Consider the following 57,111-nt stretch of genomic DNA (forward strand, 5'->3'; position numbering starts at 1 on the left):
TGCCGAGTATGGGTACGACGGTGCCACCGTGCGCCGCCTGGAGCACACCATCGGCATGTCGCGGGGGGCGATCTTCCACCATTTCCGCGACAAGGACACCTTGTTCTTCGCGCTCGCCCGCGAGGATGCCGAGCGGATGGCGAACGTCGCCAGCCGCGAGGGCCTGGTGCAGGTGATGCGCGATATGCTGGCCGATCCGGATCAATTCGATTGGCTGGCAACGCGTTTAGAGATCGCCCGCAAGTTGCGCAATGATCCCGAATTCCGGCGGGGCTGGAACCAGCGTTCCGAAGAGCTCAACACCGCCACCTTGGCACGGCTACAACGCCAGAAGAAGGCCGGCCGACTGCGTGAGGACGTGTCCAGCGAGGTGATTTTGGGCTATCTGGATCTGGTGCTCGACGGCCTGGTGGCACGCCTGGCCGCCGGTGAATCCACCGAAAGCCTCAGCCGCGTGTTGGATCTCGTCGAGGATTCGGTGCGCCGTGCCGATCACGCCTGACTCCAAGGACTGGACCTGGGTCCTCGAACGCCCCTGCGGTGAATGCGGATTTGATCCCGCCGCAACATCATTCGCGCGGATACCGGATATCGTCCGGGATAACCTGAGGGCCTGGCAGCGGGTGCTGGCCCAGCCCCGGGTGCGGGTACGCCCCGACGAGCAGACCTGGTCGGCGCTGGAGTACGGAGCGCACGTCCGCGACGTGTTCCGCATCTTCCTGACCCGGCTGCAGCTCATGCTCGCCGAGGACAACCCCTTGTTCGAGAACTGGGACCAGGACAAGACGGCCGTCGAGGACCGGTATGCCGAGCAGGATCCACAGGCGGTAGCCGTCGAACTCGCCGCGGCGGGCGAAGCCATCGCCGCCGCCTTCTCCGATGTGCCCGAGTCGACCTTACAGCGACGCGGGAGACGAAGCAACGGTTCGATTTTCACCGTCGCGACACTGGGTCTGTACTTCGTGCACGATCCGGTGCATCACCTGCACGATGTTTCCCGCCTGCCTGCGGATTAGTGCGGAAAGTCGATGACGGCCCGGGCGGGCGTGTCGGCGATGTACACGACTGGGCATTTGGGCGCCTGTGCCGCGACCTTCCACGCCATCACGCCGTTCTTGTTTTTGAAGATGTCCGCGTCCTGCATGAGACGAGCCGATCGGACCACCGCAGAGCCGGGAGGCGCTCCGAGATCATCGGGTTGCGGAAATGACTTCACGTGCCGGTTCTCGGGATGGTCGACGGTCCCCATGATGGTGTCGTGCGCCGCCGCGCCGCGGAATGCCACCGCGTATCCCCCGTCGACCGGTGTGACCGAGAATGGTGGGGCCTGCCAATAGGTCACCGGCCCTACCGGCGGCGCCAGCTTGTCCGCTCCGAAGCTGAACGTCACCCTGTCCAGGTCATCGAGAGTTTCGATGCGCACATCGTGCAGGATATTGGCATAGTTCTCGGCGCCGCCGTCGGTCACTATCGGGCACGCGGGTGCGGCCGCCGCCTGCGGGGCACCCACGAGCGGCCCGACTACCAGTACAAGTGGTACCAGGTATCGATACATGGTTAGCGAATGTACGGCGTTCGACGCCGTACCGCTGGCGTTCGACCGGGGATTGTCCCCCGTGGCTAACCGTGGGCCGGGCGATGGTGCCCGGTCACAAACCCCTTAGTGCGGCAGATCCACCACCAGCCGAGGCGGATTGGTCAGCGTGCTCACCTCGGGGCAGCGCTGTTTATTCAGACCCAGCGCCCACCGAACCTTCCCCTCGAAGTCCTCGCCTTGCTTGGCCTCGGCCAGGATCGGGAAATCCTTCGGCTTGATCTCGCTCGGGCCCGGATACGAACGGATGGGCTTATCAGTCTCATGCGCGGACGCCCCGTCGAACAACACGCCGAGCAATGCGCTACCGGCGACGATGACGTTGTCTCCCTTGGGCCCCGCCGAGACGCTGGCCGGGCTGTCCACCGAGTACTTGGGAACCACCAGCTGATCGAGCGCCACCTTGTTCTTAGGGTCAGCCTTGGCATCCGGCCCGAATTCGAAAGTGACCCTGTCGTAGTCGTCCTGCTTACCCACGCGGACGTCGCGCAGCAGAGTGGCCACATTCTTGCCGCCACCGCCGCTGACCGTCTCGCAGGCCGTGACGCGGAACGTCTCGGGGGCAGGTGTTGAGGTTTGCGGCAGCGCCGTCGTCGTGGCCACGGGCGACACCGAGTCGCCCAGCCGGCGCACCTCACCGGCGCAACCGGATGCCGTCATGGCCGCCAGCACCAGCACACCAATGTTCCGGATACCGCCTTGTCCTCGCATCGCATAACGGTAGCAACAATTGGCACCCGAAAGCTCAACGGGCACACTGCGTGTCGAACGCCAGTTACGCCTTGCGGCCGCGCCGATTCGGGCCACCGCGCCCGCGTAGGGTGGCACCCGATTCCACGAGAGCGCGATGCACGTAACCATACGACCGGCCCGTGCCCGCGGCGAGCGTACGAATGCTCGCGCCCTTCTCGTATGCCGCTTTCAGCTCGGCACGCTCCTCGTCGCGTGTTTTGGCCATCGCGACCTCTCTCCCGACTCCATGCCGCTGCCCCTGTGGACGGCTCGACCCGGTTGCACCATAGCGCAAATGTGATCACGCAGGTGCACGAGACGCGGATGGCGTACGAGAAATGGTCAGGCCAGCTCGATGAGGTCCCGGTACTCGTCCGACCAGTAGTCTTCGGTGCCATCCGGCAACAACACAACGCGTTGTGGATTCAATGCTTCAGCGGCTCCCGGGTCGTGTGTGACGAGAACGACCGCCCCCAGGTAACTGCGTAGCGCGTCCAAAACCTGTTCGCGTGAGGCGGGATCCAGGTTGTTGGTCGGCTCGTCGAGCAGCAGCACATTCGCGGTCGAGGCCACCAGACCCGCCAGGGCCAGACGGGTCTTCTCACCGCCGGACAGCGTCCCAGCCGGCTGCTCCAGCTGCGGGCCACTGAACATGAACGCACCCAAGATTCCGCGCAGCTCCTGCTCCCCCGTATCCGGAGCGGCATGACGGATGTTCTCCCACACCGTCGCGTGATCATCCAGGGTGTCGTGCTCCTGCGCGAAGTATCCGAGCTTGAGACCATGGCCCGGCTCCAGCGCGCCGGCATCCGCGGTCTCCGCGCCCGCCAGCAGGCGCAGCAGCGTCGTCTTCCCCGCGCCGTTGAGCCCGAGAACCACGACGCGCGAACCACGATCGATGGCCAAATCCACCCCGGTGAATATCTCCAGAGACCCGTAGTTCTTGGTCAGCCCCTTGGCCACCAGCGGCACCCGCCCACACGCCGCGGGCGTCGGGAACTTGATACGGGCCACCTTGTCGGCCACCCGCTCTTCGTCGAGTCCTGACAGCATCTTCTCGGCGCGACGCAACATATTCTGCGCGGCAACGGCTTTGGTCGCCTTGGCGCCCATCTTGGCCGCCTGGGTACGCAGAGCCGATGCCTTCTTCTCCGCGTTGGCCCGCTCGCGCCGACGGCGCTGCTCATCCAGCGACCGCGCGTCCAGATACTTCTGCCAACCCATGTTGTAGACATCGACCTCGCCGCGGACGGCATCCAGGAACCACACCTTGTTGACCACATCGGCCAGCAGATCGACGTTGTGACTGATCACCACGAGCCCGCCCTCGTGGTTCTGCAGGAAACCGCGCAACCAACCGATCGAGTCCGCATCGAGGTGGTTGGTCGGCTCGTCGAGCAGCAGCGTCATATTGGACCCAGCGCCACCCTCAGCCGCGCCGAACAGAATCCGGGCCAACTCCACGCGTCGCCGCTGACCGCCCGAAAGCGTGCGCAGCGGCTGGACGAGCACCCGCTCGGGCAACCCGAGGCTTGAACAGATGCGGGCTGCCTCACTCTCCGCGACATACCCACCCAGCGACGAGAAGCGCTCTTCCAGCTGCCCATAACGGCGAATCGCCTTATCGCGCTGATCCTCGTCGGCCAGCTCCGCCATCAGCGTCTGCTGCTTCTCCAACTCGCTGATGATGGTGTCCAGGCCACGCGCCGACAGCACCCGATCGCGCGCCAGCAGGTCCAGGTTCCCTTCCTTGGGATCCTGTGGCAGGTAACCGATTTCACCGGTCCGAGACACCGACCCGGCGTACGGCTCGCCCTCGCCTGCCAGAATTCTCATCGAGGTGGTCTTGCCGGCCCCGTTACGCCCCACCAGCCCGATGCGGTCACCGGGCTGGATGCGTAACGCGGGGCCCGGCGCATAGACGAGTGTGCGGGCGCCGGCGCGGACCTCGAGGTCCGTCGCGGTAATCACTACTTACTCCTTGAATGCTGTGTGCGCGTCTCGCGCCGTCAGCGCTTGTCTCTGAACGCCGCCGCCCGCTTTTCCTTGCGCGCGGCGGTGGCTTCTTCGAAGTTGTCGGTGAGCAGCCGGACATAGAGCTGGCCCAGGCCCTCTTGATGCATGTGACTTTCCAGGCTAGCGGCGTCCAGCCCACTCCAAATGGTGCGCTTGGTCAACTCGATCCCTGGACGGGAGAACCCGGCGATGCGCTCTCCAATCGCGTAACACTCTTCCAGTAGCGATTCGGAGGGCACCTTGCGGGATACCAAACCGATGCGCTCTGCCTCGTCCGCGTCGACATCGCGGCCGGTCAGCATGATGTCCGAAGCGCGGGACGTGCCGATGGCGCGCGGCAACAAGTAGCTCAGCCCCAGCTCGCTGGCTGTCAGTCCGTTGTTGATACCGGCGGCCCGGAAGTAGGCGGCCTCGGATGCCACCCGAACGTCGCAGGCCAGCGCCAGGCACAGACCGCCACCGATGGCGGCGCCGTTGATGGCGGCGATCACCGGCTGGTGCATGCGGCGCAAGGTGAGGATGACGTCGTCCAGCAGCTCCATGGATCGCAGTGCGATCGTCGGCTGGGTCAGCCCTCCGATGTGCGGAATGGGCCCCGCGGATTTCTGATCGGCGCCCGAACAGAACCCCTTACCTGCCCCGGTGATGATGACGGCGCGCACGTCGTTGTCGTGGCTGATGTCGACCAGCATCTGCTTGAAGGGCAGCATCACGTCGAACGCCATGGCATTCATCCGGTCGGGCCGGTTCAGGGTGACCAGGGCAATATCCGGGCGCGGACGATCCACCAGCACGAAACTCATGCGTCCATATAACCGACCCCGCCGGATTGCACCAAATCGTTTCTGTGCGGCGACGCCCTTCGGGTGTTACGCCTCTTGTTCGCGCAGCGCCGCCTCAACGTCCAGCTCGCGAACCTTCTGCACCAGATCGGCCAGCGATGCGGGCGGCAGCGCACCGGGCTGGTTGAACACCAGCTGGCCCTGCTTGAACACCATCAGAGTCGGAATGGAACGGATGTTCGCCGCCGCCGCCAGAGCCTGCTCGGCTTCGGTATCCACCTTCGCGTGGACGACATCAGGGTTCTCCTCCGACGAGGCCTCGAAGACAGGCCCGAACTGGCGGCACGGTCCGCACCAGGAGGCCCAGAAATCGACCAGCACGATGTCGTTGTCGTGGACCAGGTCATTGAACGCGTCAGCGGTGATGTCACGTGTTGCCATGTCGTCCTCAACGTTGCCGGGGTGCGCGATGTTCCGTCGCCACTCAGTACAGGGGTCTGCTCAGTACAGCGCGGCCAGGGCCTTGCCGATGTTGAATCCGACGAACTCCTCCTGTCGCCCCGCCCGCAGCTTGTTGACCCATTCAGGGTCCGACAGCAAGGCACGGCCGACCGCGATGACGTCGAACTCGTTGTTGGCGAATTGTCGCAGTACCGCTTCGACGGGCGCGGGCTCGATATCCCGCACCTCGGTGGGCTTGAACTCCGTCTGCAATCCCACCGAGCCGACGGCAATGGCCGGCAATCCCGTGACACGTTTGGTCCAGCCGGCAAGGCTCAGCTCTCCGTCATCGCCGGCCAAGTCCACGAAGGCGGGCACATAGTGCCGGCGGGTAGACGGGTGGAAGACATCCACACCTGCCTCGACCAGGGGGGCGAGCAGCCGTTCCAATTCCGCCGGGCTGTCAGCCAGCGTGGCCGTGTAATCCGCCTGCTTCCACTGTGAAAACCGGTACAGAATAGGGAAATCCGGCCCGACGGCGGCACGTACGGCCCTCACCACCTCGACCGGGAATCGCACCCGATCGACGACCGAGCCGCCATAGCCGTCGGCCCGAACGTTGGTGCGCTCCCACAGGAACTGGTCAAGGAGGTAGCCGTGGGCGCCGTGCAACTCCACGGCGTCGAATCCGGCCGCCTGGGCATTGCGGGCTGCCGTCGCGTACTGCTGCGCAAGCGGGGCGAGCTCACCGGTCCGCAGTGCACGACCTTGCGGGGAGGCATCTCCGCCCAAGCCGGACGGGCTCACCGACTCCACCTGGGGATTGAACTCCGGATCGACGCCGCGTTCGACACCCTGGTGCCACAGCTGCGCGGCGATCGCCGATCCCTCGTCGTGCACGGCATCGGTGACCGCGGACCATCCCGCCAGCACCTCATCGCCGACGAGGCGCGGAACGCTGGACTGGCCGCCGGCAGCATCATCCGGAATGAAGACACCCTCCGTGATGATCAGCCCCACACCCCCGGCGGCACGGCGGCGGTAGTACGCCGCCACATTCTCACCGGGCACTCCGCCGGGTGAGGCCGACCGCGTCATCGGCGCCATCGCGAACCGGTTCGGTGCGGTCAGCGATTTGACGGTGAACGGTTCAAAGAGGGGCGCTACGTCTGGTCTCACGTCGGTCACGAGGTGTCAAACTACGCCGACGCCCAATCCATTCCAGATAACGTGGTCAACCATGTCACCAAATCTCTGGCCACGGCCCATGTTGCTCGTGATCGCCGGAGCCGTCGTGTTATCCGGCGCGGCATGTGGCGGGTCCGGGGATAAGGCAGTTACATCCTCGCCCGGCCCTGCCTCGACCACCGTCACCCGGCACGCGGGTGGCCAGGACCGGGCCGGTGGGCTGATCTCCGGGGTGTCGGGCCACACCGTCCAGGTGACCAACCCCGTCGGCAGCGCCGACATCGACTTCAACACGATGACAAAGCTCACCGAGGTACAACCCGCAGAGCTTGCGGATGTCGTCGTCGGCAGCTGCGTCAGCGTGCTGGCGACGGCAGACGCGGCTTCGTCGGACCAGGTCACCGCACAGCGCGTGCTGATCAGCACGGCCGAGGACAACAAGTGTGCCGTGGACACGCCGCCCGGGAGCGCACCGCCTCCCGGCATACCGCAGGGACCACCGCCCGGCGCTCCCGAGGGCCCGCCGCCGTTCGGCGGCCCGAGCGTCCAGGGCGCGGTCGCGTCGGTCAACGGCAGCACCGTCGTGGTCGCCAACACCGATCCCAGTGGGGCATCGGAGATCCAGACCAATGTCACGGTGACCGCTGATACCGCCTACGACAAACGGCAACCCACCGAGGCCACCGCCATCATCACCGGCAAATGCGCGGACGCCCGCGGCACCAAGGACGCCGGCGGGGTTCTTCAGGCCACCAAGATCGATTTAGGTCCCGCCACCGATGGGCGATGCGGACCGCCCCCACGGTAACTCCGGGCATGGCTTCGGCCACGGGTCATCGCCCAGGCTGACGTCGGCAACACACAGCAACTTCGCACAGACACCGGAGCGCCACCTCAGTCAGCACCCGCACGCTGAGGTGTCCCACTCGTCAACCCATGGAGAACATCGATGTCCCCAACCCAGATACTCGCCTCACCACGGGTCGCCCGCGGCGCCCTGTTCGCACTCGCGGGGCTGACCGCGCTATCAGTGGCCGCGTGCGGCTCGCCTACCGATACCCCTGGCGCCTCCACAAAGTCCGCGACCCCGACCACATCTTCGGCCGCACAGCAGGGCCAACACCGCGACAAGGACCAGGTGATGGGACTTATCGCGTCGGTATCGGGCAACACCATTCAGGTGACCAAGAGGGATGGCACCGCGACCGTCGGCTTCAGCCAGTCCACGAAGGTCTCCGAGATCACGGCCGGACAATTGTCGGATGTCACCGCAGGGAGCTGTATTGCCGCGATGGCGCAACAAGACTCGAACCCACCGACCGCCCGGCGCGTGATGATCTGGCCGGCCAACGACGGTAACTGCGCGAAGCAACACCCAAAGGAGCAACAGCAGTCCTCATCCCCCGCCCCAACACCCGGTAAACGCCCCGAGCATCAGGCTGTTCAGGGGACGGTCACCTCAGTCAGTGGGAGCACGATCACCGTAAGCATCACCGATCCCAATGGCGGGGCCGCCACCTCGGCGACGGTGACCGTGAACAACGACACCATGTACGCCAAGCGCGCCCCAGCGGACCAGAGTGCCATCGCCGCGGGCAAGTGCATCGCCGCGCACGGGCCCGATGACGCGTCGGGCACCCTGCAGGCCTCGACGATCACCCTTCGTGCGGCCAAGGACGGTTCCTGCGGGGTACCTGGTGGCCCCGAAGGCCACCACCAGCGCTAGACCGTGAAGCCGAGGGCCCGGAGCTGCTCCCGACCATCGTCGGTGATCTTGTCCGGGCCCCACGGCGGCACCCAGACCCAGTTGATCTTGATCTCCTTGACCAGCCCCGCGCCCACCAGCGCGTTACGCGACTGATCCTCGATGACATCGGTGAGCGGGCATGCCGCCGAGGTGAGCGTCATGTCGATGGTGGCGACCTTGCCGCTGTCCCCCTCTTCGACGTTGAGGCCGTAAACAAGCCCCAGATCGACGACATTGATACCGAGCTCGGGGTCGACAACGTCGCGCATTGCCTCTTCGAGATCTTCGAGAAGCTTCACTTCCGCGGACACTTCGGTCATCGCTTCACCTTCTCCGTTGTGCCGCTGGTCGCGGCGTCTGCCTGGACGAGCGCGTCTTTGAATGCCATCCATCCAAGGAGCGCACACTTCACGCGGGCTGGGTACCGCGAAACCCCAGCGAAGGCAATGCCGTCGCCGATGATGTCTTCGTCGCCGTCGATGGTGCCGCGCGAGGAGATCATCTCGTTGAACGAAGCCACTGTCTTGAGCGCCTCATCCACGGTCAGCCCAATCACCTGATCGGTCAACACCGAGGTCGCGGCCTGGCTGATCGAGCATCCCTGCCCGTCATAGGAGACGTCGGCGATCCTGTTGTCATCCAGGGCGACTCGCAGAGTCACCTCGTCTCCACAAGTCGGGTTGACGTGGTGCACTTCGGCCGCGAACGGCTCACGCAGCCCGCGATGATGCGGACGCTTGTAGTGATCCAGGATGACTTCCTGATACATCTGCTCAAGGCGCATGCTCGGTCAATCCCTCGTCGCCACGCTCGCCCCGACACCGAAGAACTGCTGCGCGCGGCGGACGCCGGCAACCAGTCGATCGACTTCGTCCAGGGTGTTGTAGACCGCGAAGGAGGCACGGGCGCTCGCCGCGATACCGAACCGGCGATGCAGCGGCCAGGCGCAGTGATGCCCGACTCGTACCGCGACCCCCTCGTCATCGAGAACCTGCCCCAGATCGTGCGCGTGGATACCGTCCACCACGAAGGCGACCGCACCCCCACGATCAACGTTCTCGGCGGGACCGATGATGCGGACGCCTTCGATGCTTCCGAGCCCGGCGAGAGCGGCCGACACCAGCTGATGCTCGTGCGCGGCAACTGCTTCCATGCCAATCGCATTCAGGTAGTCAACAGCGGCGCCGAGTCCGACCACCTGGGAGGTCATCGGGACCCCGGCCTCGAATCGCTGGGGCGGCGGCGCGTAGGTGCTGCTCTCCATGGTGACCGTCTCGATCATCGAGCCACCCGTAATGAACGGAGGCATGACCTCCAGCAGTTCGCGGCGGCCGTACAGCACTCCAACCCCCGATGGGCCGAGCATCTTGTGCCCCGAAAAGGCCGCATAGTCGACGCCCAGTTCCCGGAAATTCACCGGCATATGCGGAACCGACTGGCAGGCGTCCAGAACAACAAGGGCGCCAACGGATTTAGCGCGGCGCACCAGCTCGTCGACGGGAGCAACCGCACCGGTCACATTGGACTGGTGGGTGAACGCGACCACCTTGACGGCCTCGGTGAGCTCGAGCGAGTCAAGATCGATGCGGCCGTCGTCGGTGACTCCGTACCAGCGCAGGGTGGCGCCGGTACGGCGGCAGAGCTCTTGCCACGGAACCAGATTCGCGTGATGTTCCAGCTCGGTGATCACTACCTCGTCGCCGGGTCCCACCGCACGGTCGAACCGGTCGTCACCGAGCGTGTACGCCACCAAGTTCAGCGATTCGGTGGCGTTCTTGGTGAAGATGATCTCGCCGTCGTCAACGCCCACAAAACGGGCGATCGCGTGGCGCGCTCCCTCGTAGGCGTCGGTAGCCTCTTCGGCAAGCTGGTGAGCACCGCGATGCACCGCGGCGTTGCGCTCGGTAAGGAAGACCCGCTCGGCATCGAGAACCTGCTTGGGCCGTTGCGAGGTCGCACCGGAATCCAGGTACACCAACGGCTTACCGCCGCGCACCGTCCGGCTCAGGATCGGGAAGTCATCCCTGATCTCCGAGATCCGAGTGATGTCCAGCGGCACAATGGCCGTCACGGTCAGGCTCCCACCGTTTGGGTAAAGCGCACGTAGCCGTTTTCCTCCAGCTCGTCGGCCAGCTCGGGACCGCCCGACTCGACGATGCGCCCGCCAACAAAGACGTGCACAAACTGCGGCTGGATGTAGCGCAGGATCCGGGTGTAATGGGTGATGAGCAGAACGCCGCCATTCTCGCGCTCGGCATACCGATTCACACCTTCGGAGACGATCCGCAGGGCATCGACGTCTAGCCCGGAGTCTGTCTCGTCCAGAATGGCGATCTTCGGCTTGAGCAGGCCCAACTGCAGGATCTCATGGCGCTTCTTCTCGCCGCCCGAGAAGCCCTCGTTGACGCTGCGCTCGGCGAAGGCGGAGTCGATCTCCAACTCCCCCATGGCTTCCTTGACTTCCTTGATCCAGTGCCGCAGCTTCGGAGCCTCGCCGCGGACGGCGGTGGCGGCGGTGCGCAGGAAGTTCGACATCGACACTCCCGGAACCTCGATCGGGTACTGCATGGCCAAGAAGAGACCCGCACGGGCACGCTCGTCCACGGACAGTTCCAGCACGTCCCGCCCGTCGAGAGTGATCGATCCCGAGGTCACCTCGTACTTGGGGTGTCCGGCGATGGCATAGGACAGCGTGGACTTGCCGGAACCGTTGGGGCCCATGACCGCATGGGTCTCCCCCGAGTTCACCGTCAGGTTGACGCCCTTGAGGATCTCGATGGTTTCGCCCTCGTTGGGCGAGATGCTGACGTGCAGGTCCTTGATTTCCAGAGTGGTCATGAGTTGCTTTCTATCTACGAGTTGGTCTGGGCGAGTTCGTTTTCGATGGCCTCGGTAAGGCGATCTCGCACTGACTCGATCCCGATCCGGCCAATGATGTCCTGGAAGAAGCCACGCACCACCAGACGGCGCGCATCCTCCTCGGCAATACCGCGCGAGCGCAGGTAGAACAGCTGCTCGTCATCGAATCGCCCAGTGGCACTCGCGTGCCCGGCCCCGGCAATCTCGCCGGTCTCGATTTCGAGGTTGGGCACCGAGTCGGCCCGAGCGCCGTCGGTGAGGATCAGGTTGCGGTTCAGTTCGAAGGTGTCGGTTCCGGTTGCCTCAGCGCGGATGAGTACATCGCCGATCCAGACGGTGTGCGCGTCTGCTCGACCAGATTCGGGGTCTCCCTGCAGTGCACCCTTGTACGTGACATGCGAACGACAGTTGGGTTGGGCGTGATCGACGAGCAGTCGATGCTCGAAGAACTGACCGTCATCTGCGTAGTAGAGACCCAGCAGCTCGGCGTCGCCTCCCGGCGCCTCGAACCGGACGGTGCCGGTGAGGCGAACCAGATCGCCACCGAGGGTGACTGCGATATGGCGCAACACCGCGTCCTTGCCCAGCTTTGCGTGGTGCGCGCTGACATGCACGGCGTCATCGGCCCAGTCGGCGATCGAGACGACGGTCAGCCGGGACGCGTCCTCCAGCAGGAATTCGACATTCTCAGCGTATGTTCCACTGCCTCGGTAGTCGATGACCACCAGCGACTCGGACAGTTCAGCGGCGCGCACCTGCAGATGCCCATAGGCCACCTCGCCCGCGCCGGGGCCACTCACGGTGATCGAGATCGGGTCCGCGACCACGGCTTGCTTACCTACCGAGACCACAGTGGCGGTCCGGAACGCGGAGTACGCCTGTGCGGCAACGCGATCTGACGGAACCCCGCCCTTACCGAGCCGTTCGTCGCCGCGATCGACCGTCTCGACGGTTACACCGTCGCCGGCGGTAACCCCCACGGACGGATCTGCCGTCGCGACAGCCGATCCGTCGTGCAGCCCGCGCAGGCGGCGCAGCGGGGTGAACCGCCACAGCTCGTCACGGCCACCGGGGACCTCGAAGGCCTCGACGTCGTAGGAGCTGAACAGTTCTCCCTTGTTGGAGCCTTCGACAGCTTGAGTCAACTGCGTCATGACTAACCGACCGCACCTTCCATTTGCAGCTCGATGAGCCGGTTGAGCTCGAGCGCGTACTCCATCGGCAGTTCCTTCGCGATCGGTTCGACGAACCCGCGCACCACCATGGCCATCGCCTCGTCCTCGGTCATACCGCGGCTCATCAGATAGAACAACTGATCGTCACTGACCTTCGAGACGGTCGCCTCATGCCCCATGGTGACGTCGTCTTCGCGGATATCGACGTACGGGTAGGTGTCGCTGCGGCTGATCGAGTCAACAAGCAACGCATCACATTTCACCGTTGAGCGGGAGCCGTGCGCCCCCTTGTTGACCTGGACCAGGCCACGGTAGGAGGCACGACCGCCGCCACGCGCCACCGACTTGGAGACGATGTTGCTCGACGTGTTCGGCGCCAGATGCAGCATCTTGGCACCGGTGTCCTGGTGTTGTCCCTCGCCGGCGAAGGCGACCGACAGCACCTCACCCTTGGCGTGCTCACCGGTCATCCACACGGCCGGGTACTTCATGGTGACCTTGGAGCCGATGTTGCCGTCGACCCATTCCATGGTGGCCCCCGCCTCGGCGCGGGCCCGCTTGGTAACCAGGTTGAACACGTTGTTCGACCAGTTCTGGATCGTCGTGTAGCGGCAGCGCCCGCCCGGCTTGACGATGATTTCCACCACGGCCGAGTGCAACGAATCCGACTTGTAGATCGGTGCGGTACATCCCTCGACGTAGTGCACGTAAGCACCCTCGTCGACGATGATGAGCGTCCGCTCGAACTGGCCCATGTTCTCGGTGTTGATGCGGAAGTAGGCCTGCAGCGGGATATCGACCTTCACGCCCGGCGGCACGTAGATGAACGAACCACCCGACCACACCGCGGTGTTGAGCGCGGAGAACTTGTTGTCCCCGGCCGGGATCACGCTGCCGAAGTACTCCTTGAAGATCTCCGGGTGCTCACGCAGACCCGAGTCGGTGTCCAGGAAGATCACACCCTGGGCCTCGAGGTCCTCGCGGATCGAGTGATAGACGACCTCTGACTCGTACTGCGCGGCAACACCGGACACCAGGCGCTGCTTCTCGGCTTCGGGGATGCCGAGGCGGTCGTAGGTGTTCTTGATGTCGGCGGGCAGATCGTCCCACGTGGCCGCCTGCTTCTCGCTGGACCGCACGAAGTACTTGATGTTGTCGAAGTCGATGCCCTCGAGGTTCGATCCCCAGTTCGGCATCGGCTTCTTGTCGAAGGTGCGCAGCGCCTTCAGGCGGATGTCGAGCATCCACTCGGGCTCGCTCTTCTTCGACGAGATGTCACGCACCACGGCCTCAGACAGACCGCGCTGCGCGCTGGCTCCGGCCGCGTCGGAGTCAGACCAGCCATAGCCGTAGTTGCCCAGTGACGCGATTGTCTCGTCCTGGGTCAGCACCTCACGCTCGAGGGTCATCGTGACTCCTTACTGATCGTTGTATCCGGCGCGGGGCTGGGCGCCGGAGGTGTAGATACGTGCAGGGGAATGTGCGTCGTGCAGGCACAGTCACCGTTGGCGATGGTGGCCAGCCGTTGTACATGTGTTCCCAACAACTCGGCGAAGGCCTGCTGTTCCGCCTCGCAGAGTTCGGGGAACTCCGCGGCCACGTGCGATACCGGACAGTGATGCTGACATATCTGCACGCCGCTCGAGGACGCGCCCGCTCCACCGACCCGCTGGGTGCTGGCCGCATATCCGGCCTTGGTCAGCGCAACGGCCACGTGGTCCACCGCGGCCTCGGTGTCGTTGAACGGCCCACCGGCCGCGACATCGCTCAAGATCGAGTCAATGCGACGCCGCGCGAAGATCCGCACCGCATCGTCGCCACCGATCTCGCGCAGCTGGCGCATGGCGGCAGATGCCAGGTCGTCGTAGGCGTGGTTGAGTTTGGCGCGACCGTCCGCTGTGAGCTGGAACCGCTTAGCCGGGCGCCCCCGGCCGTTGTGCTGCCATGCGGCCGCCGGATTCGAGACGGCATCACCGGCCTCGATCAAGGCGTCGAGGTGGCGGCGCACCCCCTGCGGCGAAAGGCCGAGCTGTTCCCCGATCTCACCCGCGGTGACCGGCCCAGACTCCATGAGTAGCCGCACCACGGCGACACGTGTCTGGCCATCATGGGACACGGCCGGGGCAGCATCCAGCACCTGCGACGTCGCCGCAGCAGACGCCACCGCGGAGGGCTGGCCGAATTTCACAACACCAGTGTGACGCAATTCGGAATGCCACGTCTAGCAAGGGTTACCTATGTTGAGCGCACCCCGCCGGCCGGACAGGCCCTGCCCGACTGGTTCCACGGAGCGGGCATGGCGGGCCGATACGCTGCTGGCGTGTCGGTACGTGGTCAGTGGCTGAGTTCGTCGCTGTCGCATCTGCATGATGACGAACGTTCGTCGGCCCCGCTCACTGAGCGAGAGCTCACAGCCATGAACCGAACTCGCCTGTTCGGCGCCACCGGAACAGCGCTCATGGCCATCGGTGCGCTCGGCGCCGGCGCGCGACCCGTCATCCAAGATCCGATCTTCGGGGTCCGGCTTCTCAACCTGCCGTCGCGCATTCAGACGGTGTCCCTGACGATGACGACCACCGGTGCCGTGATGATGACGTTGGCCTGGCTCATGCTGGGACGCTTCGCCATCGGCAGCCTGCGCAACAAAAACGCCAACGGCGAACGGGGACCGGTCCGCAGGATGTCCCGCGGCCAGCTGGACCGGACCCTGCTGCTGTGGATTTTGCCGCTGCTCGTAGCGCCTCCGATGTACTCCAAGGACGTGTACTCGTATCTGGCGCAGAGCCAGATCGCGCGCCTGGGCAAGGATCCGTACACCGAAGGTCCGGCGGTCGCCCTGGGCCTCGATCACGTGTTCACGCTGTCGGTGCCCAGCATGTGGCGAGAAACACCTGCCCCCTACGGTCCCTTGTTTCTGTGGATCGGCAAGGGCATATCGCGGCTCACCGGTGACGACATTGTCGCCGGAGCCCTGTGTCATCGGCTCGTCGAACTGCTCGGAGTGCTGTTGATCATCTGGGCAACACCACGTTTGGCCCAGCGCTGCGGCGTCGCGGAAGTCAGCGCGCTCTGGCTCGGCGCCGCGAATCCGCTGCTGCTGATGCACCTGGTCGCCGGAATTCACAATGAAGCGCTCATGCTGGGCCTGATGCTGGCCGGCACCGAGCTGGCCATGCGCGGTATCGACTCGACACGTGCCCTCATCGGGGTGCATACCGAATGGGCCACCTGGGTTCCGCTGGGCAACCTCCTGGCCGGGACGGTACTGATCACCGCGTCATCGCAGGTCAAACTCCCTTCCCTGCTGGCCCTGGGCTTTGTCGGCATGGCGCTGGCTCGCCGATGGGGCGGCGGCGTTCGCGGCCTCTTCCAGGCCGGGGCGCTCCTGGGCACTGTGACCGGCGCTTGCACGGTCCTCATCGGATTCGCCAGCGGGCTCGGGTTCGGGTGGATCTACACACTCGGCACCGCGAACGCCGTGCGCAGCTGGATGTCGCCGCCGACCCTCGTCGCCCTGGGCACCGGGCAAGTCGGCATCCTGCTCGGTCTGGGCGATCACACCACCGCGATACTGTCGCTGACCCGCGGAATCGGTATCGGCATCATCGGCATCGCGGTGTCATGGCTGCTGCTGGCCGTGCTGCGTGGACGCCTGCACCCCGTGGGCGGGCTGGGTGTCGCCCTGGGCATCACGGTGCTGCTCTTTCCAGTGGTGCAGCCCTGGTACCTGCTGTGGGCGATCATCCCGCTGGCCGCGTGGGCCACCCGCCCCGCTTTCCGCGGGACCGCCATCGGCATCACCCTGCTCGTAGGCATTTTCGGGCCGACCGCCAACGGCGACAGGTTCGCGCTGTTCCAGATCATCGACGCCACAGTGGCGAGCGCCATCATCGCGCTCCTGCTCATCGCTATCACGCACGACTATCTGCCGTGGCGTCGGCTGCCTAACGGTGACGAAGCCGCGCCGCTTACGCTGACTGACCGTGACGCAACCACCGACAAGGACGGCACCCCCGGTGCGGATGCGGTCGGTGACGAAGCGATACGGGACAACGACAGCACTCCACAACCTCGACCTTGAGGTAGAGCAGGCCCAGGTCTTCGCACTGCTCGGCCCCAACGGCGCCGGAAAAACCACGACCGTCGAATTGTGCGAGGGCTTCTTGCATCCCGACGAGGGCACCGTCGAGGTGCTGGGCATGGATCCGGTCGCGAAGAACTCTGCGGTGCGCGCACGTATCGGTGTGATGCTGCAGGGCGGCGGCGCCTACCCCACCGCACGGGCCAGTGAGATGCTCGGTCTCGTAGCCTCCTATTCCGCCAATCCGCTTGACCCGCAATGGCTTCTGGACACTCTTGGGCTGACAGACGCCGCGCGCACCCCCTACCGGCGCCTGTCTGGAGGGCAGCAGCAGCGCCTCGCGCTGGCATGCGCGCTGGTGGGCCGGCCCGAGCTGGTGTTCCTCGACGAGCCGACGGCCGGTATGGACGCCCATGCCCGGCTGGTGGTGTGGGAACTCATCGATTGCCTGCGGCGCGATGGCGTCTCGGTGGTGCTGACCACGCACCACATGAAGGAGGCCGAGGAGCTTGCCGACCAGCTGATGATCATCGACCACGGCGCGGTGGTGGCCGCCGGTACGCCGTCGGAGTTGATGCAGTCCGGCGCCGAGAACCAGCTACGCTTCTCGGCCCCGCCGCGACTGGACCTGACGCTCCTCACGTCGGCGCTGCCCGAGGGATACAAGGTCGCCGAGGTGACACCGGGCGAGTACCGGGTCGAGGGCGTCGTCGACCCGCAGGTGCTGGCCACCGTCACCGCGTGGTGCGCCCGGATGGATGTGCTGACCACCGACCTACGGGTGGAGAAACGGAGCCTCGAGGACGTATTCCTGGAGCTGACCGGGCGGGAGTTGCGATGAGCGAGATGACCCCACGGTTCGACCCGGGCACCTTCGCCCCAGACCCGCGCCCCAGCGCCGTGCACACCATGCTGTTTGCGCAGTTCTGGCTGGAACTCAAGCTGCTGCTCCGCAACGGCGAACAGCTGCTGCTCACCATGTTCATCCCGATCACCCTGCTCATCGGACTGACGCTGCTGCCGCTGGGCCAGTTCCCCGGCTCGCGTACCGACATTTTCGTGCCCGCCATCATGGCGCTCGCGGTCATCTCCACCGCCTTCACGGGACAGGCCATCGCCGTCGGGTTCGACCGCCGCTATGGTGCGCTGAAACGCCTGGGCGCCACCGCATTACCCGTGTGGGGCATCATCGCAGGCAAGGCACTCGCCGTCGTCACGGTGGTGGTCCTGCAGGCCGCGGTCATCGGCGCCATTGGTGCCACGCTGGGCTGGCGCCCGCATCCGGTCGGACTACTCCTCGGCGCGGTAGTCATCGCTCTCGGCACCGCGACGTTCGCGGCGATGGGACTGCTCCTCGGCGGCACACTGCGCGCGGAAATCGTGCTCGCCCTGGCGAATCTGCTGTGGTTCATCTTCGCCGGGCTCGGGGCGTTGACCCTGGAGGACGGTCGCACCACCGACGCGATCCCCCACGCCGTGGTGCTCTTGGCGCGGCTGTCTCCCTCGGGTGCGCTCTCGGAGGCACTGGCCGCCGCGATGACGCTGTCAGTGGACTGGTTCGCGATCGCCGTGCTCGCGGTGTGGGGCTCACTCGCCGGATACGGTGCGCTGCGCTGGTTCCGATTCACCTGAGCCGATGAGATTGTGGCTTACCACCGGTCTATATCGGTATGTCCCATGCCAAACCCCTGCCCCCGATTGTTTCCCGTAACGAGTGGCTCGAAGCGAGCGCCGAGTTGTTGGTTCACGAGAAGGCCACAACGCGGACCCTCGACAATCTGGCCGCTCGGCGTCGCCGGATGCCGATGGTCGCGATGCCCGGCGGGTACACGTTCACCGGCCCCGGTGGCGAGCTGTCGCTGCCGGATCTGTTCGACGGGCGCGACCAGCTCATCGTGTACCAGTTCATGGACAACGGTGCCGATGACTTCTGCTCCGGGTGCGCCTCGGTATGTGACAACATCGGCAGGCACGAGCATCTGAACGCCCGCGGTACCAGCTTCGCGGTGGTGTCCGACATGCCGTATGCACAAATCAACGCCCTGAAGCACCGCATGCAGTGGTCGTTCCCGTTCGTGTCGTCCCGTGAGACGACATTCGCCGAGGATTGCGGCGCAGGGAGCGGATTCGGCATCAGCGTGTTTCTTCGCGACGGCGACAGTGTGTACCAGACCTACTTCAGTACCGACCGGGGCGGGGACAAGATGCGCCTGGATTTTATGCTGCTCGACCTCACACCCTATGGCCGTCAAGAAGATTGGGAGGACTCACCCGACGGCTGGCCGCAGACGCCGCCGTATCAGTGGTGGCGCTTGCACGACGAGTACTAGCAAAGACCCCGTACGCTCCCCCTATGGCGGATATTGCGGTCGCCCTGGACCGCTTCGTGGCTGCGTTCAACACCAATGATCTGGACCTGGTGATGGAACACTTCGCCGAGGACGCCGAGTACCTGCCGGGCGATGGATCCCGGCATGTCGGCTTGGCCGCCATCCGTCGTGAATTCGAACCGCAGTTCACAGGCGCCTACGGTGCCATGACATTCGACGAGCACGACCGGCTGATCGATCAGTCCGCACGTAAGGCGACGATTCGGTGGACATGCCGTCACGACATCCGCGCACGCCAGTCCCGGAGCCGGCTGCTTGGTGCGGCGACTCACCTGGCGGCCGTTGCCGTCCCGCGTTTCGGATGGGAAGGCTTGGACGTCTTCCACTTCGACGCGGACGGGAAGATCACCGGCAAGTACTCGTACTCCAATTACGTACTACCCAGGATCAGTCGGCGACTCGGCTAGCCGTCGGATCTGCCCGGCGTGCCGATGACTCGCTCTCAGCGAGGAGCCGCCCGCAATGCCCGGTACGCCGCCCGGCCGACGATATCCGCCAGGTCCGTTGCGGACCATCGCGGGTCAGGACCGAGCATCAACCGTATGGCTCCCTCGCTGATTGCCAGGAGTGTCTCAACCAGCGGGGGCATGACGAAATCGACATCGCGGACCTGCCACCGCTGCAGCAGGGGTCGCATGACTTCGCAGATCTGCGCCCGAATCTGCGCCCGGCCCTGCGAAATAGCCTCTGCAAGCACGGGATCTGACTGCGCTGCCGCGATGATCTGCCACGAGGCAGGGCGCGTGGCAACGTCGCCCAACAGAGCTGCGAATCCGTCGACGAACATCTGCTCAACAGAGCCCGTCCGCTGTGGCGGAAGGATGGCACGCAAGCTGGTGAGAGCCAGCCGCGTCTCGCGTTCCAGCAGTTGCGTCAGTACCTCACTTCGCCCGTTGTAGCACGCATACACAACGGGGCGAGTGACGCCCATGCGCGTGGCGATGGCAGCCATCGTCACATTCGCCACGCCCTGTTCAGCGGTGATCTGCAGGGCCGTATCCAGCACCTGCGCCCGCCGCCTCTCCGGTCCGAGATGTTCGGCCCGGGCACGCGGATTCGTCGAGGCTGGCGGCGCAGTGACGGTGTCCTCCTACGACTGGCCCGGCTACTGCAGATACACGTTGGCGATGATGAGCACCGGCCAGGCGACAATTTCTCCCAGCATAGAGAAGAGCTTGTCCAATCCGGTGAGTTGTTCAAGGTGGTCACGGTGGGTCATTGCCCAAATCAACCCGATCACCACATACGGCAAACCGATGACGATCACCAGGTAGACGAGCTGGCGGATGCTGAGGCGACGGTCGAGCAGGTCCTTGATCATGGTGTGTTCCTTCTGAATCATCCAACGGTGCCGAGAATCGGCTCGGACTCTCTAATTCCCTCGTCGCTGGGAGCCTGTCCCTCTCCGAACACGCGGGTTCGTTGCCGTTCCCGGAGTTCGTGGTGCGCCCGACGGGGAATCTCATAGCCGTAAAGTTCCTGCGCCTCCCTGGGCGTCATGGTGATCGAGCTTCTCGGCGGTACCGAGAGCAGAACGCGTGCGCCGATGGGCACGGTGGCAGGTGAGATCAGCCGCAGCAGGATCAACTGCAGCCGCTTGCTCATGCTGATCGCCGTGAAGGCGGCACTTATCGGTGGCACGATCACCGCGTCGAGCAGGGGGGCAACGCTTAGCCCGGCCATCTCCCGCATCCACCGGGGCATGGTCGCCAAGGTGCCCCGGCGCAAAAACCATGTGATCACCTTGGTGAACGGCCGCAACAGCAGGGGCATCGGTGGCAGCATCACCTCGGCGCTGAGCAAGTGCCGCATCGCCTGCCGGGCGATATCAGAGCCGATGAGCTGTGGCCGCATCTTTTCGAAGTACTGGCTTATCCCCTCACGCGTTCGGGGGATATCGCCCGGGTCGCACGTCTGCAATTCCGCCGCGCGGGCGCATTCACTCCAGAACTGCGCTTCGTCCTCGTCAGAAAGCCGCCCTGGGCCGTACTTCTCATAGGCGAGCAGAATCGAATGCCACGCCGTGAGGTGGATCCACAACTGGGAATCGGGATTGTTCGCGTCGTAGTTCTCACCGGTGACCGGGTCGACGCCAATGGCCTTGGAATGAATCTTGACCAGGACATCTGCCGCTTTGGCTGTTGACCTGCTGTCATCGAAGGCAACCATCGCGAAGTACCGCAAGGTTCGGTCGTAACGAGTCCGGGGCCGTGAATAGATCTCATGCGTCTTGTCCACGGCGGCAATCAATCCGGGATCAAGTTCCTCGATCACCACGGCGCGCTGAAATCCAATGGACAGCGACGTCGGGTAGCTCCACACACGCCACGACACCGATTCAGGACCAAAGAAGCCGTAGTCCTCAGCAGGTTCAACCTTCGGTAGTGACAGCCACTCCCTGATCACACTCACAGGCCCGCTCCCTCTGCGCCAGTATTCCTACGAGATGTAGGATTTTTCTACACAGCGTAGGATTCATCACCCGATCGCTTACGTCAAGGGGCAAAGCGTCAACCAACCGGCCTATTCGCCTCAGCCCTGTGTCCAGACGGAACCCGCAGCGACTACTACAAGGCGTAGTCGGCGGTGACATAGACTCATCGCGTGCTATATCGGGCGTTCTTGCGGGTAGTCGATCTACTGCCGATGCCGAGCCTGCGGACGCAGCGCCTCATCGCCGCGGCGGTCGTGCTGACCCAGGGCGGAATTGCCGTGACCGGCGCCGTGGTTCGGGTCACCGCCTCCGGCCTGGGCTGCCCCACCTGGCCACAGTGCTTCCCGGGGAGCTTCACCCCCGTCGCCGTCGCCGAAGTGCCGCGCATCCATCAGGCCGTCGAATTCGGCAACCGGATGATCAGCTTCCTGGTCGTGATCACCGCCGCGTTGGCAGTACTCGCCGTGACACGCGCACGGCGCCGGCGCGAGGTCCTCATCTATGCCTGGCTGATGCCGGCCTCGACGGTCCTGCAGGCAGTCATCGGTGGCATCACCGTACTGACCGGCCTGTTGTGGTGGACCGTCGCGATCCACCTGCTGGTATCGATGGGCATGGTGTGGCTGGCGACGCTGCTCTACGTGAAAATCGGTGAGCCCGATGTCGTTTCGGATTTCCCCATGGTGCCACCGCCGCCCGCCCCGCTGCGCCGGCTGACAGCGCTCATCGGTGTGACATTGGCCGCGGTCCTGGTCGCCGGAACACTGGTGACCGGAGCAGGACCCCATGCCGGCGATAAAAGCGTCACCCGCGTGGTGCCCCGACTGCAGGTCGAGATCACCACACTGGTGCATCTACACGGCACACTGCTCATCGCCTACCTGGCATTACTGCTAGGGCTGGGATTCGGACTGGCAGCCGTCGGTGTGACCAGACCCATCTGGGCGCGCTTCACGGTGCTGGCGGCCCTCACACTGACCCAGGGCCTCGTGGGCGTCGTGCAGTTCTACACGGGTGTGCCCGCGGTGCTCGTCGCCGTCCACGTCGCGGGTGCGGCCGCATGCACAGCGGCGACCGCCGCGCTGTGGGCGGCGCTGACCTCTCCGGCGCTAGCCGCGTCGGTGCTGCCCCAGCGGGCCCAGACCCAGGCGCTCTAACGCGTCCTCGACACCGATCACAAACTTTCGTTGCGCCAGGTCGCGCTCCTCGGTCTCCAGCTGACGCCAGCCCAGAGACGGCTCGACCAGTTCCAGCTCCAGTAGCCGTGGGTCATCGTCGTGCACACCGCCGATGACATCGACTCTCGCGTACAGCAGCTCAGTCATCGCGACACCGGATTTCGTGGCCGCCGCGGCAAGCGCCGCGGCACCGAACTTCCACAACGCCGCCGACGGCCTCACCGGCGCCAGACGCTCGGAGTGGAACAGACCCGACTCGTCGACCTCGGCGGCGGCACCCGGCGGAGGCAGCAACGCCCCCTTGGTAAACGCATGGGACGGTTCGCCGTTGAGAAAGACCAATGCCGTCTCGCCGTGCGTGTCGACGCGCGGGTCGTAGGGCTGGATGAGCACCGTGCGACCCTCATCTTGCAGCGCCTCGGCATGATTACGCGCAGCCTCCGGGCACGTGAAGCGCCCCGCGCCACGCGATCCACCGGCCACCGAGGGCTTGATCACCAGTTCGCCGTCGGGCAGCACGACGGGCTCATCGGGCGCGAAGAAAGTGCTAGGAACCGTCGAGATACCAGCTGCGGCAAGATCATTCAGATAGCGCTTATCGGTGTTCCAGCGCACTACCGACAGCGGGTTGAGCACATTGGGCACAGATCCGGCCCACCGCAGGAATTCATCCAGGCGTTCGGGATAGTCCCAGGTAGCACGCAGGATCACCAGGTCCGCCTGCGCGGCCTCAGGGTCATCCCAGGACAGCCACCGGGCGTGCAGGTCGCGAACACGCAGCGCGGCAACAAGTTCAGCGTCGTCGCCGTCACCGGAGACGAGTTGTGGGCAACCGGCCAGAACGATGCGCGGATGGAAGATATCCGGCCGTCCCAGCCTTACGTCCGGGCGACCCACCCGGCCATCTTCTTGGCGTGACCCGGTGCCGGGTTGGCGGTGCTGACCAACTCGCGGTCCCATTCCTCAACGGGCTCGATGCCTTCGACTGCCGCCACGGCAGCATGCGCCGTGGCGATGTCGGCAACCACCTGATCACCCAGGATCCCGTCGGCACCGACCAGCGTGATCCGGACGCCGGCCTGCCCGATGGGCTGCAACACGGCCTTGGTGGGCATGTGATGCGCCTTCACGAACGCGGTCAGCGCACGGTGCACGGTCGACGGAACGGACACCTTCGCGTCTGGCTGGGCTTCGTCGGTCATATGTAGAGCGTACGTGGCCTGGATACTGGTACCCATGCGCGCCATCGAAGTGCCGGTGACCGGCGGACCCGAAGTGCTCACCCTCGTCGAAAAGACAGCTCCGACACCGGGCCCCGGCGAGGTGCTCATCGACGTCGATGCGGTGGGGGTCAACTTCCGCGATATCTATCTACGCAACGGCAGCTACGCCGCCCCGCTCCCCCACATTCCGGGATCCGAGGTCACCGGAGTGGTAAGCGCGGTGGGCGAGGGTGTCGAAAACCTTGCCCCCGGCGACCGGGTCGCCAGCCCCGTGGCCGCCTGGGGGTACGCCGAATCGACCACCGCACCAGCCGATTACACCGCAAAGGTGCCCGAGGGCCTGTCATCGGAGGTTGCCGCGAGCGCCCTGCTTCAAGGCATCACCGCCCATTACCTGCTCACCTCGGTGTACCCCGTCGCCGCCGGTGACACCGTGCTGGTGCACGCCGGCGCCGGCGGTATGGGTCTATTGCTGACCCAATGGGCGACCCATCGCGGCGTCAGGGTCATCACCACCGTGTCGAGCGAGGCCAAGGAGAAGCTGTCCCGCGCGGCTGGCGCCACCGAGGTGCTGCCCTATCCCGATCCCGCGGATCCGGCGGAGTTCGCCTCACGAATCCTGGAATTGACCTCGGGTGAGGGTGTGGCGGTCGCCTACGACGGCGTCGGCAAGTCGACCTTCGAGGCAAGCCTGGCGGCAGTCCGGGTGCGTGGCCTGATCGCCCTGTACGGGGCGGCCAGTGGCCAGGTACCGCCCTTCGATCCGCAGCGCCTCACCGCCAAGTCGGCAGTGCTCACCCGCCCGACCATGGGGCATTTCATCCGCACCCCCGAAGAATTCGCCTGGCGCGCCGACGATGTCCTGGACCTGGTGTCGCGCGGAACGTTGAAGATCACCGTCGGAGCCAGCTATCCGTTGGAGCAGGCCACCCAGGCCCACATCGCCCTTGAGGCACGCAAGACCACCGGGTCGGTCGTCCTAGTGCCCTAGCAGCCCATTACCGAACAGCAGCGGCCAGCCGACCACCGAGTCGACCGCCAGCGCACAGAAGACCACGGCCAGGTAGTTGTTGGACTGCAAGAACAACCGCAGCGGTTTGATCGGCTGACCCTTGCGCACACCCGAGTACAGCTGGTGCGCCATCGCCAGGAACCACACCCCGGCCAGGAATGCGACCACGGCGTAGATGACACCGGCGGCCAGCGCGAGTGCCAGCGTGGCCAGCACCGTCAGCCAGGTGTAGATCAGGATCAGCCGGGTGACCTTCTCCTCGGTGGCGATCACGGGCAGCATGGGGACGCCCGCAGCCCGGTAGTCCTCCTTGTAGCGCATGGCCAGCGCCCAGGTGTGCGGCGGAGTCCAGAAAAAGATGATCAGGAACATCACCACGGCCGGCCATTGAATGGTGCCGGTGACCGCCGACCACCCGATCATCACCGGCATGCACCCGGCAGCGCCGCCCCACACCACGTTCTGCGCGGTGCGGCGCTTGAGCACCAACGTGTAGATGAAGACGTAGAAGGCGATGGTGGCCACGGCGAGCACACCAGACAGCAGGTTGGCGGTCCACCACAACCAGGCGAACGCTCCGATACCGAGCACGATCCCGAAGATCAGCGCGTTGCGGGTGGTGACCGATGCGGTGGCCAGGGGCCGGCGCGCGGTGCGCTTCATGACCTTGTCGATGTCCGCATCGGCCACACAGTTCAGGGTGTTGGCACTGGCCGCGGCCATAATCCCGCCGAGAAGCGTATTCAGGATGAGCAGCGGATTCACATGCCCGCGTTCGGCGAGCAACATCGCGGGAATCGTGGTGACCAGCAGCAGCTCGATGACCCGCGGCTTGGTCAGGGCCACGTAGGCGAGGATCGTCGAAAGGAACGGGCCGCGAGCACGCGCGCCTTGCGTCTCTCGCATCCGCACCGCGCTGATCCTCCTGGGTAATTAATCCGGTGAGCCAGCCGACCCGCGGCACTGAGCGCTCTACTACAGACGATGGTAGACCGCCAGGGTCGCGCGTCGACAACCAAGGTCGGCCCACGGAAGTGAACAGAGGTTGTCCGTCACCGGACTATCACATTGCCCAGGAGGCGTGACCCGGCCGTGAGGCAGCGGCGCGAAATCGGCGGCACTACGATGGGCCCGTGACCGCGATCGACGAGATCCCGACCGATATCCCAACCCTCACCCGGGCCAACCACCCGGATGACTGGACAGACCTGGACTCGCGTGCGGTTGACACCGCGCGGGTGCTGGCCGCCGATGCCGTACAGAAAGTCGGCAATGGGCATCCCGGCACCGCGATGAGCCTGGCACCCGTGGCATACACGCTCTTTCAGCGACAGCTGCGCCACGATCCCAGCGACACCACCTGGATCGGCCGCGACCGATTCGTGCTGTCGTGTGGCCACAGCAGCCTGACCCTGTACTTGCAGCTGTACTTGGGCGGATTCGGCCTGGAGCTCTCCGATATCGAGGCACTGCGTACCTGGGGCTCTTTGACCCCCGGCCACCCCGAGTACCACCACACCAAGGGTGTCGAGATCACCACCGGGCCGCTCGGCCAGGGCCTGGCCTCGGCGGTTGGCATGGCGATGGCCTCTCGGTACGAGCGCGGTCTCTTCGACCCCGACGCCGCGCCCGGCACCAGCCCGTTCGACCACTTCATCTACGTCATCGCCTCCGACGGCGACATCGAAGAGGGCGTGACCTCGGAAGCGTCCTCCTTGGCCGGTACCCAACAGCTGGGGAACCTCATCGTCATCTGGGACGACAACGAGATCTCCATCGAGCACGACACCAAGATCGCACTGAGCGAGGACACCCCCGCCCGCTACGAGGCGTACGGCTGGCATGTACAGACCGTCATCAGTGGTGAGAACGTCACCGGCATCGAGGAAGCACTGGCCAACGCCCGTGCGGTCACCGACCGTCCGTCGTTCATCGCTCTGCGCACGATCATCGGCTACCCCGCTCCCACCAAGATGAACACCGGCGGCGTACACGGCTCGGCGCTGGGGGCTGACGAGGTGGCCGCCACCAAGAAAATTCTGGGCTTCGATCCGGAGAAATCCTTCGACGTGGCCCCGGAGGTCATCGCCCACACCCGCGAGCTGGTGCAGCGCGGCAAGCAGGCACATGCGGAGTGGGACAAGGATTTTCACGCCTGGGCCGCCCGCGAGCCCGAGCGCAAGGCACTGCTGGACCGGCTGGAGGCGCGCACCCTGCCCGAGGGCTGGGACGCCGAGCTGCCGTCCTGGGAACCCGGCTCCAAGGGCGTCGCCACCCGTGCCGCGTCCGGCGACACCCTGTCGGCGCTCGGCGCCAAGCTTCCCGAGCTGTGGGGTGGCTCCGCGGACCTCGCGGGCAGTAACAACACCACCATCAAGGGCGCCGATTCCTTCGGCCCAACGTCCATCGCGACATCGGACTGGAACGCCCAACCATACGGCCGCACATTGCATTTCGGCATCCGCGAGCATGCGATGGGATCGATCCTGTCCGGCATCGTGCTGCATGGCCCCACCCGCGCGTACGGCGGAACGTTCCTGCAGTTCGCCGACTACATGCGGCCCGCGGTGCGCCTGGCGGCATTGATGAACATCGACCCGATCTACGTGTGGACACACGACTCGATCGGTCTCGGCGAAGACGGCCCCACCCACCAGCCGGTGGAGCACCTGGCCGCACTGCGCGCCATCCCCAACCTTTCGGTGGTGCGCCCCGGTGACGCGAACGAAACCGCGTACGCCTGGGCGACCGTCCTGGAGCGTCAATCCAGCACCGGCCCAGTCGGTTTGGCACTCACCCGCCAGGGTGTGCCGATCCTGGAAGGCACCAGCCGCGAGGGCGTGGCCAAGGGCGGCTACGTGCTGGAGGCAGCCGATGGCCAGCCCGATGTGATCCTCATCGGCACGGGCTCGGAATTGCAGCTCGCCGTCGAGGCCAAGAAGATTCTTGCCGCCAAGGGAATTGCGTCCTCCGTGGTGTCGTTCCCCTGTGTGGAATGGTTCGAGTCCCAGCCCCAGGAATACCGCGACAGCGTGCTGCCGCCGTCGGTGCGTGCCCGGGTGTCCGTGGAAGCCGGCATCGCGCAAGGCTGGTACAAGTTCGTCGGCGACGCCGGTCAAATCGTCTCACTGGAGCACTTCGGAGCTTCCGCTGACGACAAGACCTTGTTCCGTGAGTTCGGCTTCACCCCGGATGCAGTGGCTGCGGCCGCCGAAAGGTCCATCGCAGCAGCTCAATAACCCCGAATCAGGAAGGGATGAATCCCATGAGCACATCTGATCAGAACGCTAATCTCGCCGAACTGAGCGAAGCCGGAGTCGCCGTCTGGCTCGACGATCTCTCCCGGGACCGACTCACCTCGGGCAACCTCGCCGAGCTGATCGCGACCAGAAGCATCGTCGGGGTGACCACCAACCCGGCGATCTTCCAGGCCGCCCTGTCCAAGGGGCATGCCTACGACGCGCAGATCGCCGAGCTAGCCGAGCGGGGGGCCGATGTGGACTCGGCGATCCGCACCGCCACCACCGACGACGTGCGCGCCGCGTGCGATGTGCTGGCTCCGCAGTACGAAGCCTCTGAGGGTGTGGATGGTCGTGTCTCCATCGAGGTGGACCCCCGCCTGGCCCACGACACCGACAAGACCATCCTGCAGGCCATCGAGCTGTGGAAGATCGTCGACCGCCCGAACCTGCTGATCAAGATTCCGGCAACCAAGGCCGGTCTGCCCGCGATCTCGGCGGTGATCGCCGAGGGCATCTCGGTGAACGTCACCCTGATCTTCTCGGTGGAGCGCCACAAGGAAGTGATGGACGCCTACCTGACCGGCCTGGAGGCCGCCAAGGAAGCCGGCCGCGACCTTTCCAAGATTCACTCGGTGGCGTCGTTCTTCGTCTCCCGGGTAGACACCGAGATCGACAAGCGCCTCGAGGACATCGGCAATGGTCAGGCGCTGTCCCTGCGCGGCCGGGCCGGGGTGGCCAATGCCCGTCTGGCCTACCAGGCGTACGAGAAGGTGTTCGATCACGGTCACCGGTTCGCCGAGCTCAAGAAGGCCGGCGCACGGGTGCAGCGTCCGCTGTGGGCCTCGACCGGAGTCAAGAATCCCGACTACGACGACACGATGTACGTCGTGGACCTGGTGGCTCCGCACACCGTGAACACCATGCCCGAGAAGACCCTGGAGGCGGTTGCCGACCACGGCGTGGTCACCGGCAACACCATCCATGGGACTTACGACGGCGCCCACGCGGTCTTCCATGAACTGACCCGCGCCGGGATCGATCTGGATGATGTGTTCGAGGTGCTCGAAACCGAAGGCGTCGACAAGTTCGAGGTCGCCTGGAATGAGCTCATCGACGCCACCCAAGCCCAACTCGACGCGGTATCCACCAAGGAGTGAGCGTGGATGACGGTCTTCACACGAAAGGCTCATCCATGACAAACCCGTTGCGAGACAAGCGCGACAAACGTCTTCCGCGTATCGCGGGCCCCTGCTCGCTGGTGATCTTCGGGGTCACCGGCGATCTGGCCCGCAAGAAGCTGATGCCGGCCATCTATGACCTCGCCAACCGTGGCCTGCTGCCGCCGTCCTTCGCATTGGTCGGATTCGCCCGCCGGGACTGGGCCAACGAGGATTTCGGGCAGATCGTGCTCGACGCCGTCAAGGAGCATTCGCGCACGCCGTTCCGCCAACACGTATGGGACCGCCTGGCCGAGGGAATCCGCTTCGTGCAGGGCAGTTTCGACGACGACGCCGCTTTCGAGCAGCTCAAGAAGACACTGCGCGCTCTCGATGAGGAACGCGGCACCGGCGGCAATCACGCCTTCTACCTGTCGATTCCGCCGAAGGCCTTCCCCACCGTATGCGAGCAGCTGTCCAAATCCAGCCTCGCGCAGCCGATCGACGGCGCATGGCGGCGAGTGGTCATCGAGAAGCCGTTCGGCCATGATCTGCAGAGCGCCCGCGAACTGAACGCGGTGGTCAATGAGGTTTTCCCCGAGGAGTCTGTTTTCCGGATCGACCACTACCTCGGTAAGGAGACGGTGCAGAACATCCTGGCACTGCGCTTTGCCAACCAGCTGTTCGACCCGATCTGGAATGCACACTTCGTCGACCATGTGCAGATCACGATGGCCGAGGACATCGGATTGGGCGGCCGCGCAGGGTATTACGACGGCATCGGGGCAGCACGCGATGTCATCCAGAATCACCTGCTGCAGCTGCTGGCGTTCACCGCGATGGAAGAACCCATCAACTTCTCCCCCGCAGAGCTGCAGGCCGAAAAGATCAAGGTGCTCTCGGCCACTCGGCTTGCCGAGCCGCTCGCCGAAACCACGGCCCGCGGCCAGTACGGACCCGGCTGGCAGGGCAGCCAGCAGGTGCCCGGGCTGCTGGAGGAGGAAGGCTTCTCCAAGACCTCGACCACCGAGACATACGCCGCGATCACCCTGGAGGTCGACAGTCGGCGATGGGCCGGAGTGCCGTTCTACCTGCGTACCGGAAAACGCCTGGGCCGCCGGGTCACCGAAATCGCCCTGGTGTTCAAACGAGCGCCCCACCTGCCTTTCGACTCCACGATGACCGAGGAACTGGGCGCCAACGCGCTGGTGATTCGGGTGCAGCCCGACGAAGGTGTCACGCTCCGGTTCGGATCGAAGGTTCCCGGTACCGCCATGGAGGTACGCGACGTCAATATGGACTTCTCGTACGAGCAGGCCTTCACCGAGGAATCGCCGGAGGCCTACGAGCGGTTGATCCTCGATGTGCTGTTGGGAGAACCCTCGCTGTTCCCTGTGAATGCCGAGGTCGAATTATCTTGGAGGATACTGGATCCCGCGCTGGACTTCTGGGCATCGGGCGGAAAACCCGACACCTACGAATCCGGCACCTGGGGCCCGCAGTCGGCGTTCGACATGCTGGCCCGTACGGGACGTGACTGGAGGCGACCATGATCATCGATCTGCCCGACACCACCACCAATGACGTCAACAAGAAGCTGGTCGAGCTGCGCGAAACCGGCGGCGCGGTCACTATGGCGCGGGTGCTGACTCTGGTCGTCATCACCGATGCCGGCGATAACGTCGAAGAGGTCATCGAGGCCGCCAACGGTGCCAGCCACGAGCATCCATGCCGCATCATCGTGCTCGAACGCAATCCGCTGGCCCCCAAGACCGGCCTGAATGCCCAGATCCGTGTCGGCGGCGATGCCGGTGCCGGCGAGGTTGTCGTGCTGCGGCTGCGCGGCCCGCTCGCCGCGCACGAGCACAGCGTTGTTATCCCGTTCCTGCTGCCCGACACTCCTGTGGTGGCCTGGTGGCCCAACCAGGCTCCACCCGTCCCCGCTAAAGATCCGCTGGGGCGCTTGGCGATTCGGCGGATCACCGATGCGACGACGGCACCGGACCCCCTGAATGCCATTAAGAACCGGCTCGCCGGGTACACCCCGGGCGATACCGATCTGTCGTGGAGCCGGATCACGTACTGGCGGGCGCTGCTGGCCTCGGCGCTGGATCAGCCACCGTACGAGGGCATCAACTCGGCAGTGGTGTCCGGGCTGGCCACCGAGCCGGCCCTGGATGTCATCGCGGGTTGGCTCGCCTCACGTATCGAGGGTCCCGTCACCCGGCTGGTCGGTGAGCTCAAGGTGGAACTGCACCGGGACAGCGAGGTCGTCGCCCTGAGTCGGCCCCAGACCGGCGCCATCGCGACATTGGCCCGCACCGGACGCCCGTCGGCATCACTTCCTTTGCCCCGCAGAGAAACACGAGATTGCCTGGCCGAGGACTTGCGCCGCCTCGACCCCGATGAGATCTACCGCACGGCGCTTGAGGGAATCGCGAAGGTGCAGTACCAATGAGTGAAACAATCATCGAAAAGTACGCGGACACCAATGCTTTGGTGACCGCGGCGGGTGATCGGCTCGCTCTGGCGATCGCTGGTGCCCTCACCGACCGCGGCAAGGCGATGATCGTGCTCACCGGCGGCGGCACCGGTATTGCCCTGCTCAAACACCTGCGCGATGTCGCGAGCGATCTCGACTGGGACAATGTCCACGTCTTCTGGGGCGACGACCGGTACGTCCCCAAAACCGACCCGGAACGCAATGCCTGGCAGGCCTGGGAGGCGCTGCTTGAGCATGTCGACTTCCCGATGCGCAATATGCACGCCATGCCCAATAGCGAAAGCGAATACGGCACCGACCTGGATGCGGCGGCGCTGGCTTACGAACAGCTACTCGCCGCCAATGCCGAGCCGGGCCAGGACTGCCCCGCATTCGACGTACACCTGCTGGGGATGGGCGGTGAGGGCCACATCAACTCGCTGTTCCCGCACACCGATGCCGTCAGGGAGACGCACCGCCTGGTCGTGGCTGTACCCAATTCTCCCAAGCCACCACCGCAACGGATCACGTTGACATTGCCCGCGATTCAGCGTTCACGCGAGGTATGGCTGGTCGTTTCGGGCGAGGCCAAGGCCGAGGCGGTCGCCGCGGCCATTGGCGGAGCCGACCCGATCGACCTACCCGCGGCAGGCGCCATCGGGACCGAGCGCACGGTGTGGCTGCTCGATGAGGCCGCGGCGAGCCAGCTGGACTAGCCGGGCGCGCCCAACCCTGCCGATACGTGGACGTGGGCCGGACCCAGCGTCTCCCCGGCCGGGAGTCTATTGCCCTCACCATGTCTTGCCTTTCGGGCAATGCCCGAAAGGTGTTGCCGCTCTGCGCTTTACGGAATGCCCATGTCCGCACAATCGGAACCTAGTTCCCGTACTGCATTCTCGGGGCCCGGCCTCGACGCACCCTTGTGATGTACGGCGTCATCCGGCAGGCCGTGGCAGCACCCTCGCGACGTGGGTATTGACCTTCGGAAGGTATGCGGCACATCCGGCGACACTGATCATTCTGGCGCTGACGGCGATCAAAGTGGCGCTGATCGTCGCGTCCTGCATGGAGATCAATCGGGCTCCGCGGTGGCTTCAAATGCTGTGCGGTGCATGGACCATGGCCGTATTCGGAATCCTGGCGTACACCCTGTGCGCGAGGGTCTAACTCTCGTTGCCCTGTCCCGCGGCGAACAGCGCATCCGGATCCACAGACAATCCGTGCTCGGCCGGTGCCGGTTCCGAAGCCGGCGGCGACTGCCGTACGGCCGGGGCCGCAACCGGTGCGGCGGCGGGTCCCGGCGCGGGCGTCCGCAGGCGCTCCACATTCATCGAGAACTCGGCCACCCCGTCCCGGATCGCGGTCGCATGCTCGTCAAGACGGTCCAGGAGCTGAGACAGCGTGCGCCCCATCTTGTTTCCAAGCTCGGAGGCATCTGCTACCGCAGAAGCGATGGTGGTCGCCACGCTGCCGCCCTGGGTGATGGGTGAGGCAGCTCGTGCTGCGGTGAACTCGGTGATGATGTCGTCGACGTACCCTTCCACCCATTGCCCGAGCATGCTTCGAGTATGCGTAACCAGATCCGTCACCACGTTGATGCGCTGATTGACGTTCGCCGCGACCACTCGCAGCTCTTGTAGAGCATCGTCGAGGAGACCGGCCGCCTCCCCGAATCCTGTTGCTGCCGCACCACTGTGACCGTCACCCAGCGCGCTGAGCACAGCCGACAGCTCCTGCTGCACATTGGTGACATCGGCAATGCAGTATCGCCAGAAGGTGGCCTCCGCGGAGGCTGCGACCGGGTCACCCCGAAGCGCATCGAGTGGTTCTTCGAGGAACTGCACATGCTCGACCATGAAGCCCAATCCGGCGTCATGGAGGCGAGTGAGCGGTTTCAGCTCGGCATCAAGGGTGTCCACCGAACCCTTCACCAATCTTCGTCATCGCGGCGACGGTCTGATCCTCCGCTTCGGCGATCCGCCGAGCCTGGTCGTGCAGACGCTGTCCCGTCTCCACCATGACATCTCCCAGGGTCCGGACCGCGTCAGAAAGCTGGTCGATACTCCCCCGCACCGACATCACGAAATCCGACGACACCGCCCCCAGGTCCTGCTCGCCGAGCCCGCCTCCATGGTGCTCAAGCAAGAATCGCACCGAGCCCCCGGCGCTCTCCAGGTTCGCCGCTTCGTGCAGCACCACATCGCGGTCAAAGTGGAAGGTCCCGCTCGTCTCGCCGTTCATGACGGCGATCCCAGATGCTCACCCTCCCCCAGGTGCCCCCCGTCCAGGTAGCCCTTGACGTAGTCCATCGCCGGCCCGTCGCCGGTGAGGTCGTGCAATGCGCTGTGGATCTGGCTGGCCGCGTTGACCTGCGCCGCGGCGATAGTTCTGGTGATGATGGCCGACAGATCCCCGGCGTCCATCGACAGCGTCGATTCATCCAGGTCCAGGGCCTCGATGCGGCCGCCCGACCCAACGGTCACCGCTACCCCGACGTCATCCTTCGCATGGCCCCGCACCAGACCGACGGTCTGTTGCACATACTGGGCACGCTGCCCAAGAACCTCCAGGCGATCCTGGTACTCACGAATCCATTGGCGGGGGTCACCACGGCACTCCGACATGACGAGGGGCTCCTTTCCTGGGGCGCGGCCGGTGGACCGGGAACGTCCCCTCCGCGTCCCCGATCCACCGACCTCTGATGGCACTTGTCGACTTCTGTGCCATACATAAAGATTGATGTGCCGAGAGCGCAATCGGTTCCATGATTTTTGAAGAAATTTCTCGGCAAATAAGTAAAATAGCAACCACCTGCGAGAATGTCTCCTGCAGAGACAAAACAGCGGACTACCCGTGTAGTAGTCCGCTGTTTGGGAGTCGTTATTGGGCTAGCCGCCGAGCTTGATCTCCAGCCCAACGCCGATGATCGAGATCACCCAGATGGCGGTGACGAAGTAAGTGAGCCGGTCCAGGTTCTTCTCCACCACGGTGGAACCGGAGAGGCTCGACTGAACGCCACCACCGAACAGCGTCGACAGACCGCCACCCTTCGCCCGGTGCAGTAGCACCAGCAGGACCACCAACAAGCTCGTGATCACCAGGATGATCTGCAGCGCCAATTCCATGGGGGTAAGACTACCGGCTCCGTTCCGGCGACCTGCGCAGGGACGCCTGTCAGCTCACTTCAGAACTGTCAGACAGCCAGGTATTACATTCCCACAGGCGATTCGTCAGTGACCCGTGCCGCCACCATGCCGCGGAATGCTCATTGGAACCGTGGTCACGTTTCGACCGTTGCCCATCGCCCCGATCTTGATCGTTCCAGGCCAGATCGAGTTCTTGCTGGGTGATGGTGCCCCCGCGCCGCGAACCCAGGAACATTCCGGAGAAGCACTGAGCCTGAAGTTCACTACGCCGAGACAACTCCAGCCCCAGCGGAGAATCCACTCCCGCAGCAACGCGCTGGTTCCACTCCTCCGACGATATCCCGCTGAGCTCCTGGGCGTGATGCCCGTACTCATGCGCGTAAACGGCAAGGTAGAAACCGTCGTGATTTCCGTACCTGTTCGGCGACATACTCACCGTTGACATGTAGATCGTGTTATTCGACGAGCAGTAGAAGGCGGCTGTCTCGCTGCCGCCGAAGTCCTCGTCCCCACAGGGAGAATCCACATAGCTTCCTGCCACTACCAACCCCGGCGATGACCATGGCAGGCGGGACCAGTCCAGAAGCCGCTTCCACTCCGGATCCAAGCACCCACGCAGATCCCGGTAAAACGCCTCGGCGTGGGGAATATCAAACGGCCATGTGCTCGTTGAGCAGGGCGCATTGGTGAACCCAGCGCCCTGGTCCCGAAACAAAGGGTTATCGCCAAGCGCGTACACGGGCCGGGGTTCGGGCGGCGGTTGCGGCGTCGACTTCGTCGGCATCCCGATGGCACTAGTTGGGGATGCCGTCCAGGGTGTGGCCGATGGGTACTGCCACGCCGAGGTGGCCCGCACCGGATGGCGTCCCCCCGAGTGGAGAGCCCACACCGCAGCCGTTCCGAACATCAAGACCCCGACCAACACGAAAGCCGCGCCACCGATGATCCAGCCGTGGGCAGACCTACGTCGCGCGGGCCGAGGCCGTCCGTAGGCTGCCGGCGGCGGATATACCGGCCCAGCCGGCGGCACTCGATAACCGGACGGCGCTTGGGCCACCGGGTATCCAGGAAAGGCCGGTACCGGCAACGGGCGCCAACCAGGAGGTGGCGCTAGCTGGGCACGGGCCGGCGGTGGCAGCGGTGCATCCCAGGCAGGTACAGGCCTGGGCTGGCAGTACGGCTGCGGCCCCACGTCGTCCACTCCCCCCCAACACGTTCTGTGAATCGGCGCCAGCATATCGACCCTGACCTAGGGTTACCGCCGTGGGAGAGATGACTCGCGGGGTGATGTTGCAGTTGGCACTGTGTCTGTCGGTGTGCGTGGGCTGGCTTCTCATGGCAGCCCCGGCAAGCGGCGATGTTTCCCCGGGCACGGTCGCTGTTGCCATGACCCTCGCCGAGGACGGCACACTGAATGTCATCGAGACCGTCACGCCCGCCGAAAATCAAGTGCTGCAACGGCATCTGCCTCTGGACATGGCCGTTGAGGGCAATCGGGTTCAGCACTTTGAGGTCAGCAACGTCACCACATCGGGTGATGGGACGGCGACAATCGACGGAAACACGTTGATTACCACCGCTAGTGGCCCGGCGACCGTTGCCTACACGGTTCGCGGGACCGTCGCCGACATGGCCAACCACCAGCAGGTGCTCTGGCCGTTTGCCTCCGGCTGGCACTCCGGCCTGCACGATGTCACCGCGTCATTCGCCTCTCCCAGCACCAAACCCAGCTCCCCGTCATGCACACTGGGCGCACCGGGATCTCAAATACGTTGTACCGCAGCACAGGTCGATCACACCGGAGTAGTTCGCGTCCAGCAGGACGAACTGCCGCCGGATGCCATCGCCACCTTCACCGTGGCGGTTCCGGCAGGCACCGTGCCGGCGAGCGCAACCTTCACCGCGCTCCCCGGCACGCAGGGCCCCTTCGCGCTGACGTGGCCCGCCACTACCGCGCTGATCAGTCTCGGCGTCGTCTCGGCGGCACTAGCGGGGTGGGTGATGATCGCACGTCGCCGAGACGTGCGCGCCGCTAGAATCGTTGTCACCCCAGCCGATCCCCTGGTGCACGACGAGAAGGGATCACGCTTCGCCGCGCCGGACGGGGTACTGCCGGGCCAGGTGGGCACCGTCACCGATCTGCGTGTCGATGCTGTCGATCTGACGGCAACGGTCATCGACCTGGCAGTGCGCGGATACCTATGGATCGCCGAAACAAACGGCCCCGATGGCCAGCTCGACTGGCAGATGTCCCGGCGCGCTCCGGCAGACGACCTCTTGACCGCCTATGAGACCCGGCTTGTGGACATGCTGTTGCCCGATGACACCCAGACGGTGTTCATGTCCAGCCTCCGCCTGCCGGGACCTCGTCTGGATCTCGGCAGCATCCCCGATGCGATGTACGCCGACGCACAGCTCCACGGATGGTTCCGCCATGCACCGCAACGCCTCGGTACCTTGACCCGCTATGGAATCGGCATGCTGCTGGCCGGCCTCCTGGTCACCGCCGTGTTGGCCACCAGCATCGGCAACGCCATGGTCGGGGTAGCACTGTCCGGCCTGGGCGCGGTCTGCGCGCTGACCGGCATGATGCTGCCGGTCCGCACTGCGCGCGGTCACCTGCTGACGGCGCACGTGGCTGCGTTGCGCCGCTATCTGCGTGAGCTCGACGTCGAGGCATTGGACGCCGCCGACCGCGAGATCGTCCTGACCCGGGCAGCGCCGTACGCCATCGTCCTCGGTCAGCTCGGCCCGTGGCTCACGGCACTGGAAACACTCGACACCACCATGGACGGTTCACCGGGTATCGATTGGTACGACACCGCTTCGCGCGAGAACGAGATGAAGGACCTGGCGGCAGGCATGTCGGCGATCACCGCGAACCTGCCGCTCTTCCTCACTACCCTTGATGGCGTGCTCGCGCGCGCAGCGCATTTGCGGAATCTGCCGGACAGCTGAGTTAGAGCAGGGGCCCACCCGCGGCGATCGCCGACATCTGGGCGAACTGCTCACCGTCCAGGGAGGCGCCGCCCACCAGCGCACCGTCGACATCGTCTTGCGCGATCAGTTCGCCCACGTTCTTGGCATTGGCTGAGCCGCCGTACAGGACGCGCACCGAGGCGGCCACCGAGGCGTTCGCGATCTGGGCCAGCTCGGCACGGATCGCGGCACACACCTCCTGCGCATCCGCCGCACTGGCCACCCGGCCGGTGCCAATCGCCCATACCGGCTCATAGGCGATGACGACCTTCTCGATTTGGTCCGCACTGAGCCCGGCCAGCGACCCACGCAAGGAGTCCACGTTGTACTGGACGTGGTCCCCCGCTTCGCGGATGTCGAGAGCCTCACCAATGCAGACGATCGGAGTCAGGCCGTGCTTGAGCGCCGCAGCGGCCTTGGCAGCGACCAGCGCATCATCCTCGGCGTGGTACTGACGACGCTCGGAGTGCCCGACCACGACGTAGGTGACCCCCAGCTTCGCCAGAAATGCGCCGCTGATCTCACCGGTGTAGGCACCCGAGTCGTATACCGACAAGTCCTGGGCGCCATAGGTAAGACGCAGCTTGTCCCCGTCGACCAGGGTCTGCACACTCCGGATATCGGTGAACGGCGGAATGACCGTCACGTCCACCTTGTCGAAGTACTTGTCCGGCAACGAGAACGCAATCTTTTGCACCAGAGCGATGGCCTCGAAGTGATTGAGGTTCATCTTCCAGTTGCCGGCGATCAGCGGCTTACGCGACATGCGGGGCTCCCCTAGTCCTCTAATACGTCGATGCCCGGAAGCGCCTTGCCTTCAAGGTATTCCAGGGATGCACCACCACCGGTGGAGATGTGCGAGAAGCCGTCGTCCGGCAGGTCCAGCGCACGCACCGCGGCCGCCGAATCACCACCGCCGACCACGCTGAACGCGCCCTTCTCGGTGGCCGCGATGATCGCCTCGGCGACACCCCGGGTTCCGGCGGCGAAAGCCGGGAACTCGAAGACACCCATGGGACCGTTCCAGAAGATGGTCTTGGCATTCGACAGCACGGCTGTGAATCGCTTCACCGACTCCGGCCCGATGTCCAGGCCCATTTTGCCTTCTGGAATAGCGTCCGCGGCAACGATTTCCGACGGTGAATCGGCGGCGAACTCGTCCGCAGCCACGATGTCCATCGGCAGATGGATCACATCGGCATAGGTATCGAGCAGCCGCTTGCAGGTGTCCACCATCTCCGGCTGCACCAGCGACTTGCCCACCGGCAGCCCCTGCGCGGCCAGGAATGTGAAGCACATCCCGCCGCCGATCACCAGGCTGTCGGCCTTGGTGGCCAGCGATTCGATGACCGCCAGTTTGTCCGAGACCTTCGACCCGCCAAGCACCACCGCGTACGGACGCTCGGTGGACTCGGACAGCCGCTTGAGCACCTCGACCTCGGCAGCCACCAGACCACCGGCGTAATGCGGCAGCAGGGTCGCCACGTCGTAGACGGAGGCCTGCTTGCGATGCACCACACCGAAACCGTCGGAGACGAACGCACCGTCGGTACCCGTTGGGCCGCCCACCAATTCGGCGAGCTCCTGGGCAAGCGCCAGCCGCTGTGCGTCGTCCTTGCTGGTCTCGCGCGGATCGAACCGAATGTTCTCCAACAGGAGCACGTCGCCATCGGTAAGGCCTTCGGCGCGCGCCAGCGCATCGGTGCCGACGACATCGCCGGCGACCTGTACGTGCTGACCCAGCAGTTCGCCGAGCGCGGCACCCACGGGAGCCAGCGACAACCCGGGATCCGGCTTGCCGTCGGGGCGGCCCAGGTGTGCGGTGACGATGACCTTGGCCCCCGCACCCGCGAGCGCGCGGATGGTCGGGACCGACGCCACGATGCGGCCGGGGTCGGTGATGTTGAGATTGTCATCGAGCGGGACGTTCAGGTCCGACCGGACCAGCACGCCCTTGCCCGAAACTCCCTCTGCCAGCAGATCGTTGAGGGACTTGATCGCCATCGTTACAGCGACTTGCCGACCAGGCCGACCAGGTCGACCAGGCGGTTCGAGTAGCCCCACTCGTTGTCGTACCAGGAGACCACCTTGGCCTGGTTGTCGATCACCTTGGTCAGCCCCGCGTCGAAGATCGAGCTGTGCGGGTCGGTGACGATGTCCGAGGACACGATCGGCGCGTCGTAGTACTTCAGGATGCCCTTGAGCTTGCCCTCCGCGGCGGCCTTCATGGCGGCGTTGATGTCGGCGGCGCTGGCGGCCTTGGCAAGCTCCACGGTGAGGTCGGTCGCCGAACCTGTGGGGATCGGCACGCGCAGGGCGTAGCCATCGAGCTTGCCCTTGAGCTCGGGCAGCACCAGCCCGATGGCCTTGGCGGCGCCGGTCGAGGTCGGCACGATGTTCAGGGCGGCGGCGCGGGCGCGGCGCAGGTCGCTGTGCGGGCCGTCCTGCAGGTTCTGGTCCTGGGTGTAGGCGTGGATGGTGGTCATCAGGCCCTTGACGATGCCGAACTCGTCGTTGAGCACCTTGGCCAGCGGTCCGAGGCAGTTCGTGGTGCACGAGGCGTTGGAGATGATGTTCTGGCTGCCGTCGTACTTGTCGTCGTTGACGCCCAGCACGATGGTGATGTCCTCATCACTGGCGGGCGCGGAGATGATGACCTTCTTGGCGCCGGCGTCCAGGTGGCCCTGCGCCTTGTCACGCTTGGTGAAGATGCCGGTCGATTCGACGACGACATCGACACCCAGGTCACCCCACGGCAGCGCCGCCGGTCCTTCGCGGACCTCGAGGGCCTTGATCTTGTGGTCGCCGACAACGATCGTGTCGTCGCCTTCCAGGCTGACGTCGTACGGAAGCCGACCCAGGATGGAGTCGAATTTCAGCAGGTGGGCCAGGGTGGCGTTATCGGTCAGGTCATTGACCGCGACAATCTCGATGTCGGTGTTAATCCCTTGAGCCTTCTGCGCGTCCAGTGCCCGAAAGAAGTTCCGGCCGATCCGGCCAAACCCGTTTACGCCTACCCGGACAGTCACGTAGCGCTCCCTCTTGTCTGTTTGATATGTGGTGTACCCGTTATCGGGACTCACATTAGCCCAGGGGGTGAGCCACTTCGTCCCGGCCCAGTCGCGCCAATGCGTGGGCGGCGACCGCCAGAACCAGCGGCGCTATCCCGGCGATGATGAACACTGCGGTATTGCCGATCAGGTGAGCCACCGGCACGACCAATGCGAAGGACGCCGGCAACCCCACCAGCGAGACGAAGAAGTCCATGCTGGCGGCGCGGCCCAGCATCTCCTCGGGCACCCGGCGCTGCATGAGGGTGCCCCAGATGACATTGGCTGCCTGCATGGTTCCGCCGACGATGATCATCGCCACGATGATGGTCCACAGGTGCCCGGTGAATCCTATGAGCACCAGCGGCAGCGACCCGGCACCCCACATCAGGATCATCACGGTCAGATACCGGCGTGCCAGGGGCAGTGAGGACACCACGAATGAGCCCACCGCACCCGCGATACCGAACAACGCCAACACCGTGGCATGCGAACCCGGATCACCGCCGTGATCACGAATCACGAACGGCAGCAGGATTTCAATGGGGCCGACCACCACCAGCACATAGCCGATCGCGAAGAGAAGCGTCGCGAAGAACCAGCCGGTGCGCACCATGTATCTAAATCCGTCGAGGAGATCGGTGGCCGCGCGTTGGAGCGGATGCTCGTCGACGCTCGTCGGCACCGGCTCATGCCGATGCCGAATGAGAGCCAGGCAGCCGACGGCGATCACGATGAGGACGCCCTCGGTCAAGAACACCCCGCCGGGCGCCCATGCATTGACGATTGTGGCGCCGATCGCGGGGCCCAAGGCCAGTTGCACCGTGGGTCGCAGCACCCCTTCGATCCCATTGGCGGCCAACAGTTCGTCATGTGGCAGCAGGCTCGGCAGCAGTGCGGTGTACGACGGGATGTAAAGGCCTTCGGAGATCCCGAACAGCAGCGACGTCACGCCAAGATGCCAGATCTGCAGGCTGCCGGTCAGGGCCAGCAGCGCCGTGACGAACATAATCGAGGCCTGCACGATCAGCGAGCAGCGCATTACCCACAGCTTGGGCAGCCGGTCCGCGGCCACGCCCGCGGGCAACACACTGATCAGCAGTCCGATGCTGAACATGGTGCCCGCCACGGCCACCTGTCCCGGCCCCATGCCCATCCGGATGACCTGCCACACCAGTGCCACGGTCCACATGCCATTGCCCAGCAGGGTCACGGCCAGGCCGAGCGTCAGCAGTCGATAATCGCGATGCCGCAGTGGACGCAGCGCGCGCGGAAGTCGGGTGCCCTGATGGTGTGGTTCCTCGCCCGAAGAGTCCTCAGGGTTTTTCCCAAGGACCCCTTCGGTTTTCACCTGCTTAGCGAAGTCCACTGCCCCAGAGTACGAAAGCGCTCCGACAATTCGCCATCGGTTTTTGCCTGCCGCCGGTGGACTGGCTAGGCCTCTTCGAGCAGCTCCGGGGTCACCGCGGACTCGGTATCGGGAATGCCGTCGGTCTTGGCCTTACGATCAGCCATCGACAACAATCGCCGAATGCGTCCTGCGACAGCATCTTTGGTCATCACCGGCTCGGCGAGACGGCCCAGCTCCTCAAGCGATGCCTGACGGTGCTCGACGCGCAACTTTCCGGCCGCCGCGAGATGATCCGGCACCGTGTCACCAAGGATTTCCAGCGCCCGCTCCACCCGGGCGGCGGCAGCGACCGCCGCACGCGCGGATCTGCGCAGGTTCGCGTCATCGAAATTGGCGAGCCGGTTCGCCGTTGCCCGCACCTCACGGCGCATCCGGCGCTCTTCCCAGGTCAGTCGGGTGTCCTGGGCGCCCATCCGGGTGAGCAGGGCACCGATGGCCTCGCCGTCACGTACCACCACGCGATCGCTGCCCCGGACCTCGCGCGCTTTGGCACTCACACCAAGCCGCCGAGCCGCGCCCACTAATGCCAGCGCGGCCTCGGGACCCGGGCAGCTGACCTCCAGTGCCGAGGACCTGCCGGGTTCCGTTAGTGAGCCGTGTGCCAGGAAGGCACCACGCCACGCGGCCTCGGCATCGGCCACGCTGCCGCCGACCACCTGGGCGGGCAGCCCGCGCACCGGGCGACCCCGCAGGTCGAGCAGACCTGTTTGTCGCGCCAACGCTTCGCCATCTTTGGCGACACGGACCACATAACGCGTTGTCTTGCGGATACCGCCCGCGGACAACACGTGCACCACGGCGTTGTAGCCGTACAGATCGAAGATGTCCTTGCGCAGGCGCCGCGCGATGCTGCCCTGGTCGACCTCGGCCTCGACGACAACCCGCCCGCTGACGATATGCAGTCCGCCGGCGAACCGCAGCAGCGACGCGACCTCGGCGCGGCGGCTACTGACCTGAGTCACCACCAGGCGGCTCAGTTCGTCCTTGACCTCGGCGGTCATCGCCACGGGGCGTCCCCTCTCTGGATTCCATGCTGTGTGCTCCCGCCCCCCGCTGCCAGGCGCACCGTGGATTCGGCATCTGTTTCCGCGGCCGCGGCCGCACTACCCGTCCGTACTCGATCCAAGACCGCCGACAGTTTCGCAGGGTCATGTAAATGTGTACCAGGACGCGAGACATCAGCGAATTGAACCTGCGCATTGAACAAGGCGGCTGCCCTGGTCAGGTGGTCGCGTTCGGTGTCATCTGCAGACGCAGATTCGACGACGATGTCATGCACACCGAACTCGGGAGCGTGTTGCGAGAGTACGTGCAAATGACGCTCCGCGGAAAAGCCCGCGGTCTCCCCCGGTTCCGGGGCAAGGTTCAAGATCAGGGCCTTGCGAGCCCGGGTCTGCTGCAAGGCGGCGAAAAGGTCGGGCACCAGCACGTGTGGGATAACACTCGTGAACCACGACCCGGGCCCTAAAACCACCAGGTCGGCGGCCATAATGGCCTCCACTGCCTGCCGGGTGGCGGGTGGATTACCCGGGTGCATACGCACCCGCCGCACCTTGCCCGGTGTGGTTGCCAATGCCACCTGCCCGCGGATCACCCGGCTCATCCGCGGGTCGGACTCCAAGCCGGACACGTCAGCCTCGATCTGCAGCGGAATCGGACACATCGGCAGCACCCGCCCGGTGATGCCGAGCATGCGTCCCATCTCGTCGAGCGCGGTGACCGGATCAGCGAGCATGTCGGTGAGTCCGGCCAGGATCAAGTTGCCGATCGGATGCCCCGCCAGTCCACCGCTGCCGCCGAGCCGGTGCTGAATGGCCGTGGCCCACATGCGCCCGCGCGGACTGTCGGAGGCGAGCGCCGCCAAGGCCATGCGCAGATCACCGGGCGGCACGATCCCCAGCTCCGAGCGGATTCGCCCGGACGACCCGCCGTCGTCGGAGACCGTCACCACGGCGGTGATGTCGTGGGTAAGCCGTCGCGCCGCCGACAGCGTCGCGTAGAGGCCGTGCCCCCCGCCGAGGGCGACGATGCGGGGTTCACGTCGCGCGAAATGGGGCTGATCGGTGTCGGGGTTCATTCGCGCCCCAGGTCGCGGTGCAACACCCGCACCGACAGGCCCTCATCGGGCGCCATGGAAGCGGCCAGCGCCTCGGCTATCGCGACACTGCGATGCTTACCGCCTGTACAGCCGACCGCGATTGTCATGTAGCGCTTTCCCTCTCGCCGGTAACCGTCGATGACGAGGTTCAGCAGCCGATGGTAGGTGTCCAAGAACTCGTCCGCACCGGGTTGGCTCAACACGTACTGACTGACCGATGGGTGCTGACCGGTGTGCGGCCGCAGCTCATCCACCCAGTGCGGGTTCGGTAGAAATCGGACGTCAACGACCATATCGGCATCCATCGGCAGCCCATATTTGAATCCAAAAGATTCCACGGTGACGCTCAGATGCGCCACCATCTCGGTGCTGAAGGCGCGCTCGATAGCAGCACGCAGCGCAGGCACCGGAAGTGATGAGGTGTCGATGACCAGATCCGCTGAGGCCCGGATCGGTGAGAGCAGTATGCGTTCGGCGGCGATGCCCTCGGCCAGCGTCTGACCGCCCTGCAACGGGTGGCTACGCCGGTTCTGTTCGTAGCGGCGCACCAGGCTTTCGTCGGAGGCCTCCAGGAAGAGCACCCGTGGGCTGATACCCCGGGTGGCCAGGTCGGCACGCACCGACTCCAGATTTCCGGTGAAGCCCCGAGACCGCACGTCCATCACCACGGCAAGCTGCGTGATGCGTGAACCGGCGGCAAGTCCCAGGTCCACCATGCGCGTGATCAGCTCGGGCGGCAGATTGTCCGCGACGTACCACCCCAGGTCCTCGAGCACCTTGGCGGTCGTGCCCCGGCCCGCGCCCGATAGACCGGTGACCAGCACGACGTCGATATCGGCGTTCACGGTCTCATGAGGGGGGTGGAGTGTCATCGACTCCATTTTCGACCATGGCGGGCAACGGCGCGTCGGTTGCCCCGGAAGTGGCACCTGAAGTGTCAGGACCGACGAGTGCCTCGCGTACCGCGAGCGCGGTGGCCGCACCAATACCCGGAACCGCGGTGATCTCTTCGACGCTGGCCTTCTTGAGCTGCGCCACCGAACCGAAATGCGAGACGAGCGCGGCCCGGCGCGCCTCCCCTAGCCCGGGTATGCCGTCCAGTACCGAGGCAGTCATCCGCCGGGACCGCTTGCTGCGATGGAACGTGATCGCGAATCGGTGCGCCTCGTCGCGCACACGCTGCAGTAGGTAGAGCGCCTGACTTGTCCGCGGCAGGATCACCGGATCCGCCTCGCCCGGCACCCACACCTCTTCGAGCCGCTTGGCCAATCCGATGACCGCGACATCGGTGACACCCAGCTCGCTCAACTCAGCGGCGGCCGCGTTGACCTGGGGCGCACCACCGTCGACTACGAAAAGATTTGGCGGATAGGCGAACTTTCGTGATCGGCCTTCCGGAGCCGCGACGCCGGCGACATCCAACGCAGGAGCCGCGACGCCGGCGACATCCACCCCCGGATCCCTGGCCTGGTGAATCTGGGCGTCGTGCATATGCCGCGCGAATCGCCGGCGGGTGACCTCCGCGATAGAGGCGACGTCATCGGAACGCCCGTCGCCGGCAGCCTCCCTGATGCTGTAGTGGCGATAATCCGATCGTCGGGATAGGCCGTCCTCGAAGACCACCAGCGAGGCCACCACATCGGTGCCCTGGACATGGCTGATATCGATGCACTCGATGCGTAGCGGCGCCTGCTCGAGACCCAGCGCATCCTGAAGCTCCTGCAATGCCGCCGATCTGGTGGTGAGATCGCCCGCACGCTTGAGCTTGTGCTGCGAAAGTGCCTCTTTCGCGTTGCGCTCCACCGTTTCAGCGAGGGCCTTTTTGTCACCGCGCTGCGGTACCCGCAACGAGACCCGAGAACCGCGCAGACCAGTCAACCACGAGGTCATCCCCTCGGCGTCGCGCGGCAGCACGGGCACCAGGACCTCACGTGGCACGGGCGCCACATCGGCATCCGTATCGGCGACATGGGCGAGATCGGCCTGATCGCCGTAGAACTGTGTGAGGAACTGCTCGACGAGTCCTTCAAGATCCGAATCGCCTGGGTCACCAGTCTTTTCGACAATCCATCCGCGCTGGCCGCGAACTCGCCCACCGCGCACGTGGAAAACTTGCACGGCGGCTTCCAGCTCGTCATCGGCGAATGCCACCACATCGGCATCGGTGCCGTCACCGAACACCACGGTCTGTCGCTCCAGAGCGCGCTGCAGCGCCGAGATATTGTCCCGCAGCCGCGCCGCCCGCTCAAAATTGAGTTCCTGGGCGGCATGGTTCATTTCGCGTTCCATGTCACGAGCCAGACGATCCGTCTTACCCGACAGGAAGTCGCAGAAATCCAGAACGATCTCGCGATGCTCTTCGGCGCTTACCCGTCCAACACAGGGCGCCGAGCACTTTTCGATGTAGCCGAGTAGACACGGCCGATCAATCTGTTTGTGCCGCTTGAACACTCCATTGGAACACGTGCGCGCAGGGAAAACCCGGGTGAGCAGATCGAGTGTTTCCCTGATGGCCCACGCGTGCGAGTACGGACCGAAGTAACGCACTCCCTTGCGGCGGGGCCCGCGGTAGACGAACAGCCGCGGGTACTCCTCGTTGAGCGTGACGGCAAGCACCGGATACGACTTGTCATCGCGGTATCGGACGTTGAATCGCGGATCGAATTCCTTGATCCAGTTGTATTCGAGCTGCAGGGCTTCGACCTCGGTGCCCACCACGGTCCATTCCACGCTGCCCGCGGTGGTGACCATCTGCCGGGTACGCGGATGCAGACTCGCGACATCGGCGAAGTACGAGGTGAGCCGGCTACGAAGGCTCTTGGCCTTGCCCACGTAGATGACCCGTCCGTGCGGATCGCGGAATCGATAGACCCCCGGCTCGACGGGTATCGAGCCGGGAGCCGGTCGATAGGTCGAGGGATCGGGCACATATCCAGGCTAGTCGGGGGCTCTGACGCCCGAACTCATCGATAGACACGCGGCGCCTTTCGGCAATCCGCTACCCTCAGGGGGTACCTCAACCAAGGGGCGAAGGAGCGGCAACGGTGCGTAGATTGCCCACGGGGCTGATATCCGTGTTCGCCGCCGCGGCGACAGGTCTGTCCCTCATCACCGCGATACATGCCCTGGCCGGTCCGTCCAACGATGCCGATGCCGTGATCAACAGCTTGCAGTCCAGTGGATATCGCGTGACCGTGACGAGAATCGGTTCGGGCCATCCTGACAACTGCGTCGTCCAATCCGTTAATCAGCAGTCACCGGTCTCCAATGTGGCCAGTGCGCGCGATATGCGTAACAGGCCGACATCGGTTCCCGTGTCTACCAAGGTCGCTCACGTCACACTGGCGTGCTGACAGATAGGACGATGGATGAGAAACAGCGTTGGCTCCCTGGCCATTGCCATGGTGACGATGACCGGAATCGCCCTGTCGCCCGCGATCGCCGCGGCTGATCCCGATACCCCGGCACCCACACCGAATTCTGAGACCGCCCCCCGGACAGCGATACTTCCCGTCTTCGCGCAGGAGGGCATCAAGGTCAGGACCGGCAAGCCCGGCGAGCTGCTGACGATTCATTTGCCCGAGGACGCTCCCCTGCTGCCCGCGGAATGGAGCGCCGACGGCGAGGCCACCTACCGGTCTTCCGATACCGACTTCACCGTGACGCCTCTCGTCGACGGCGGCGAGTACTTCACCATCGTGAAGAAGAACCCGTCCGACGCGTTCGACTACAACCTGCGCCTCGGACTGCCCACAGGCACGCACTGGGTGCGTCATGGCACCACATTGCTCATCGAATCCGATGGCGCGGGCCCCGATCAGCCGGCGCTGTTGGTCGGAATGTTCGCATCGCCCAGGGTGACCACGGTCAAGGGCACCGACATACCCTTAACCGTCCAGATCGATCCCAATGGCGACGCCACGCTTTCGGCCCGGAGCCCTGAGCTCGTCAACACGCCCGTCGAAATCGGCTTCTCCCACCACCCGGTGGATACCGCCCCGTAACCGCTAACGTGATGGAACTGTGAGGACTCTGTCGAGACTGCTGGCCATCCCCTCGATCGCTCTCCTCACCGCCGCAGGTTGCTCGACTGATCACGCGACGCGCCCGGGTGCCGGATCCGAACCGTGCAGCATCGTCACCAACGGCATCCCGGTGGCGAAATCCGCTGTCGCCGACACCACAACCCCACGTGATATCTCCACCAATCCCGAGGTAGCCACCGGTTACCGCAAAGGCATGTCGGCGGTTCGTACCGCGAGTTTTGCCGTCGCGACGGCCAACCCGCTGGCCACCCAGGCGGCATGCCGGGTACTGCGCGACGGCGGCCAGGCGGCGGACGCACTGATTGCCGCACAAACCGTGCTCGGCCTGGTCGAACCGCAATCCTCTGGTATCGGCGGCGGCGGCTTCCTCGTGTACTACGACGCCCGGACGGGGGCGGTACACGCATACGACGGCCGAGAGGTCGCGCCCGCGGCGGCCACGGAGAATTATCTGCGCTGGATCGATGATGCCGACAGGGGCGAGCCCAGACCCGATGCACGATCATCGGGCCGTTCGATCGGGGTGCCCGGCATTATCCGCATGCTCCATGACGCCCATGCCGCGCATGGCACCGTTCCATGGCGCGACTTGTTCACTTCGGCAGTCCAATTGGCGGATGAAGGCTTCGACATCAGCCCTCGTCTTGCTGCCGCGATCAGCGACTCGGCGCCTGGCCTTGCCCTCGACCAGGAGGCGGGCACCTACTTTCTCAATCCGGATGGATCAGCGAAGTCCCCGGGGACAAAGCTCACCAACCCCGCCTACGCGAAAACCCTTGGCGCTATTGCCACCGAGGGACCGGACGCCTTCTACCGGGGGGCGATCGCCGAGGATATCGTCGCCGCGGCGGCAGATACCTCGGCGGGACGCACCCCGAGCCTGATGACGACGGCCGATCTCTCCGGGTACACGGCGAAGAAGCGCGAATCCCTCTGCACCACATACCGCGATCACGAAATCTGCGGCATGCCGGCGCCGTCCTCGGGTGGTATCGCCGTCGCCGCCACCCTGGGCGTGTTGCAGAACTTTCCGATGGCCTCCTACCGGCCTACGGACGTCGACCTCGACGGAGGCAGGCCCACGGTCGACGGAGTGCACTACATTGCTGAGGCAGAACGGCTGGCCTACGCGGATCGCGACAAGTATGTCGCCGACACCGATTTCGTAGCCCTCCCGGACAATTCACCGAACACCCTGCTCAACGCGACCTACCTGACCGGGCGCGCCAAACTGATCTCCGGCGAGAAGACGATGGGCACCGCCAAACCCGGCGACTTCAATGTGCCGGCGTCGGCGGCCGTGTCCACCCCGGAACACGGCACCAGCCAGGTGACCGTCGTCGATGCGCAGGGCAACGCCGCATCGCTCACCACCACAGTCGAATCCGCGTTCGGCTCCTATCACATGGTCGACGGCTTCATCCTCAACAACCAGCTCACTGACTTCTCTGCCGAGCCGGTGGGTAAGGACGGACTCCCGATTGCCAATCGGCTGCAACCAGGCAAACGGCCACGTAGTTCCATGGCACCCACCCTGGTCTTCGAACGCACGGAGTCCGGTAAGCGTGGTGCGTTGCTGCTCGCGCTCGGATCGCCGGGTGGTGCGGTAATCATCCAATTTGTGGTGAAAACCCTTGTCGGCATATTGGACTGGGGCCTCGATCCCCAGCAGGCGGTATCCATGGTCGACTTCGGTGCCAACAATTCCCGCAAGACCAACGTCGGCGGCGAGCACCCCAATATCGATGCCCGAGACAACGGCGCCAACGATCCGTTGGTCCAAGGGCTGCGTAGCCGCGGTCATACCGTAGATGTTGCCGACCAGTCCAGTGGCCTGTCGGCTCTGGTGCGGCGGGGCCCGGGGTGGATCGGCGGGGCGGATCCACGCCGTGAGGGCCTCGTCATGGGCGATACGGGCTAAGGACAGCAGTCAGCACAGCTCGCTTGGGCTGGCATCATCGATCGCGCCGGCCCGCGACGTGTCCTTGAGTGACACACCGGAACGGCCCAACCGGCGCGCACCGCTTACCAGGCTCGCTGTGATGTGCGCGGCCTCCCGGTAACTGAGCCCGTCGGGAGGGTGGATGTTGGAGATGCAATTGCGATCGGCGTCAGTACAACCCGGCTGCGGTAGGTGCGTGAGGTAGATGCCGAGGCTGTCGACGACACTGAGCCCGGGCCGCTCACCGATGACGACGATCAGCGTGCGGAACCGTCCCTGCGCCGCGATGTGGTCGCCCAGCGCTACCCGGGCCTGTGTGGCGATCACGGGGGCAGCCAGCGTATATGAGCCGCCGAGCTGCAGGGCGAGTTCGCCAACAAGCGCGACACCATGGCGCATGAGGGCCGTCGGTGACAGACCATCGGCGAGGACAAATCCGATATCCGCCCCGTCTCGCGGCACGGCAGACAAATCGGCGGGCAACCTTCCGAGGTCCGGTCTACGCAAATACTCTGCCCGGGAACTCACTTGGCTGGTGACCACGGTGGGCATTCCCAGCCCGATTCCGTCGACGTCGGCGGCGAGGCGCTCGGTGTCCAGCGGCACGTGGACAGCATCGCGGGCCGCCGCGTGGGCCGCGGCCAAGTCCAATACATCCCGGGTGTGCAGCGCATTGCCCGCCCGGTCCAGCCCGATCCGGGCTTGGGTGTTCATCCGCAGTTCTTTCCAAAACTGTTGTCGGGCAACATCACCGGTTGTCATCGGGCACCCGATGTGGTCAGTGCGCGCAGTGGCGAGCTGGCCACGTCAAAGGGTGTGAGACGGCCACCCTCGTCGATCATTCCGATGGCCTGCAACCACTGCTCGAACTCGGGTGCCGGCCGCAGGCCCAGCGTCCGGCGTGCCTGCAGGACATCGTGAAACGACAGGCTTTGATAGCCGAGCATGACGTCGTCAGCACCGGGAACGGTGATGACAAACGCGACTCCCGCCGCCGCAAGCAGGATGAGCAGTGTGTCCATGTCGTTCTGGTCGGCCTCGGCATGATTGGTGTAGCAGACGTCAACACCCATCGGCAGGCCAAGCAGCTTGCCGCAGAAGTGATCTTCCAACCCGGCGCGGACTATCTGCTTACCGTCGTAGAGATATTCCGGCCCGATGAATCCGACGACTGTGTTGACCAGGAACGGTTCTAGGTCGCGGGCCACCGCGTAGGCGCGCGCCTCTAGTGTCTGCTGGTCAACAGGTTTGCCGCCAGTGCCAAGATGAGCGCGAGAGCTCAACGCGGACCCCTGTCCGGTTTCCAGGTACATGACGTTGTCCCCGACGGTCCCACGCCGCAGGGCGCGGGTCGCATCACGACCTTCGCGTAGCAGCGCGATGTTCACTCCGAAAGCGGAGTTGGCGCCCTCGGTGCCCGCGATTGATTGGAAAGTCAAATCCACCGGCGCTCCCCGTTCGATCAATCCGATCGTCGTGGTGATGTGGGAGAGAACGCACGACTGGGTGGGGATGTCGTAGCGCGATCTGATGTCGTCGAGGAGGTGAAGCAGATCCGATGTGGCGTGCGGTGAATCGGTCGCCGGGTTGATGCCGATGACCGCGTCACCGCATCCCAGAAGAAGCCCGTCAAGAACGGCGGCGGCGACACCGCGGGGGTCGTCGGTGGGGTGATTCGGCTGGAGTCGGGTGGCCAGCGTGCCCTTGCCGCCCACGGTCGTGCGGAACGCGGCGCTCACCTGCATGGCGGCCCCCACCGCGACCAAATCTTGATTACGCATGATCTTGCTCACGGCCGCCGCCATCTCGGGGGTTATCCCCGTGCTGACAGCGGCGATCCGCTGCGCGCCATCATCGCGGGAAGCGCTCTCCAGCAACCAGTCCCGAAAGCCGCCGACGGTCAGATGCGCGATGGCCGAGTAGGCCCGGCGATCGTGGCTGTCGATGATCAGCCTGGTGACCTCATCGGTTTCGTAGGGCACCACCGCCTCGTTGAGAAACATGTCGAGCGGCAGATCCGCGAGAACCCAGGCCGCAGCGGCCCGTTCGGCGTCGGATTCCGCCGCGCAGCCGGCGAGCTGGTCACCCGAGCGCAACGGCGTCGCCTTGGCCATCACATCCACGAGCCCGTCGAAGGTGTAGCTCACCCCCGCGATCTGTTGCCGGTACTTCACGTGAGCTCGCTTTCGGCCTCCGCCAGCATCGCGAACTCCTCGTCGGGCGAATTCGCCACCAGGCGGTGGCGGCTGTAGAGCGCGAAATACACCATGAACGCTGCGAACACGGCCAGACACAGGCCCGCCGCCACCGGGTTCACGAGGAACGTAGCGATGACCGCCAGCACCGCGACGACCAGGGCGAAGCCGGTGGTGGCAATGCCGCCCGGAGTGCGGTACGGGCGCGGCATGTTCGGCTCACGCACCCGCAGCACAATGTGGCTGACCATCATCAGCACGTAACTCAGGGCAGCACCGAAGACCGCCATATTCAGCAGCAGGTCGCCGTGCCCCGTCAGCGACAGTGCGAATCCGATGATGCCGGGGACTATCAGTGCCAGTGTCGGGGCCTTACGGGAGTTGGTCACCGACAGAACCGTCGGCAAATAGCCGGCACGCGACAGTGCGAACAGCTGACGCGAGTATGCGTAGATGATCGAGAAGAAGCTCGCGATGAGTCCGGCCAACCCGATGTAGTTGACCAACTTGGCGGCGGTACCGTGGCCGAGCGCCTCGACGAGCGGATTACCTGAATCCGACATCTGTTCCGCGCCACCGGCGCCGGTGGTCAGCACCAGCGCGATCGCACAAGTCACCAGGAGCACGCCGATCGCCGCGATGATCCCCCGCGGCACATTGCGTTCCGGGTTGGCCGTCTCCTCGGCTGCCAGCGGAACACCCTCCACGGCGAGGAAGAACCAAATGGCGAACGGGATGGCAGCCCAGATTCCCAGGTAGCCATGCGGCAGGACACTCGACGCTCCCGCGGCACCTTCATCCACCACGATGTTGGTCAGGTTGTGGATGTCGAAATGACCGGCGGCGGCGACCGCGAAGATCAGCAGGCCCACCAACGCAATCGCGGTGATGGCGAACATCACCTTCAGCGCTTCACCGACGCCCGACAGATGAATCCCGATGAAGACGGCATAGGCGGCCAGGTAGACCCACCACCCATTGGTGATGCCGAACAGCCCCAACGACTGGACGTATGCGCCGATGAAGGTGGCGATGGCCGCCGGGGCGATCGAGTATTCGATGAGAATTGCTGTGCCGGTGGCAAATCCACCCCACGGACCGATAGCGCGGCGTGCGAAGGTATAGCCGCCCCCTGCCGTCGGCAGTGCCGAAGACAGCTCCGCCATGCCCAGCACCAGCGCCAGGTACATACCGGCGATCACTACGGTGGCGATCGCCAGTCCACCGAACCCGCCTTGGCTCAGCCCGAAGTTCCAGCCCGAATAATCGCCGGACACCACATAACTCACCCCGAGGCCGGCCAGCAACAGCCAGCCCGCGCTCCCCGATTTGAGTTGACGCTTACGCAGATAGTCCGCGCTCTCGAGGTGCTCCTCGACTAGGCCGTGCTTGGTGGTCGCCATATATCGTTTCCTTGCTCTCCGCAGATCAATTCAGTGGGGTGACGTCGCTTTCGGGTGATATCGCCGATGGCGATGGTCAGAAGAATCCCTGCGCCTTGGAGCTGTAGGACACCAGCAGGTTCTTGGTCTGCTGGTAGTGGTCAAGCATCATCTTGTGGTTCTCCCGGCCGATTCCGGACCGCTTGTAACCACCGAAGGCCGCGTGCGCGGGGTACTGGTGGTAGCAGTTGGTCCACACGCGACCCGCCTTGATGTCACGCCCGGCGCGGTAGGCGATGTTGCCGTCGCGGCTCCACACTCCCGCGCCCAGCCCGTAGGGAGTGTCGTTGGCGATGGCGATGGCATCGTCATAGTCGGCGAACGAGGTCACTGCCAGCACCGGCCCGAAAATCTCCTCCTGGAAGATCCGCATCGAGTTGGTCCCGGCGAAGACCGTCGGTGCGACGTAGTACCCACCCGACAGGTCGCCACCGAGTTCGGCGCGCTCGCCGCCGGTAACCAGCCGTGCCCCTTCGGATTTACCGATATCGATATAGGACAGGATTTTCTCGAGCTGCTCGTGGGAGGCCTGCGCCCCCATCATCGTCTCGGTGTCCAGCGGGTCGCCCTGGCGGATGGCCTTGGTGCGGATGGCGGCCAGTTCCAGGAACTCGTCGAAGATGTCGGCCTGGATCAGGCTGCGCGAAGGACAGGTGCATACCTCGCCCTGGTTGAACGCGAACATCGTGAACCCTTCCAGGGCCTTGTCCTGGAAGTCGTCACCGGCAGCCATCACGTCGGAGAAGAAGAGGTTGGGGCTCTTGCCACCGAGCTCCAGCGTCACCGGAATCAGGTTTTGACTGGCGTACTGCATGATCAACCGGCCCGTACTGGTTTCGCCGGTGAACGCGATCTTCGCGATCCGGCTGCTGGAGGCCAATGGCTTGCCCGCCTCTACTCCGAACCCGTTGACGATGTTCACCACGCCCGGCGGCAGGAGATCGCCGATGAGCGAGAACAAGTACAGGATCGACGCGGGGGTTTGTTCGGCGGGCTTGAGTACCACCGTGTTCCCGGCGGCGATGGCCGGGGCCAGTTTCCAGCTCGCCATCAACAGCGGGAAGTTCCAGGGGATGATCTGCCCGACCACACCGAGCGGCTCGTGGAAGTGATAGGCGACGGTGTCCTCGTCGATCTGTGAGAGCGAACCCTCTTGCGCCCGAAGGACACCGGCGAAGTAGCGGAAATGGTCGACGGCCAGCGGGATATCGGCGTTCAGCGTTTCGCGGATGGGCTTGCCGTTGTCCCACGACTCCGCGACAGCGATGGACTCCAGGTTCGACTCCATCCGGTCAGCGATCCGGTTGAGGATGAGCGCCCGATCGGCCGGTGACGTCCTGGCCCAGCCGTCCGCGGCGGCGTGTGCGGCATCGAGCGCCTTCTCGACATCGGCTTCACCGGAGCGCGGGATCTCGCAGAACACCTCCCCCGTCACCGGGGTGCGGTTCTCGAAATATCGCCCAGCTGTTGGGGGAACCCATTGCCCGCCAATGAAATTCTCGTAGCGGGATGCGAAAGTCATCAGCGATCCCTCTGCACCCGGGCGGGCGTAAACAGTCACGGTGGTCTCCTACCTTCAAGACAACAAATGTGTCGGTAATCACTGAAGGTAGGTTTTGGCCCGTTGCAGCACGGTTGCAACTTTCGCGCGGCGGCGACAGCGCTCAGGCGAGATCGGAATCCAGCGCGATGAGATGGCCACGGGCTTCAGACTGGATGAGCGCACCGGCACCGCGATGGTCGTGCAGCGCCTGCCATCCCTCACGGTCGTCGCGCGCTTCGGGAAGATCAAGCCAACGGCGCAGCAGGTGCAGATCACCGTCGGCAAGTACAGCGCCACGAAGACTCGCGCTCAACTCCAGGCGCAGTCTCCCGATGGCCGGTGCCGCGGACCGCGGCAACAGCTGGCCCGCATAGCAATCGACGGCCCTGGCAGTGTCCCCGGCGCGAAGCGCGGCGAAGACATCACCCATATCGCTGTCGACATGGGTGAGCAACCGGTAGGGACGGGACACGATCAACTCGTCTCCCACGATGCGGCGCAGTCGTGACATTTCCGCGCGGATCGTGACGACGTCGAGATCGTTTTCGTCAAGCAGCATCGCCAGATGGTCGGCGCTCAATCCCTCAGGGTGACGCAGCAAGAGCGCCATGATCTCGGCATGGCGACCGGATAGCCGGTGGGTGCGCATCCCGTCCTGCCCATCACCGGTGTGCAAAAGCGGGCGGTCCGCGCCGAGCAAGGTCAGTCGCGGTTCGGTATCGCTCTCCGGCCGCCCCGATCGCGGGTAGTTCAGGGCGATGAAATGTTCGACGGCAACCGCCGTCGCGCGCACCAAGGCCAGGGTCTGCGCCGAGGCGACCGCCGAACCGCCAGTGAGATCGATACTTCCCAGAGGGGCTCCGGTCACTGGGTCATGGATCGGAACCGCGGTACACGACCACGGCCGGACCAGCCTGCAGAAGTGCTCGCTGCCCCGGATCTGCACCTCACGATCCAGCGCGAGCGCGGTACCCGGGGCGTTCGTGCCCACTGCCCGCTCGCTCCAGTCAGCACCGGGCACGAAGTTCATGGTGGCCGCCTTGCGCCCGGCGCCGGGGTCACCTTCCACCCAGAGCAGCGCGCCATCGGCCGAGGTGACCCCCACAAGCACACCCGAGTCGGTGGCGTGGTCCACCAGCAGCCGGCGGATGACCGGTAGCGCCCCGGCGAGCGGATGGCTGCTGCGCAATTCGGTCAGGCGCGTCGCGGCGGCCGCTTCGCCGGGCCCGCGGTCGGGATCGACCCCGGTGGCCAGGCTCCGCTGCCAGCTGTCGGTCACGAGCCGTGACAGAGGTATCGACTCAAGATACGAACCGTCTACCTGGCCCGCCACGAAGAGGTCGTGCGCGTCCCGTACGGAAGCCAACGATGCACGAACAGCCCTGTGGCGCGTTGCGGTTCTCGTAGTCGCCACGGTCTCCAAGCTCTCTGCCCTGGCCATTGTCGCTGGCACGGTCGATATCGACACGATACTTGGACATCGGCGCCGGGAAGGGCAACTAGGTGAGATAGCTGGCCAGCCGAGT

59 protein-coding genes and 1 pseudogene (2 of these 60 running past the window's edge) are annotated in these 57,111 nt (G+C 65.0%); 21 read left to right on the forward strand and 39 right to left on the reverse strand.

Translation table 11 applies throughout. The features are described 5' to 3' along the window. Together B4394_RS18215 and B4394_RS18220 are read left to right on the forward strand one after the other, a co-directional pair. Positions 1–502, forward strand: the 3' portion of a protein-coding gene (locus tag B4394_RS18215; protein ID WP_078288046.1) for a TetR/AcrR family transcriptional regulator. The gene continues 71 nt to the left of window position 1, outside the view; only the last 502 of its 573 coding nucleotides appear in the window; the start codon falls outside the window, past its left edge; it ends in the stop codon at positions 500–502. After that, a complete protein-coding gene (locus tag B4394_RS18220) occupies positions 486–1,016 on the forward strand; it encodes a DinB family protein (RefSeq protein WP_078315884.1) in 531 nt (176 codons plus the stop codon). The genes B4394_RS18215 and B4394_RS18220 overlap by 17 nt, the downstream gene beginning before the upstream one ends. On the opposite strand, the pseudogene B4394_RS18225 reads toward B4394_RS18220, so the two are convergent. From B4394_RS18225 to B4394_RS18255, 7 genes and pseudogenes are all read right to left on the reverse strand, one after another. After that, positions 1,013–1,576: pseudogene (locus tag B4394_RS18225) on the reverse strand (hypothetical protein); the annotation flags it as partial. The gene B4394_RS18220 and the pseudogene B4394_RS18225 sit on opposite strands and share 4 nt — an antisense overlap. Before the next feature lie 84 nt (positions 1,577–1,660). Continuing rightward, positions 1,661–2,305: an AMIN-like domain-containing (lipo)protein gene (locus B4394_RS18230; RefSeq protein ID WP_078311992.1), complete on the reverse strand. Its 645-nt coding sequence runs from the start codon at positions 2,303–2,305 to the stop codon at positions 1,661–1,663. Between the two features lie 64 nt (positions 2,306–2,369). Beyond that, positions 2,370–2,552, reverse strand: a complete 183-nt coding sequence (locus B4394_RS18235; RefSeq protein WP_078288042.1) for a helix-turn-helix domain-containing protein — start codon at positions 2,550–2,552, stop codon at positions 2,370–2,372. Positions 2,553–2,668: 116 nt separating this feature from the next. Continuing rightward, the gene (locus tag B4394_RS18240; protein ID WP_078311991.1) at positions 2,669–4,297 is read right to left on the reverse strand and encodes an ABC-F family ATP-binding cassette domain-containing protein; all 1,629 of its coding nucleotides are present in this window, start codon (positions 4,295–4,297) and stop codon (positions 2,669–2,671) included. Between the two features lie 38 nt (positions 4,298–4,335). Further along, positions 4,336–5,145, reverse strand: a complete 810-nt coding sequence (locus B4394_RS18245; protein ID WP_078315885.1) for an enoyl-CoA hydratase — start codon at positions 5,143–5,145, stop codon at positions 4,336–4,338. Positions 5,146–5,211: 66 nt separating this feature from the next. Beyond that, a complete protein-coding gene (gene trxA, locus B4394_RS18250; RefSeq protein WP_078311989.1) occupies positions 5,212–5,565 on the reverse strand; it encodes a thioredoxin in 354 nt (117 codons plus the stop codon). A 60-nt stretch (positions 5,566–5,625) separates the two neighbouring features. Continuing rightward, a complete protein-coding gene (locus tag B4394_RS18255) occupies positions 5,626–6,753 on the reverse strand; it encodes an NADH:flavin oxidoreductase (RefSeq protein ID WP_078315886.1) in 1,128 nt (375 codons plus the stop codon). A gap of 52 nt (positions 6,754–6,805) precedes the next feature. Between B4394_RS18255 and B4394_RS18260 the strand changes: the two genes are divergently transcribed. Both B4394_RS18260 and B4394_RS18265 read left to right on the forward strand, forming a co-directional pair. Continuing rightward, positions 6,806–7,561 (forward strand): DUF5666 domain-containing protein, encoded by a 756-nt coding sequence (locus tag B4394_RS18260; RefSeq protein ID WP_139360285.1) that lies wholly within the window; start codon positions 6,806–6,808, stop codon positions 7,559–7,561. A 141-nt stretch (positions 7,562–7,702) separates the two neighbouring features. Then, entirely contained in the window at positions 7,703–8,479 is a 777-nt protein-coding gene (locus tag B4394_RS18265; RefSeq protein WP_078315887.1) for a DUF5666 domain-containing protein, read from the forward strand. Here the strand turns inward: B4394_RS18265 and B4394_RS18270 are convergent. Genes B4394_RS18270 through B4394_RS18300 form a run of 7 tightly spaced genes read right to left on the reverse strand, consistent with a single transcriptional unit; the run spans position 8,476 to position 14,722 of the window. Beyond that, positions 8,476–8,820 carry a metal-sulfur cluster assembly factor gene (locus B4394_RS18270; protein ID WP_078311986.1) on the reverse strand — a complete coding sequence of 115 codons (345 nt, stop codon included), beginning with the start codon at positions 8,818–8,820 and terminating at the stop codon, positions 8,476–8,478. The genes B4394_RS18265 and B4394_RS18270 overlap by 4 nt on opposite strands. Next, positions 8,817–9,284: a Fe-S cluster assembly sulfur transfer protein SufU gene (gene sufU / locus B4394_RS18275; protein ID WP_078311985.1), complete on the reverse strand. Its 468-nt coding sequence runs from the start codon at positions 9,282–9,284 to the stop codon at positions 8,817–8,819. The genes B4394_RS18270 and sufU overlap by 4 nt, the downstream gene beginning before the upstream one ends. Before the next feature lie 6 nt (positions 9,285–9,290). Then, positions 9,291–10,571 (reverse strand): cysteine desulfurase, encoded by a 1,281-nt coding sequence (locus B4394_RS18280; protein WP_078315888.1) that lies wholly within the window; start codon positions 10,569–10,571, stop codon positions 9,291–9,293. A gap of 2 nt (positions 10,572–10,573) precedes the next feature. Continuing rightward, a complete protein-coding gene (sufC, locus tag B4394_RS18285) occupies positions 10,574–11,338 on the reverse strand; it encodes a Fe-S cluster assembly ATPase SufC (protein ID WP_078295660.1) in 765 nt (254 codons plus the stop codon). A 14-nt stretch (positions 11,339–11,352) separates the two neighbouring features. After that, positions 11,353–12,513 carry a Fe-S cluster assembly protein SufD gene (gene sufD / locus B4394_RS18290; protein WP_078311983.1) on the reverse strand — a complete coding sequence of 387 codons (1,161 nt, stop codon included), beginning with the start codon at positions 12,511–12,513 and terminating at the stop codon, positions 11,353–11,355. Positions 12,514–12,515: 2 nt separating this feature from the next. Beyond that, positions 12,516–13,943, reverse strand: a complete 1,428-nt coding sequence (sufB, locus tag B4394_RS18295; RefSeq protein ID WP_070952566.1) for a Fe-S cluster assembly protein SufB — start codon at positions 13,941–13,943, stop codon at positions 12,516–12,518. Continuing rightward, complete coding sequence (locus B4394_RS18300) at positions 13,940–14,722, reverse strand: helix-turn-helix transcriptional regulator (protein WP_078311982.1); 783 nt, start codon at positions 14,720–14,722, stop codon at positions 13,940–13,942. Before B4394_RS18300 ends, sufB begins: the two co-directional genes overlap by 4 nt. A 108-nt stretch (positions 14,723–14,830) precedes the next feature. On the opposite strand from B4394_RS18300, the gene mptB reads away from it, so the two are divergent. The 5 genes from mptB to B4394_RS18325 are packed head-to-tail and all read left to right on the forward strand — an operon-like array spanning position 14,831 to position 19,412. Further along, positions 14,831–16,615, forward strand: a complete 1,785-nt coding sequence (gene mptB, locus B4394_RS18305) for a polyprenol phosphomannose-dependent alpha 1,6 mannosyltransferase MptB (protein WP_078315889.1) — start codon at positions 14,831–14,833, stop codon at positions 16,613–16,615. After that, entirely contained in the window at positions 16,557–17,456 is a 900-nt protein-coding gene (locus B4394_RS18310; protein ID WP_078315890.1) for an ABC transporter ATP-binding protein, read from the forward strand. Before mptB ends, B4394_RS18310 begins: the two co-directional genes overlap by 59 nt. After that, positions 17,453–18,247 carry an ABC transporter permease gene (locus B4394_RS18315; protein WP_170915023.1) on the forward strand — a complete coding sequence of 265 codons (795 nt, stop codon included), beginning with the start codon at positions 17,453–17,455 and terminating at the stop codon, positions 18,245–18,247. Before B4394_RS18310 ends, B4394_RS18315 begins: the two co-directional genes overlap by 4 nt. Positions 18,248–18,285: 38 nt before the next feature. After that, positions 18,286–18,945 carry a DUF899 domain-containing protein gene (locus tag B4394_RS18320; protein ID WP_078315891.1) on the forward strand — a complete coding sequence of 220 codons (660 nt, stop codon included), beginning with the start codon at positions 18,286–18,288 and terminating at the stop codon, positions 18,943–18,945. Between the two features lie 23 nt (positions 18,946–18,968). Further along, positions 18,969–19,412: a YybH family protein gene (locus B4394_RS18325; protein ID WP_078315892.1), complete on the forward strand. Its 444-nt coding sequence runs from the start codon at positions 18,969–18,971 to the stop codon at positions 19,410–19,412. Positions 19,413–19,447: 35 nt separating this feature from the next. Here B4394_RS18325 and B4394_RS18330 read toward each other — a convergent pair whose 3' ends face one another. From B4394_RS18330 to B4394_RS18340, 3 genes are all read right to left on the reverse strand, one after another. Next, positions 19,448–20,011, reverse strand: coding sequence for a TetR/AcrR family transcriptional regulator (locus B4394_RS18330; RefSeq protein ID WP_078311972.1), 564 nt, complete (start codon positions 20,009–20,011; stop codon positions 19,448–19,450). Positions 20,012–20,110: 99 nt separating this feature from the next. Next, positions 20,111–20,326 carry a hypothetical protein gene (locus tag B4394_RS18335; RefSeq protein WP_078312079.1) on the reverse strand — a complete coding sequence of 72 codons (216 nt, stop codon included), beginning with the start codon at positions 20,324–20,326 and terminating at the stop codon, positions 20,111–20,113. A gap of 17 nt (positions 20,327–20,343) precedes the next feature. Next, positions 20,344–21,417: an oxygenase MpaB family protein gene (locus tag B4394_RS18340; RefSeq protein WP_078315893.1), complete on the reverse strand. Its 1,074-nt coding sequence runs from the start codon at positions 21,415–21,417 to the stop codon at positions 20,344–20,346. Positions 21,418–21,651: 234 nt separating this feature from the next. Between B4394_RS18340 and B4394_RS18345 the strand changes: the two genes are divergently transcribed. Beyond that, positions 21,652–22,596: a COX15/CtaA family protein gene (locus B4394_RS18345; protein WP_078312078.1), complete on the forward strand. Its 945-nt coding sequence runs from the start codon at positions 21,652–21,654 to the stop codon at positions 22,594–22,596. On the opposite strand, the gene B4394_RS18350 is transcribed toward B4394_RS18345, so the two are convergent. Together B4394_RS18350 and B4394_RS18355 are read right to left on the reverse strand one after the other, a co-directional pair. Then, positions 22,549–23,514: an ATP-grasp domain-containing protein gene (locus B4394_RS18350; protein WP_078311967.1), complete on the reverse strand. Its 966-nt coding sequence runs from the start codon at positions 23,512–23,514 to the stop codon at positions 22,549–22,551. The two genes, B4394_RS18345 and B4394_RS18350, sit on opposite strands and share 48 nt — an antisense overlap. After that, positions 23,496–23,819, reverse strand: coding sequence for a hypothetical protein (locus tag B4394_RS18355; RefSeq protein WP_078288232.1), 324 nt, complete (start codon positions 23,817–23,819; stop codon positions 23,496–23,498). Before B4394_RS18355 ends, B4394_RS18350 begins: the two co-directional genes overlap by 19 nt. A gap of 34 nt (positions 23,820–23,853) precedes the next feature. Here B4394_RS18355 and B4394_RS18360 point away from each other — a divergent pair, with 34 nt between their 5' ends. Next, on the forward strand, positions 23,854–24,831 hold the full coding sequence (locus B4394_RS18360; RefSeq protein ID WP_078315894.1) for a quinone oxidoreductase family protein: 978 nt from the start codon (positions 23,854–23,856) through the stop codon (positions 24,829–24,831). Here B4394_RS18360 and B4394_RS18365 read toward each other — a convergent pair. Next, the gene (locus tag B4394_RS18365; protein WP_078311961.1) at positions 24,820–25,758 is read right to left on the reverse strand and encodes a heme o synthase; all 939 of its coding nucleotides are present in this window, start codon (positions 25,756–25,758) and stop codon (positions 24,820–24,822) included. The genes B4394_RS18360 and B4394_RS18365 overlap by 12 nt on opposite strands. A gap of 245 nt (positions 25,759–26,003) precedes the next feature. Here B4394_RS18365 and tkt point away from each other — a divergent pair, with 245 nt between their 5' ends. The 6 genes from tkt (at position 26,004) to B4394_RS18395 (ending at position 32,900) form a co-directional block, all read left to right on the forward strand. After that, complete coding sequence (tkt, locus tag B4394_RS18370) at positions 26,004–28,091, forward strand: transketolase (protein ID WP_176138338.1); 2,088 nt, start codon at positions 26,004–26,006, stop codon at positions 28,089–28,091. Positions 28,092–28,117: 26 nt separating this feature from the next. After that, positions 28,118–29,251 (forward strand): transaldolase, encoded by a 1,134-nt coding sequence (tal, locus tag B4394_RS18375; protein WP_078312077.1) that lies wholly within the window; start codon positions 28,118–28,120, stop codon positions 29,249–29,251. 35 nt (positions 29,252–29,286) lie between these two features. Beyond that, a complete protein-coding gene (zwf, locus tag B4394_RS18380; protein WP_078315896.1) occupies positions 29,287–30,804 on the forward strand; it encodes a glucose-6-phosphate dehydrogenase in 1,518 nt (505 codons plus the stop codon). Further along, a complete protein-coding gene (opcA, locus tag B4394_RS18385) occupies positions 30,801–31,709 on the forward strand; it encodes a glucose-6-phosphate dehydrogenase assembly protein OpcA (RefSeq protein ID WP_078315897.1) in 909 nt (302 codons plus the stop codon). The genes zwf and opcA overlap by 4 nt, the downstream gene beginning before the upstream one ends. Further along, entirely contained in the window at positions 31,706–32,449 is a 744-nt protein-coding gene (gene pgl / locus B4394_RS18390; RefSeq protein WP_078315898.1) for a 6-phosphogluconolactonase, read from the forward strand. Before opcA ends, pgl begins: the two co-directional genes overlap by 4 nt. Before the next feature lie 259 nt (positions 32,450–32,708). Continuing rightward, positions 32,709–32,900: a cytochrome C oxidase subunit IV family protein gene (locus B4394_RS18395; protein WP_078315899.1), complete on the forward strand. Its 192-nt coding sequence runs from the start codon at positions 32,709–32,711 to the stop codon at positions 32,898–32,900. Here B4394_RS18395 and B4394_RS18400 read toward each other — a convergent pair. From B4394_RS18400 to B4394_RS18420, 5 genes are all read right to left on the reverse strand, one after another. Continuing rightward, positions 32,897–33,652 (reverse strand): hypothetical protein, encoded by a 756-nt coding sequence (locus B4394_RS18400; protein ID WP_078312076.1) that lies wholly within the window; start codon positions 33,650–33,652, stop codon positions 32,897–32,899. The genes B4394_RS18395 and B4394_RS18400 overlap by 4 nt on opposite strands. Further along, the gene (locus B4394_RS18405) at positions 33,639–33,974 is read right to left on the reverse strand and encodes a hypothetical protein (RefSeq protein ID WP_078315900.1); all 336 of its coding nucleotides are present in this window, start codon (positions 33,972–33,974) and stop codon (positions 33,639–33,641) included. Before B4394_RS18405 ends, B4394_RS18400 begins: the two co-directional genes overlap by 14 nt. Continuing rightward, positions 33,971–34,357 carry a YbaB/EbfC family nucleoid-associated protein gene (locus tag B4394_RS18410; protein WP_078315901.1) on the reverse strand — a complete coding sequence of 129 codons (387 nt, stop codon included), beginning with the start codon at positions 34,355–34,357 and terminating at the stop codon, positions 33,971–33,973. Before B4394_RS18410 ends, B4394_RS18405 begins: the two co-directional genes overlap by 4 nt. Positions 34,358–34,621: 264 nt before the next feature. Further along, positions 34,622–34,858: a preprotein translocase subunit SecG gene (gene secG / locus B4394_RS18415; protein ID WP_030093493.1), complete on the reverse strand. Its 237-nt coding sequence runs from the start codon at positions 34,856–34,858 to the stop codon at positions 34,622–34,624. Between the two features lie 49 nt (positions 34,859–34,907). After that, positions 34,908–36,116, reverse strand: a complete 1,209-nt coding sequence (locus B4394_RS18420; RefSeq protein WP_078315902.1) for a neutral zinc metallopeptidase — start codon at positions 36,114–36,116, stop codon at positions 34,908–34,910. Between the two features lie 35 nt (positions 36,117–36,151). On the opposite strand from B4394_RS18420, the gene B4394_RS18425 reads away from it, so the two are divergent. Then, a complete protein-coding gene (locus B4394_RS18425) occupies positions 36,152–37,837 on the forward strand; it encodes a DUF2207 family protein (protein WP_078315903.1) in 1,686 nt (561 codons plus the stop codon). Position 37,838: 1 nt separating this feature from the next. Here B4394_RS18425 and tpiA read toward each other — a convergent pair whose 3' ends face one another. From tpiA to uvrC, 8 genes are all read right to left on the reverse strand, one after another. Then, a complete protein-coding gene (gene tpiA, locus B4394_RS18430) occupies positions 37,839–38,624 on the reverse strand; it encodes a triose-phosphate isomerase (RefSeq protein WP_078315904.1) in 786 nt (261 codons plus the stop codon). Positions 38,625–38,635: 11 nt separating this feature from the next. Next, positions 38,636–39,862, reverse strand: coding sequence for a phosphoglycerate kinase (locus tag B4394_RS18435; protein WP_078315905.1), 1,227 nt, complete (start codon positions 39,860–39,862; stop codon positions 38,636–38,638). 2 nt (positions 39,863–39,864) lie between these two features. Beyond that, on the reverse strand, positions 39,865–40,887 hold the full coding sequence (gene gap, locus B4394_RS18440; protein WP_078295684.1) for a type I glyceraldehyde-3-phosphate dehydrogenase: 1,023 nt from the start codon (positions 40,885–40,887) through the stop codon (positions 39,865–39,867). 55 nt (positions 40,888–40,942) lie between these two features. Further along, positions 40,943–42,163, reverse strand: coding sequence for an MFS transporter (locus B4394_RS18445; RefSeq protein ID WP_078312075.1), 1,221 nt, complete (start codon positions 42,161–42,163; stop codon positions 40,943–40,945). A gap of 179 nt (positions 42,164–42,342) precedes the next feature. Further along, positions 42,343–43,320: a DNA-binding protein WhiA gene (whiA, locus tag B4394_RS18450; RefSeq protein WP_139360298.1), complete on the reverse strand. Its 978-nt coding sequence runs from the start codon at positions 43,318–43,320 to the stop codon at positions 42,343–42,345. Beyond that, entirely contained in the window at positions 43,317–44,396 is a 1,080-nt protein-coding gene (locus B4394_RS18455) for a gluconeogenesis factor YvcK family protein (RefSeq protein WP_078311935.1), read from the reverse strand. Before B4394_RS18455 ends, whiA begins: the two co-directional genes overlap by 4 nt. Then, positions 44,393–45,298, reverse strand: coding sequence for an RNase adapter RapZ (rapZ, locus tag B4394_RS18460; protein ID WP_078311933.1), 906 nt, complete (start codon positions 45,296–45,298; stop codon positions 44,393–44,395). Before rapZ ends, B4394_RS18455 begins: the two co-directional genes overlap by 4 nt. Further along, positions 45,267–47,345: an excinuclease ABC subunit UvrC gene (gene uvrC, locus B4394_RS18465; protein ID WP_078311931.1), complete on the reverse strand. Its 2,079-nt coding sequence runs from the start codon at positions 47,343–47,345 to the stop codon at positions 45,267–45,269. Before uvrC ends, rapZ begins: the two co-directional genes overlap by 32 nt. Before the next feature lie 125 nt (positions 47,346–47,470). Here uvrC and B4394_RS18470 point away from each other — a divergent pair, with 125 nt between their 5' ends. Genes B4394_RS18470 through B4394_RS18480 form a run of 3 tightly spaced genes read left to right on the forward strand, consistent with a single transcriptional unit; the run spans position 47,471 to position 50,384 of the window. Continuing rightward, positions 47,471–47,770: a hypothetical protein gene (locus tag B4394_RS18470; protein WP_286142113.1), complete on the forward strand. Its 300-nt coding sequence runs from the start codon at positions 47,471–47,473 to the stop codon at positions 47,768–47,770. Between the two features lie 15 nt (positions 47,771–47,785). After that, positions 47,786–48,421, forward strand: coding sequence for a hypothetical protein (locus tag B4394_RS18475; protein WP_078315906.1), 636 nt, complete (start codon positions 47,786–47,788; stop codon positions 48,419–48,421). A gap of 19 nt (positions 48,422–48,440) precedes the next feature. Further along, on the forward strand, positions 48,441–50,384 hold the full coding sequence (locus B4394_RS18480; RefSeq protein ID WP_078315907.1) for a gamma-glutamyltransferase family protein: 1,944 nt from the start codon (positions 48,441–48,443) through the stop codon (positions 50,382–50,384). A 9-nt stretch (positions 50,385–50,393) separates the two neighbouring features. Here the strand turns inward: B4394_RS18480 and eutC are convergent, their stop codons facing one another. The 6 genes from eutC to acs all read right to left on the reverse strand — a co-directional run. Beyond that, entirely contained in the window at positions 50,394–51,167 is a 774-nt protein-coding gene (gene eutC, locus B4394_RS18485; protein ID WP_078311925.1) for an ethanolamine ammonia-lyase subunit EutC, read from the reverse strand. Beyond that, positions 51,164–52,579 (reverse strand): ethanolamine ammonia-lyase subunit EutB, encoded by a 1,416-nt coding sequence (locus B4394_RS18490; RefSeq protein ID WP_078311923.1) that lies wholly within the window; start codon positions 52,577–52,579, stop codon positions 51,164–51,166. Before B4394_RS18490 ends, eutC begins: the two co-directional genes overlap by 4 nt. After that, positions 52,576–54,003, reverse strand: coding sequence for an ethanolamine permease (gene eat, locus B4394_RS18495; protein WP_078315908.1), 1,428 nt, complete (start codon positions 54,001–54,003; stop codon positions 52,576–52,578). The genes B4394_RS18490 and eat overlap by 4 nt, the downstream gene beginning before the upstream one ends. 76 nt (positions 54,004–54,079) lie before the next feature. Continuing rightward, a complete protein-coding gene (adh, locus tag B4394_RS18500; protein WP_078311919.1) occupies positions 54,080–55,603 on the reverse strand; it encodes an aldehyde dehydrogenase in 1,524 nt (507 codons plus the stop codon). Positions 55,604–55,706: 103 nt separating this feature from the next. Further along, complete coding sequence (locus B4394_RS18505; protein ID WP_078315920.1) at positions 55,707–56,999, reverse strand: helix-turn-helix domain-containing protein; 1,293 nt, start codon at positions 56,997–56,999, stop codon at positions 55,707–55,709. 111 nt (positions 57,000–57,110) lie between these two features. After that, position 57,111, reverse strand: partial view of an acetate--CoA ligase gene (gene acs, locus B4394_RS18510; protein WP_286142111.1) — a 1-nt sliver only. 1,988 nt of this gene lie beyond the right edge of the window; just 1 of its 1,989 coding nucleotides falls inside the window; its start codon lies beyond the right edge, outside the window; the stop codon is cut by the window's right edge — 1 of its three bases falls inside, at position 57,111.

Source organism: Mycobacterium sp. D16Q16 (assembly GCF_002013745.1).
In the GTDB taxonomy this organism is placed as follows: domain Bacteria; phylum Actinomycetota; class Actinomycetes; order Mycobacteriales; family Mycobacteriaceae; genus Mycobacterium.

Coding starts and splice junctions, on each gene's coding strand:
- B4394_RS18230 (WP_078311992.1), bottom strand. CDS start 2,305: ATGCGAGGACAAGGCGGTATCCGGAACATTGGTGTGCTGGTGCTGGCG.
- B4394_RS18235 (WP_078288042.1), bottom strand. CDS start 2,552: ATGGCCAAAACACGCGACGAGGAGCGTGCCGAGCTGAAAGCGGCATAC.
- B4394_RS18245 (WP_078315885.1), bottom strand. CDS start 5,145: ATGAGTTTCGTGCTGGTGGATCGTCCGCGCCCGGATATTGCCCTGGTC.
- trxA (WP_078311989.1), bottom strand. CDS start 5,565: ATGGCAACACGTGACATCACCGCTGACGCGTTCAATGACCTGGTCCAC.
- B4394_RS18260 (WP_139360285.1), top strand. CDS start 6,806: ATGTCACCAAATCTCTGGCCACGGCCCATGTTGCTCGTGATCGCCGGA.
- B4394_RS18265 (WP_078315887.1), top strand. CDS start 7,703: ATGTCCCCAACCCAGATACTCGCCTCACCACGGGTCGCCCGCGGCGCC.
- B4394_RS18270 (WP_078311986.1), bottom strand. CDS start 8,820: ATGACCGAAGTGTCCGCGGAAGTGAAGCTTCTCGAAGATCTCGAAGAG.
- sufU (WP_078311985.1), bottom strand. CDS start 9,284: ATGCGCCTTGAGCAGATGTATCAGGAAGTCATCCTGGATCACTACAAG.
- sufC (WP_078295660.1), bottom strand. CDS start 11,338: ATGACCACTCTGGAAATCAAGGACCTGCACGTCAGCATCTCGCCCAAC.
- sufD (WP_078311983.1), bottom strand. CDS start 12,513: ATGACGCAGTTGACTCAAGCTGTCGAAGGCTCCAACAAGGGAGAACTG.
- sufB (WP_070952566.1), bottom strand. CDS start 13,943: ATGACCCTCGAGCGTGAGGTGCTGACCCAGGACGAGACAATCGCGTCA.
- mptB (WP_078315889.1), top strand. CDS start 14,831: ATGGCGGGCCGATACGCTGCTGGCGTGTCGGTACGTGGTCAGTGGCTG.
- B4394_RS18310 (WP_078315890.1), top strand. CDS start 16,557: ATGCGGTCGGTGACGAAGCGATACGGGACAACGACAGCACTCCACAAC.
- B4394_RS18315 (WP_170915023.1), top strand. CDS start 17,453: ATGAGCGAGATGACCCCACGGTTCGACCCGGGCACCTTCGCCCCAGAC.
- B4394_RS18320 (WP_078315891.1), top strand. CDS start 18,286: ATGTCCCATGCCAAACCCCTGCCCCCGATTGTTTCCCGTAACGAGTGG.
- B4394_RS18325 (WP_078315892.1), top strand. CDS start 18,969: ATGGCGGATATTGCGGTCGCCCTGGACCGCTTCGTGGCTGCGTTCAAC.
- B4394_RS18335 (WP_078312079.1), bottom strand. CDS start 20,326: ATGATCAAGGACCTGCTCGACCGTCGCCTCAGCATCCGCCAGCTCGTC.
- B4394_RS18345 (WP_078312078.1), top strand. CDS start 21,652: ATGCCGAGCCTGCGGACGCAGCGCCTCATCGCCGCGGCGGTCGTGCTG.
- B4394_RS18355 (WP_078288232.1), bottom strand. CDS start 23,819: ATGACCGACGAAGCCCAGCCAGACGCGAAGGTGTCCGTTCCGTCGACC.
- B4394_RS18360 (WP_078315894.1), top strand. CDS start 23,854: ATGCGCGCCATCGAAGTGCCGGTGACCGGCGGACCCGAAGTGCTCACC.
- B4394_RS18365 (WP_078311961.1), bottom strand. CDS start 25,758: ATGCGAGAGACGCAAGGCGCGCGTGCTCGCGGCCCGTTCCTTTCGACG.
- tal (WP_078312077.1), top strand. CDS start 28,118: ATGAGCACATCTGATCAGAACGCTAATCTCGCCGAACTGAGCGAAGCC.
- zwf (WP_078315896.1), top strand. CDS start 29,287: ATGACAAACCCGTTGCGAGACAAGCGCGACAAACGTCTTCCGCGTATC.
- opcA (WP_078315897.1), top strand. CDS start 30,801: ATGATCATCGATCTGCCCGACACCACCACCAATGACGTCAACAAGAAG.
- pgl (WP_078315898.1), top strand. CDS start 31,706: ATGAGTGAAACAATCATCGAAAAGTACGCGGACACCAATGCTTTGGTG.
- B4394_RS18405 (WP_078315900.1), bottom strand. CDS start 33,974: ATGAACGGCGAGACGAGCGGGACCTTCCACTTTGACCGCGATGTGGTG.
- B4394_RS18410 (WP_078315901.1), bottom strand. CDS start 34,357: ATGTCGGAGTGCCGTGGTGACCCCCGCCAATGGATTCGTGAGTACCAG.
- secG (WP_030093493.1), bottom strand. CDS start 34,858: ATGGAATTGGCGCTGCAGATCATCCTGGTGATCACGAGCTTGTTGGTG.
- B4394_RS18420 (WP_078315902.1), bottom strand. CDS start 36,116: ATGCTGGCGCCGATTCACAGAACGTGTTGGGGGGGAGTGGACGACGTG.
- B4394_RS18425 (WP_078315903.1), top strand. CDS start 36,152: ATGACTCGCGGGGTGATGTTGCAGTTGGCACTGTGTCTGTCGGTGTGC.
- tpiA (WP_078315904.1), bottom strand. CDS start 38,624: ATGTCGCGTAAGCCGCTGATCGCCGGCAACTGGAAGATGAACCTCAAT.
- B4394_RS18435 (WP_078315905.1), bottom strand. CDS start 39,862: ATGGCGATCAAGTCCCTCAACGATCTGCTGGCAGAGGGAGTTTCGGGC.
- whiA (WP_139360298.1), bottom strand. CDS start 43,320: ATGACCGCCGAGGTCAAGGACGAACTGAGCCGCCTGGTGGTGACTCAG.
- B4394_RS18455 (WP_078311935.1), bottom strand. CDS start 44,396: ATGAACCCCGACACCGATCAGCCCCATTTCGCGCGACGTGAACCCCGC.
- rapZ (WP_078311933.1), bottom strand. CDS start 45,298: ATGGAGTCGATGACACTCCACCCCCCTCATGAGACCGTGAACGCCGAT.
- B4394_RS18475 (WP_078315906.1), top strand. CDS start 47,786: ATGAGAAACAGCGTTGGCTCCCTGGCCATTGCCATGGTGACGATGACC.
- eutC (WP_078311925.1), bottom strand. CDS start 51,167: ATGACAACCGGTGATGTTGCCCGACAACAGTTTTGGAAAGAACTGCGG.
- eat (WP_078315908.1), bottom strand. CDS start 54,003: ATGGCGACCACCAAGCACGGCCTAGTCGAGGAGCACCTCGAGAGCGCG.